This is a genomic window from Collinsella aerofaciens (genome assembly GCF_964243765.1).
GTDB lineage: Bacteria > Actinomycetota > Coriobacteriia > Coriobacteriales > Coriobacteriaceae > Collinsella > Collinsella aerofaciens_BU.
Genome location: NZ_CAXTGI010000003.1, coordinates 114,601 through 172,271, shown reverse-complemented (window position 1 = coordinate 172,271; position 57,671 = coordinate 114,601). Strand labels below are relative to the sequence as shown.

General features: G+C 61.8%; 45 protein-coding genes, 4 tRNA genes, 1 other RNA gene and 1 pseudogene (1 of these 51 running past the window's edge). 42 read left to right on the top strand and 9 right to left on the bottom strand.

Annotated features, from left to right (window positions below):
* The first annotated feature begins 32 nt into the window (after positions 1–32).
* The 4 genes from ACESSC_RS03570 to ndk all read left to right on the top strand — a co-directional run bounded on the left by ACESSC_RS03570 (position 33) and on the right by ndk (position 4,001).
* Positions 33–1,259 (top strand): argininosuccinate synthase, encoded by a 1,227-nt coding sequence (locus tag ACESSC_RS03570; protein ID WP_373161254.1) that lies wholly within the window; start codon positions 33–35, stop codon positions 1,257–1,259.
* Between the two features lie 232 nt (positions 1,260–1,491).
* The gene (locus ACESSC_RS03565; protein ID WP_158550218.1) at positions 1,492–1,662 is read left to right on the top strand and encodes a hypothetical protein; all 171 of its coding nucleotides are present in this window, start codon (positions 1,492–1,494) and stop codon (positions 1,660–1,662) included.
* Between the two features lie 118 nt (positions 1,663–1,780).
* Complete coding sequence (gene argH, locus ACESSC_RS03560) at positions 1,781–3,211, top strand: argininosuccinate lyase (RefSeq protein ID WP_373161252.1); 1,431 nt, start codon at positions 1,781–1,783, stop codon at positions 3,209–3,211.
* A gap of 385 nt (positions 3,212–3,596) precedes the next feature.
* On the top strand, positions 3,597–4,001 hold the full coding sequence (gene ndk / locus ACESSC_RS03555) for a nucleoside-diphosphate kinase (protein WP_006234152.1): 405 nt from the start codon (positions 3,597–3,599) through the stop codon (positions 3,999–4,001).
* Positions 4,002–4,152: 151 nt separating this feature from the next.
* Here ndk and rpiB read toward each other — a convergent pair whose 3' ends face one another.
* Positions 4,153–4,620 carry a ribose 5-phosphate isomerase B gene (gene rpiB / locus ACESSC_RS03550; protein ID WP_006234151.1) on the bottom strand — a complete coding sequence of 156 codons (468 nt, stop codon included), beginning with the start codon at positions 4,618–4,620 and terminating at the stop codon, positions 4,153–4,155.
* 271 nt (positions 4,621–4,891) lie between these two features.
* Here rpiB and ACESSC_RS03545 point away from each other — a divergent pair, with 271 nt between their 5' ends.
* A complete protein-coding gene (locus ACESSC_RS03545) occupies positions 4,892–6,211 on the top strand; it encodes an L-cysteine desulfidase family protein (RefSeq protein ID WP_342997046.1) in 1,320 nt (439 codons plus the stop codon).
* Here ACESSC_RS03545 and ACESSC_RS03540 read toward each other — a convergent pair.
* Positions 6,208–6,966: an HAD family hydrolase gene (locus tag ACESSC_RS03540; RefSeq protein ID WP_373161250.1), complete on the bottom strand. Its 759-nt coding sequence runs from the start codon at positions 6,964–6,966 to the stop codon at positions 6,208–6,210. The genes ACESSC_RS03545 and ACESSC_RS03540 overlap by 4 nt on opposite strands.
* A gap of 315 nt (positions 6,967–7,281) precedes the next feature.
* Between ACESSC_RS03540 and rpsA the strand changes: the two genes are divergently transcribed.
* The 3 genes from rpsA to ACESSC_RS03525 all read left to right on the top strand — a co-directional run bounded on the left by rpsA (position 7,282) and on the right by ACESSC_RS03525 (position 9,998).
* Entirely contained in the window at positions 7,282–8,448 is a 1,167-nt protein-coding gene (gene rpsA, locus ACESSC_RS03535) for a 30S ribosomal protein S1 (protein ID WP_022095232.1), read from the top strand.
* Between the two features lie 324 nt (positions 8,449–8,772).
* An RNA gene (rnpB, locus tag ACESSC_RS03530) (RNase P RNA component class A) lies at positions 8,773–9,134 on the top strand.
* A gap of 225 nt (positions 9,135–9,359) precedes the next feature.
* Complete coding sequence (locus ACESSC_RS03525; RefSeq protein WP_187361803.1) at positions 9,360–9,998, top strand: YigZ family protein; 639 nt, start codon at positions 9,360–9,362, stop codon at positions 9,996–9,998.
* Positions 9,999–10,065: 67 nt separating this feature from the next.
* On the opposite strand, the gene ACESSC_RS03520 is transcribed toward ACESSC_RS03525, so the two are convergent.
* Positions 10,066–10,530: a C-GCAxxG-C-C family protein gene (locus ACESSC_RS03520; RefSeq protein ID WP_373161248.1), complete on the bottom strand. Its 465-nt coding sequence runs from the start codon at positions 10,528–10,530 to the stop codon at positions 10,066–10,068.
* Positions 10,531–10,745: 215 nt separating this feature from the next.
* Here ACESSC_RS03520 and ACESSC_RS03515 point away from each other — a divergent pair, with 215 nt between their 5' ends.
* The 4 genes from ACESSC_RS03515 to ACESSC_RS03500 all read left to right on the top strand — a co-directional run bounded on the left by ACESSC_RS03515 (position 10,746) and on the right by ACESSC_RS03500 (position 14,676).
* Positions 10,746–12,029, top strand: coding sequence for an O-acetylhomoserine aminocarboxypropyltransferase/cysteine synthase family protein (locus tag ACESSC_RS03515; protein WP_117629414.1), 1,284 nt, complete (start codon positions 10,746–10,748; stop codon positions 12,027–12,029).
* Positions 12,030–12,170: 141 nt separating this feature from the next.
* A complete protein-coding gene (locus tag ACESSC_RS03510; RefSeq protein ID WP_373161246.1) occupies positions 12,171–13,475 on the top strand; it encodes an MFS transporter in 1,305 nt (434 codons plus the stop codon).
* Positions 13,476–13,633: 158 nt separating this feature from the next.
* Positions 13,634–14,212 (top strand): xanthine phosphoribosyltransferase, encoded by a 579-nt coding sequence (locus ACESSC_RS03505; RefSeq protein WP_117629416.1) that lies wholly within the window; start codon positions 13,634–13,636, stop codon positions 14,210–14,212.
* Between the two features lie 83 nt (positions 14,213–14,295).
* Positions 14,296–14,676: a peptide chain release factor family protein gene (locus ACESSC_RS03500; protein ID WP_373161244.1), complete on the top strand. Its 381-nt coding sequence runs from the start codon at positions 14,296–14,298 to the stop codon at positions 14,674–14,676.
* 86 nt (positions 14,677–14,762) lie between these two features.
* On the opposite strand, the gene ACESSC_RS03495 is transcribed toward ACESSC_RS03500, so the two are convergent.
* Positions 14,763–15,725, bottom strand: coding sequence for a diacylglycerol/lipid kinase family protein (locus ACESSC_RS03495; RefSeq protein WP_373161242.1), 963 nt, complete (start codon positions 15,723–15,725; stop codon positions 14,763–14,765).
* A gap of 86 nt (positions 15,726–15,811) precedes the next feature.
* Complete coding sequence (locus tag ACESSC_RS03490) at positions 15,812–17,233, bottom strand: chloride channel protein (RefSeq protein WP_373161240.1); 1,422 nt, start codon at positions 17,231–17,233, stop codon at positions 15,812–15,814.
* Positions 17,234–17,444: 211 nt separating this feature from the next.
* Here ACESSC_RS03490 and ACESSC_RS03485 point away from each other — a divergent pair, with 211 nt between their 5' ends.
* From ACESSC_RS03485 to ACESSC_RS03350, 28 genes and pseudogenes are all read left to right on the top strand, one after another.
* On the top strand, positions 17,445–18,707 hold the full coding sequence (locus ACESSC_RS03485; protein ID WP_373161238.1) for a molybdopterin molybdotransferase MoeA: 1,263 nt from the start codon (positions 17,445–17,447) through the stop codon (positions 18,705–18,707).
* A gap of 10 nt (positions 18,708–18,717) precedes the next feature.
* A complete protein-coding gene (locus tag ACESSC_RS03480) occupies positions 18,718–19,197 on the top strand; it encodes a MogA/MoaB family molybdenum cofactor biosynthesis protein (RefSeq protein WP_373161237.1) in 480 nt (159 codons plus the stop codon).
* A 202-nt stretch (positions 19,198–19,399) separates the two neighbouring features.
* The gene (modA, locus tag ACESSC_RS03475; protein WP_373161236.1) at positions 19,400–20,272 is read left to right on the top strand and encodes a molybdate ABC transporter substrate-binding protein; all 873 of its coding nucleotides are present in this window, start codon (positions 19,400–19,402) and stop codon (positions 20,270–20,272) included.
* Between the two features lie 245 nt (positions 20,273–20,517).
* Complete coding sequence (modB, locus tag ACESSC_RS03470; protein ID WP_373161235.1) at positions 20,518–21,783, top strand: molybdate ABC transporter permease subunit; 1,266 nt, start codon at positions 20,518–20,520, stop codon at positions 21,781–21,783.
* 3 nt (positions 21,784–21,786) lie between these two features.
* Entirely contained in the window at positions 21,787–22,857 is a 1,071-nt protein-coding gene (locus tag ACESSC_RS03465; protein ID WP_373161233.1) for a sulfate/molybdate ABC transporter ATP-binding protein, read from the top strand.
* Between the two features lie 431 nt (positions 22,858–23,288).
* A complete protein-coding gene (locus tag ACESSC_RS03460; RefSeq protein WP_373161231.1) occupies positions 23,289–24,572 on the top strand; it encodes a double-cubane-cluster-containing anaerobic reductase in 1,284 nt (427 codons plus the stop codon).
* Between the two features lie 155 nt (positions 24,573–24,727).
* Positions 24,728–25,891: a double-cubane-cluster-containing anaerobic reductase gene (locus tag ACESSC_RS03455; protein ID WP_373161230.1), complete on the top strand. Its 1,164-nt coding sequence runs from the start codon at positions 24,728–24,730 to the stop codon at positions 25,889–25,891.
* Between the two features lie 50 nt (positions 25,892–25,941).
* Positions 25,942–26,706 (top strand): acyl-CoA dehydratase activase, encoded by a 765-nt coding sequence (locus tag ACESSC_RS03450; RefSeq protein WP_373161228.1) that lies wholly within the window; start codon positions 25,942–25,944, stop codon positions 26,704–26,706.
* Between the two features lie 70 nt (positions 26,707–26,776).
* Complete coding sequence (gene selD, locus ACESSC_RS03445; protein WP_373161227.1) at positions 26,777–27,826, top strand: selenide, water dikinase SelD; 1,050 nt, start codon at positions 26,777–26,779, stop codon at positions 27,824–27,826.
* 60 nt (positions 27,827–27,886) lie between these two features.
* The gene (yedF, locus tag ACESSC_RS03440) at positions 27,887–28,513 is read left to right on the top strand and encodes a sulfurtransferase-like selenium metabolism protein YedF (RefSeq protein WP_373161225.1); all 627 of its coding nucleotides are present in this window, start codon (positions 27,887–27,889) and stop codon (positions 28,511–28,513) included.
* A 19-nt stretch (positions 28,514–28,532) separates the two neighbouring features.
* On the top strand, positions 28,533–28,784 hold the full coding sequence (locus ACESSC_RS03435) for a putative Se/S carrier protein (RefSeq protein WP_035138031.1): 252 nt from the start codon (positions 28,533–28,535) through the stop codon (positions 28,782–28,784).
* Positions 28,781–29,920 carry an aminotransferase class V-fold PLP-dependent enzyme gene (locus ACESSC_RS03430; protein ID WP_373161224.1) on the top strand — a complete coding sequence of 380 codons (1,140 nt, stop codon included), beginning with the start codon at positions 28,781–28,783 and terminating at the stop codon, positions 29,918–29,920. Before ACESSC_RS03435 ends, ACESSC_RS03430 begins: the two co-directional genes overlap by 4 nt.
* Before the next feature lie 67 nt (positions 29,921–29,987).
* Positions 29,988–31,346 carry a branched-chain amino acid transport system II carrier protein gene (gene brnQ, locus ACESSC_RS03425; RefSeq protein WP_373161223.1) on the top strand — a complete coding sequence of 453 codons (1,359 nt, stop codon included), beginning with the start codon at positions 29,988–29,990 and terminating at the stop codon, positions 31,344–31,346.
* A 91-nt stretch (positions 31,347–31,437) separates the two neighbouring features.
* Positions 31,438–31,514, top strand: a tRNA-Pro gene (locus ACESSC_RS03420).
* Positions 31,515–31,520: 6 nt separating this feature from the next.
* Positions 31,521–31,594 (top strand) — tRNA-Gly (locus ACESSC_RS03415).
* A 104-nt stretch (positions 31,595–31,698) separates the two neighbouring features.
* Positions 31,699–32,753, top strand: a pseudogene (locus tag ACESSC_RS03410) (formate/nitrite transporter family protein).
* 186 nt (positions 32,754–32,939) lie between these two features.
* Positions 32,940–34,394 carry an L-seryl-tRNA(Sec) selenium transferase gene (gene selA, locus ACESSC_RS03405; RefSeq protein ID WP_373161222.1) on the top strand — a complete coding sequence of 485 codons (1,455 nt, stop codon included), beginning with the start codon at positions 32,940–32,942 and terminating at the stop codon, positions 34,392–34,394.
* Complete coding sequence (gene selB, locus ACESSC_RS03400) at positions 34,394–36,364, top strand: selenocysteine-specific translation elongation factor (RefSeq protein ID WP_373161220.1); 1,971 nt, start codon at positions 34,394–34,396, stop codon at positions 36,362–36,364. The genes selA and selB overlap by 1 nt, the downstream gene beginning before the upstream one ends.
* A gap of 214 nt (positions 36,365–36,578) precedes the next feature.
* Positions 36,579–36,675 (top strand) — tRNA-Sec (locus ACESSC_RS03395).
* Between the two features lie 262 nt (positions 36,676–36,937).
* Positions 36,938–38,293 carry an NADP-specific glutamate dehydrogenase gene (gene gdhA, locus ACESSC_RS03390; protein WP_373161218.1) on the top strand — a complete coding sequence of 452 codons (1,356 nt, stop codon included), beginning with the start codon at positions 36,938–36,940 and terminating at the stop codon, positions 38,291–38,293.
* Between the two features lie 155 nt (positions 38,294–38,448).
* Entirely contained in the window at positions 38,449–39,363 is a 915-nt protein-coding gene (locus tag ACESSC_RS03385; RefSeq protein WP_373161216.1) for an FAD binding domain-containing protein, read from the top strand.
* Complete coding sequence (locus ACESSC_RS03380; RefSeq protein ID WP_373161215.1) at positions 39,363–42,194, top strand: molybdopterin-dependent oxidoreductase; 2,832 nt, start codon at positions 39,363–39,365, stop codon at positions 42,192–42,194. Before ACESSC_RS03385 ends, ACESSC_RS03380 begins: the two co-directional genes overlap by 1 nt.
* 140 nt (positions 42,195–42,334) lie before the next feature.
* Positions 42,335–42,418 (top strand) — tRNA-Leu (locus ACESSC_RS03375).
* A gap of 88 nt (positions 42,419–42,506) precedes the next feature.
* Positions 42,507–43,808, top strand: a complete 1,302-nt coding sequence (gene tig, locus ACESSC_RS03370; protein WP_343006796.1) for a trigger factor — start codon at positions 42,507–42,509, stop codon at positions 43,806–43,808.
* A gap of 163 nt (positions 43,809–43,971) precedes the next feature.
* Positions 43,972–44,592, top strand: a complete 621-nt coding sequence (locus tag ACESSC_RS03365; protein WP_022095182.1) for an ATP-dependent Clp protease proteolytic subunit — start codon at positions 43,972–43,974, stop codon at positions 44,590–44,592.
* A 1-nt stretch (position 44,593) separates the two neighbouring features.
* Positions 44,594–46,000, top strand: coding sequence for an ATP-dependent Clp protease ATP-binding subunit ClpX (gene clpX, locus ACESSC_RS03360; RefSeq protein WP_373161214.1), 1,407 nt, complete (start codon positions 44,594–44,596; stop codon positions 45,998–46,000).
* Positions 46,001–46,284: 284 nt separating this feature from the next.
* The gene (locus ACESSC_RS03355) at positions 46,285–48,981 is read left to right on the top strand and encodes a valine--tRNA ligase (protein WP_373161212.1); all 2,697 of its coding nucleotides are present in this window, start codon (positions 46,285–46,287) and stop codon (positions 48,979–48,981) included.
* A gap of 246 nt (positions 48,982–49,227) precedes the next feature.
* Positions 49,228–50,571 carry a bifunctional folylpolyglutamate synthase/dihydrofolate synthase gene (locus ACESSC_RS03350; RefSeq protein ID WP_373161211.1) on the top strand — a complete coding sequence of 448 codons (1,344 nt, stop codon included), beginning with the start codon at positions 49,228–49,230 and terminating at the stop codon, positions 50,569–50,571.
* A 352-nt stretch (positions 50,572–50,923) separates the two neighbouring features.
* Here ACESSC_RS03350 and ACESSC_RS03345 read toward each other — a convergent pair whose 3' ends face one another.
* From ACESSC_RS03345 to ACESSC_RS03330, 4 genes are all read right to left on the bottom strand, one after another.
* Positions 50,924–52,012, bottom strand: coding sequence for a M24 family metallopeptidase (locus tag ACESSC_RS03345; protein ID WP_373161210.1), 1,089 nt, complete (start codon positions 52,010–52,012; stop codon positions 50,924–50,926).
* Between the two features lie 163 nt (positions 52,013–52,175).
* Positions 52,176–52,574, bottom strand: coding sequence for a DUF1667 domain-containing protein (locus ACESSC_RS03340; RefSeq protein ID WP_373161208.1), 399 nt, complete (start codon positions 52,572–52,574; stop codon positions 52,176–52,178).
* A gap of 3 nt (positions 52,575–52,577) precedes the next feature.
* The gene (locus ACESSC_RS03335) at positions 52,578–53,939 is read right to left on the bottom strand and encodes an NAD(P)/FAD-dependent oxidoreductase (protein ID WP_373161206.1); all 1,362 of its coding nucleotides are present in this window, start codon (positions 53,937–53,939) and stop codon (positions 52,578–52,580) included.
* Between the two features lies 1 nt (position 53,940).
* Positions 53,941–55,398: an NAD(P)/FAD-dependent oxidoreductase gene (locus ACESSC_RS03330; RefSeq protein ID WP_373161204.1), complete on the bottom strand. Its 1,458-nt coding sequence runs from the start codon at positions 55,396–55,398 to the stop codon at positions 53,941–53,943.
* 484 nt (positions 55,399–55,882) lie between these two features.
* Between ACESSC_RS03330 and ACESSC_RS03325 the strand changes: the two genes are divergently transcribed.
* Positions 55,883–56,314 (top strand): double zinc ribbon domain-containing protein, encoded by a 432-nt coding sequence (locus tag ACESSC_RS03325; RefSeq protein WP_055251579.1) that lies wholly within the window; start codon positions 55,883–55,885, stop codon positions 56,312–56,314.
* A 225-nt stretch (positions 56,315–56,539) separates the two neighbouring features.
* Positions 56,540–57,671 carry the 5' portion of a threonine--tRNA ligase gene (thrS, locus tag ACESSC_RS03320; protein ID WP_373161203.1) on the top strand. The gene runs 632 nt beyond the window's last position, so only the first 1,132 of its 1,764 coding nucleotides appear in the window; its start codon is at positions 56,540–56,542; its stop codon lies off the right edge, out of view.

Here is a 57,671-nt window from a genome sequence, read left to right as displayed (position 1 = left end):
TAACTAGCTACCAAGGGCGAAAGGAAACAGCCATGAGCAAGGAAAAAGTCGTTCTCGCATATTCCGGTGGTCTTGATACATCCGTATGTGTCAAGTGGCTCCAGGACGAGAAGAATCTCGATGTCGTTTGCGTCTGCGGCAACGTGGGCCAGGAAGAGACCGGACTGGATGCCAAGAAGCAGAAGGCGCTCGACCTGGGCGTTCTCGATTGCCAGGTGCTCGACCTGCGCGACGAGTTCTCCGATGAGTTCCTGACCAAAGCCATCGCAGCAAACTCCATGTACGAGAACAAGTACCCGCTGCTCTCCGCCCTGTCTCGCCCGCTGCTTGCCAAGAAGCTTGTTGAGGTCGCCCACGAGTTTGGCGCGACCTACGTCGCCCACGGCTGCACCGGCAAGGGTAACGACCAGGTCCGTTTTGAGGCCGCCGTCAAGGCCCTCGACCCCGAGCTCAAGGTTATCGCCCCGGTTCGCGAGTGGGACCTGAAGTGCCGTCCCGACGAGGTCGCCTATGCCCACGCCCACAACGTGCCGGTTCCCGAGGGTGCCAACGACAACCCCTACTCCATCGACGACAACCTGTGGGGTCGTGCCATTGAGTGCGGCCACCTGGAGGATCCCTGGAACGAGCCGCTCGACGACGCCTGGGTTATGACCAAGAAGCCCGAGGACACGCCGGACACCCCGACCTACACCGAGATTGAGTTTGAGGCCGGCAAGCCCGTCGCCGTCGACGGCAAGAAGATGAAGCTCTCCGAGATCGTCATCGCCCTCAACAAGATTTCGGGCGACAACGGCTTTGGCCGTCTCGATCTGGTCGAGGATCGCCTGGTGGGCCTTAAGAGCCGCGAGTGCTACGAGGTTCCCGGAGCCCTGACGCTCATCACCGCCCACAAGGCGCTCGAGGACATCTGCGTCGAGGGCGACCTGCTCAAGACCAAGATCAAGCTCGAGCAGGATTGGGCCACCGCCGTGTACAACGGCCAGTGGTACAGCCCGCTCAAAAACGCGCTCGATGCCTTTATGGCCGATACCCAGAAGTTCGTGACCGGCACCGTCCGTCTGAAGTTCTTTAAGGGCAACTGCCATGTCGTCGGCCGCAAGAGCCCCTTCAGCCTCTACGACTACGGCCTGGCTACCTACGACCGCGACACCACGTTTGACGAGAAGGCCAGTGCCGGCTTTATCGAGATCGATACGCTGTCGCTCAAGACGTGGGCAAAGGTCCAGGGCCCCAGCTCTGCTGCCGCCCAGGCTTAAGGGCCCTTCCCTTGGTATCCGCGCGGCCCATCCGCGTGATACATAACGGGCGCACGGGGTCCCTACCTTTCGTTATGCTTGCTGACACTTCTTAACATCGGTGGCCCCTACGTTCCGCCCGCATATATGATGCCGCGTCTGCGGCTGAGTCCGAGCCCCGCCGGGGTTGTCCGGCGGGGCTCCTTCTATCAATTTGGCGGCTCTGCGCCTATATATATGAGGAGTATCCATTATGTTCAATGCTATCGCGCATGCTTTACTTGCCCTCGCGCCCGAGTTCGATGCTGCAAGGGTCGAGGACGTCCCTATGAGCCTGAAGGCCTGGATCGATGGTTCGCAGGGCAACATCCGGAGGGAGACGTTGGGCGCCAAGTGCATGGCACGTCACTTCTTTGCAAATTAGCTACATGGCTCCGCACACGGTGGGGAATGTGTAAAACTAGCGGTTGAAAAATCGCTTTAGCGATATGGCGCATTGCTTTGGGCGCTTGTTTTGGTTTTTGGAGAAAGGGGACGGTTCCATGGCTCTTTGGGGCGGTCGTTTTGAGGCTGGCGTGGCCGAGGTCACGCAGGAGTTTGGCGCGTCGCTGTCGGTCGACAAACATCTCTATAAGCAGGATATCGCCGGCTCTAAGGCGCATGCCAAAATGCTGGCGGCCCAGGGCATCATCAGTGCCGAGGACGAGCAGGCGATTGCCAAGGGCCTGACCGGAATCGAACAGGATATCGATGCCGGCAACTTCACCTTCGACATCAACGATGAGGACATTCATATGTCCATCGAGAGCGAGCTGACGCGTCGCATCGGCGAGGCCGGTAAGCGCTTGCATACCGGACGTTCGCGCAACGACCAGGTGGCGACCGACACACGCCTGGGCGTCAAGGCGCTGGCCAAGGAGCTCATGGAGGCCAATCTTGAGCTGCGCCATGTGCTGGTGGATGCGGCCAAGAAGTACGACAAGGTGATTCTGCCGGGCTACACGCACATGCAGCACGCTCAGCCCGTGCTGCTGTCGCATCATCTGCTGGCGTATTCCTGGATGTTCGCGCGCGACTTTACGCGCCTGAAGGCCGCCTTTGATGCCGCCGACAACTGCCCGCTGGGTGCTGCCGCGCTTGCCGGTACGAGCTATCCGCTCGATCGTCAGATGACGGCTGCCGAACTTGGCTTTGCGGGTGTGATTCCCAACTCGCTCGATGCGGTTTCCGACCGTGATTTCCTACTCGATCTGCACTACGCCGGCTCCGTCATGGCCATGCACCTGTCGCGTCTTTCCGAGGAGATCGTGCTGTGGTCGAGTTCCGAATTTGGCTTTATCACGCTTTCAGACTCCTACTCCACCGGCTCGTCTATCATGCCGCAGAAGAAGAACCCCGACTTTGCCGAGCTTATCCGCGGCAAGAGCGGTCGCGTGTACGGCAACCTGGTGCAGCTGCTGGTAACCATGAAGGGCTTGCCGCTTGCTTATAACAAGGACTTGCAGGAGGACAAGGAGGGCGCGCTCGATACCGCCCATACGCTCATGCAGTGCCTGTCGGTTATGGCCGGTATGATTTCGACTTGGACCGTCAACGAGGACGCCATGGCGCGCGAGTGCGGCGTGGGGCACCTTGCCGCCACCGATGTTGCCGATTACCTGGCCAAGCGTGGCCTGCCGTTCCGCGAGGCACATGCCGTGGTGGGCCATCTGGTCCTGATGTGCGAGAAGCGCGGCTGCAATCTTGAGGACCTGCCGTTTGAGGTGTTCCAGGAGGCAAGCCCGCTCTTTGAGCGCGACATTACCGAGGCGCTCGACATCCCGTCGATTGTCGCCGCGCGTACGACCGAGGGCGGCACCGCTCCTGCCGCCGTTGCCGTGCAGTTGGGGTGCGCCGAGACGCAGCTTGCGGCCGATGAGGGTGTGTTTGGGTCGCTGACCAAGGTCGTCGAGATGGGGCACGGGGCAAAGTAGAGGTTTGGCTGAAGCCGCATTGTCCATTTATTGATAAATCGTTTTGCTTTTACGGGCGCCTGCTGATGTGGGTGTCCGTATTTTGTTGCTATGGGGGAGGGGCTTGTCGAGAACTTCTGTAGGACCTTTGGGTAGGTTGTGAAGGGGGTACGTTCGCGGGCGGCAACCGACCGTCTGCTCTGCTCGATGCGGTTGATGGGCAGTCGGATGGTACTCTAATCGAGCTTCGAAACAGAAGTGACACATATGGAACGCTTTAATAAATTGCAACGTTTCAATAAACAGCTTTTTGTTTAACTGCAGCTAAAACTCTGTTACGATGCAGTCCAGGCGGGTGCCGGAATGGGACTTGGGCACGCGCGAACCTACTTGAAAGGCTACTTTTATGGCTATCGAGAAGACCTTCATCATGATTAAGCCCGACGCCGTGCGCGACCGCAAGATCGGCGAGATCGTTGCTCGCATTGAGCGCAGCGGCCTTGTCATCGAGCGCATGGAGATGACCACGCTCGAGCGCGCTACCGTCGAGGAGCACTACGCCCATTTGGCCGACAAGCCCTTCTTTGGCGGTCTCTGCGACTTTATGACGAGCGGTCCGGTCGTCAAGATGGTCGTTTCCGGTCTCTCCGCTGTTGCTAAGATGCGCACCCTCATGGGCGCTACCAACCCGCTTGATGCTGCCCCCGGCACCATCCGCGGCGACTTCGCTGTCGATGTCAACGCCAACGTGATCCACGGCTCCGACTGCCTGGAGAACGCCGAGATCGAGATCAAGCGCTTCTTTGGCTAAACCAGCTTTGACTCCTTAAAGCTGTTAGCGTGTGGCTTGGGCGCCGCGGAACTCCATCCGCGGCGCCCTTTTATTCCAAAATCTATGAAGGGGCCCGCTCGGTCATGAGTTCCGAGCGGGCCCCTGCTGTTAGCTTGTGGCACTGAGTGGTTTAGGCCTCGTCGACGACCTTGAGGCCGCGCGTGTGATCGATCTCGTTGAGGAGGTTAACGCGACGCTCGTGACGGCCGCCCTCAAACTCGGCGTCGAGCCACTCGTCGACGATCATCTTGGCGAGCTCGGAGCCCACGACACGGGCACCAAAGGCGAGCACGTTGGTGTTGTTGTGCATGCGGGAGAGCTTGGCGCTGAAGGGCTCGGAGCACACAACGGCGCGTACGCCCTCGACCTTGTTGGCAGCCAGGCTAATCCCGACACCGGTGCCACAGATGAGGATGCCCAGGTCGACGTCGCCGTTGGCAACGGCCTTACCCACCTTGTAGCCGGCGATGGGGTAGTCAAAGCTCTCGGAGGTGTCGGTGCCAAAGTTCACGACCTCGCAGCCGCGCTCCTTCAGGTGCTCGGAGATGATGTTCTTGAGCTCGACGGCGGCGTGGTCGTTACCGATACCGATCTTCATGGATGGTTCCTCTCTGGTCTGTGCGGCGCAAATGCTAAAGGTGTTTACCGCGTTCGACTGCATAATAGCGCGACTTTTGCGTAAACGCTCGAGCGTTTTTTGGTCAAACGCTTTAGCAGGCAACAAGACCGACTTCTTGTGAATGAATGTCGTCAGTTTGCGCTTGAGCGCCGTCTGCCGGAACCATGGTTGCGGTTTTTGATGCATTGTTATCAAATAAAGGAGCTAACTATTATGAGAGCCCAGCCCGTTATGCAAGCAGGAGATACCTATGCCTACCGATTCCATCCGTGATGCCGCGTTTTGCGATGTTTTGAACCGCGAACTTGTCTGCGCGCTCGGCTGTACCGAGCCCATTGCCGTTGCCTATGCAGCGGCGCTGGCGAGTCAGACGCTCGGTTGCGAACCCGATCATATGGATGTTGCCTGCTCGGGCAATATCATCAAGAACGTCAAGAGCGTGACCGTGCCCAACTCGGGCGGCATGCACGGTATTGAAGCGGCGGCCGTGCTGGGTGCCGTGGGCGGCGACGCTAAGAGCGCGCTCGAGGTGCTCGAGAGCGTTAACGATGAAGACCGCGCTCGCGTGGCCGAGCTCCTCGCCGACGCCGGCTACTGCGATGTGTCGCTTGTCGAGGGTGTGCCCAACCTCTACATCAAGGTGACTGCGACGGCCGGGGGCCATACCGCGGTCGTCGAGATTACCGATCACCACACTAATGTCACGTGCCATACGCTCGATGGTATTCCGGTATGCGGCAAGTCGGCGGGGGAGTGTGCCGCCTGCGCCGAGCGCGTCGTGGCCGAGCGGGCGGCAGATAACGCCGATACGCCCATGTCGATTGAGACCATCATCGACTTTATCGAGGACGGTGACATTGAGGACGCCCGCGCTGCCGTTGAGCGTCAGATTGAGCTGAATGGCGCAATCAGTGCCGAGGGCCTTGCGCACGCTTGGGGCGCCGAGGTGGGTCGTACGCTGCTGGGTGCTCGTGCCGATGACGTCGCCTGCCGTGCCCGTGCCCGTGCAGCCGCCGGGTCCGACGCCCGCATGAACGGTTGCGCGCTGCCGGTCGCCATTGTGTGCGGCTCGGGCAATCAGGGCATTACCTGCGCACTGCCCGTCATGGAGTATGCCGAGTACCTGCGCTGCGACCACGAGCGCCTGGTGCGTGCCGTGATGCTGTCCGATCTCATTGCCGTGCATATCAAGAGCTACATTGGTGCGCTCTCGGCGTTTTGCGGCGCTATTTGCGCTGCGTGCGGTGCCGGTGCCGCGATTACCTGGCTGTGCGGTGGCACGCGCGAGCAAATCGGTGCGACGGTCTCCAATACGCTCGGCAATGTGGGCGGCATCGTGTGCGATGGCGCCAAGGCGAGCTGTGCCGCCAAGATCTCGGCTGCCGTCGATGCAGCGATTCTGGGCCATGATATGGCCATGCAGGGTCGCGGCTTCCGCGCCGGCGAGGGCCTGATCCAAGATACCGTTGAGCAGACAATCGCCAGTATGGGCTACGTAGGCCGTGTGGGCATGAAAGATACCGACGTCGAGATCCTCAACATCATGATCGGCAAAACCCAAGTGTGCTAGGACAGTTCGTCGGCTACTTGGTGTTCGTAGAAGGCTTCTACTACGGCGTTGAATTCGCGGGCGAAGTCTTCCATGGTTCCTCGCCAGGTGGCTCGGCCGGGTTTTCCCTGACCAACATAGGCAGTCTGAATGCCGCAGGCGGGGCTGGGGAAGTCACGCTTGGGGTCGTTGCCCACCATAAGGACCTCGTGCGGCTCGAGCCCCATCACCTTAAGCTGCTCTAGATAGTAGGTGGCATCGGGCTTGCAGCGGGTGGTGTTTCCCATGTGCGTGACGAGCTCAAAGGGGGCGTCGGCCAGGTCGCCCCAACCCATGCGGCACTCGATGGCCCCCTGCGGAAAGCTGGGGTTGGTGAAGAGCGCGCAGCGCAGCCCTGCGTCCTGTACGGCCTGAAGCGCGGCGTGTGCGCCCGGCATGGCGTGGGCGTTGATGACGTCGTCATTCTTATGCGGAAGAACTTCGCGGTCGTAGTAGGTAAATGCCTCGTAGATGATAGGATCGGAGAGGCAGATGCCGCACCTGCGTTCGACCTCGGTGCGGTAAAACTCAAGATTGGTGCGGTTGTCCGTGCCGCTTCGGCGGTTGGCGTTGAGGTCGACCAGGATGGTGCCGAGGCGTGCCATCGTGCCACCGCGGCTGCGACGTCCGATGTCCGCGAGCATCGACGAGACATCCTTAAAATAGCGAAGGATGAACGCGTTGAGGTTGATGCTAAGAAGCGTCTCGTCCATATCGAAAACGACTGCTTTGAGCACGCGGGCACCTTTCTCGAAAAATCGTTCCAGAATCGTTGGTTCCGGATACTTTACCCCAAAGCCGTATACCTAACGGCCTATCGTCAACTTACGGAGACGGTCGTCCACAAGATTGCGAAAAAGTCTCCATACGAGTAAAAAATCGCAGTTCGCGCTTGAAATCGAAGTAATTTCCCCGTAATCTATACGGACGTGATTGCATAAGCGTCACATTAGTATCTGTCGGCTCCCGAGTGTTCCTAAACGTTGTGTGCTTGTCGCACCCTTCTGTAGGTCCTGGCAATCGGGGCCCCGTAGTTCGAAAGGGGTCCACCTTTGAGTGAGATTCAGAACTCGTCCATTTTCTCTCTTGACGATGTCAACGAGGAGGAGATGAACAACCTCATCGACGGTACGATTACCGACTTTGATGAGGGCGATCTCGTTAACGGCACTGTCGTTAAGATCGAGCATGACGAGGTGCTCGTTGACATCGGATTCAAGTCCGAGGGCGTTATCCCGGTCCGCGAGCTGTCCATCCGCAAGGACGCTAACCCTGCAGACATCGTTGCACTCGGTGATCCCATCGAGGCCCTGGTTCTCCAGAAGGAGGACAAGGACGGTCGTCTGGTCCTCTCCAAGAAGCGTGCCGAGTACGAGCGTGCTTGGAACCGCATCGAGGAGAAGTTCAACTCCGGCGAGAACGTCGAGGGCGAGGTTATCGAGGTTGTCAAGGGCGGCCTGATCCTCGACATCGGCCTGCGTGGCTTCCTGCCCGCTTCCCTCGTCGACCTCCGTCGCGTCAAGGACCTCACCTCCTACATGGGCACCCGCATCGAGGCCCGCGTCATCGAGATGGACCGCAACCGCAACAACGTCGTCCTCTCCCGTCGCGTCGTGCTCGAGGAGTCCCGTAAGGCCGAGCGCTCCGAGATCCTGTCCAAGCTCAAGTCTGGCATGCGTCTCCAGGGCACCGTTTCCTCCATCGTCGACTTCGGCGCCTTCGTCGACCTCGGCGGTATCGACGGCCTCATCCACATCTCCGAGCTCTCCTGGAACCACGTCAACCATCCTTCCGAGGTTGTCAAGGTCGGCCAGGAGGTCGAGGTCGAGGTTCTCGACGTCGATCTCAACCGCGAGCGCATCTCCCTGGGTCTCAAGCAGACCACCGAGGATCCGTGGCGCGCACTGGTCAAGAAGTACCCCGTTGGCGCTATCGTCGAGGGCACTGTGACCAAGCTTGTCCCGTTCGGCGCTTTCGTCGATCTGGGCGAGGGCATCGAGGGCCTGGTGCACATCTCCGAGATGGCCAACAAGCACGTCGATCAGCCTTCTCAGGTCACCCATGTGGGCGACAAGGTTCAGGTCAAGGTCATGGAAATCGACCTCGACCGTCGTCGCATCTCCCTGTCCATGAAGTCTGCTGCTGAGACTCTGGGCGTCGAGATCGAGGTTACCCCGCTGCCTTCCGAGAAGAAGGACGAGGAGACCGACGCCGAGTAAATCGGTTTGACGATCACTTGTTTTAAGGGATCCGTCCGTAATGGACGGGTCCCTTTTTGCATTTGGCACCGAGATGCGCAATGCTGCCGGGCTGTCCACAGGCTATTGGATTGTCGGTGCATGAAAAAAGCCGACATCCCGCCTCGGGGAGGAGGCGGGAACGCACCGAGTAGACGGAGGGGTGCGGAGCGCGGTCGCGTCTCGACTGACAACGTTGCCCATCGACGGGATTATTGTAGCGCATGGGCGCTTCTTGGTTTATCGTGTCGAGCGCTTGCGTTGTGCCGTTGCCTGTGGCGGCGGTGTGCTACACTCTTGCACTGCTGAGTGGGCCAGACGGTCGCGCGATGTACTGCTTGCGGTACGCGTGAGGAAAGTCCGGGCTCCAGAGGGCGGGATGCCGGCTAACGGCCGGGCGGAGTGATCCGACGGAAAGCGCCGCAGAAAAGAAGACTCCCACCTGCGTCGCAAGGCGTAAAGGGAAAAGCTGAAACGGTGGTGTAAGAGACCACCAGCGTCGTGGCAACACGGCGGCTTGGCAAGCCCCATCCGGAGCAAGCGCGAATAGGAACGCTATGGGCCGGCCCGGTCCGCGTTCGGGTAGCGTGCGTGGAGCTGCACGGTAACGTGCAGACAAGATAAATGACCGTTCACGACAGAACCCGGCTTATAGGCCCACTCAGCACTTTGTTGACGCTGCGAACCCGTCAGCGCGGCAATCTGCCTTTCAAGCCTTCGGGCATGACCATAAGGTCAATGCCCTCGTCTTTCAAGGCACCTTGCTCGCGCTGACGGGTTCTCGCTTTCGTTTACGGAATCATCGGTGTTGCCGTTCTATTTACCGGGATTAACGGTACGATCTTTGCCGTATTATTGAAGCTGTTTGTTGCTTTGCTTGTTGTTGAGGGGCTTTGTTGGACAGCTATTTTACTCTGCAATCGAATATTGAGGCTTCGGGCGAGTTTGTGGACCGCAAGAGCCGGTTTATTGCCCAGCTGGTCCATATTGAGTCCGAGGACGAGGCGAATGCCTTTATCGAGATGGTTCGCAAGCGTCATTACGACGCTCGACACAATGTTCCCGCGTGGATTTTGGTCGATGGGCGTGAGCGCCAGAGCGATGATGGTGAGCCGAGCCGTACGAGCGGCATGCCGACGCTCGAGGTGCTGCGCGGAGCGGGGCTCAAAAATGTTTGCTGCGTAGTGACGCGCTATTTTGGTGGTACGTTGTTGGGACCTGGTGGCTTGGTACGCGCCTATACCGCGGCGACGCAGACGGCGGTGGCCGCGGCTCAGGAAGCCGGGCAGATCGTTGAGATGACGAGCGTCGTGCCGGTTGATGTGCGTGTGGCCTATCCACAGTATGAGCAAGTGCTTCGTTTGGCCCAGGATTCGGATGCCAAGGTTTCGGATACCGATTACGCGGATGCCGTGACGATTCATTTGGTGTTTAAGGCGGGGGAGCAGGAGCCGTTTTGCGTTAAGATGCGCGAGCTTATGGCGGGGCGCGAGGAGATTGAGGTCGGCGCTCCCGAATTTGCCGAGTTCTAACGACGACGGCCGGCGTGCTTTTGGATGAATCCCAAGCGCGCCGGCCGTCGTTTTATGTTGCTGCCGTTTACTCGGCGAGTTGCTTTAGCATATCGCAGGCGATCTCGACGGCATCGTCGATGCAGCCGTGGCAGCTGCGGAGCGGGCCATTATCCGATCCGACGCTTTTGAGCGTGCCGCAGACGGTCGTGGTGTTCTTCTCGCCAAAGCGCTTGGCAATCTCGCGCGACAGCTTGTAGGTCTGGCCCTTGGTCTTGGGGTTCTCCATACCGTCGCTCATCACAAAGCCCATGATGGCCACGGCGCCCGAGATGGCGCCGCAGGTCTCGGTCATGCCGCCCATGCCGGCGCCAAAGCCCTCGGTGAGGGTAAAGGCGATCTGGGGGTCGAGCCCCACAGCGGGCGCGAGCGTGCAAGCGACAGCCTGGGCGCAGTTAAAGCCGCGGGCGTGGTACTCGGCAGCCTGAGCCTGGCAGGCGGCAGTGTTGAGCTGGGTGGTATCGATCTGCTTCATCGTTGTCTCCTTGTTCATGGTGTACCCGCCTATGGTACCCTTGCCGGCGCATTCGCTTATCGAGACCGCAGTGCATATCTCATTGTTTTTCGCCATCGAACACTTTCTTAAGATTTGGGACAAATAAACCTGATTAATTTGTCCCATAACCTATCGGCGGGATGGGTTGAGAGGGGTGCGGGGTAGCGGTATTGTGAACCGAATAAAACAAAACCCAAGTAAGGGAGTTGGATATGTGCGAGCAGACTATCGGTACCACGTGCGTTCAGGGCGGCTATCATCCGGGCGATGCGGAGCCGCGCCAGGTGCCCATCTACCAGTCCACCACGTGGAAATACGACACGTCCGAGCACATGGGCAAGCTGTTTGACCTGGAGGAGTCGGGCTACTTCTACAGCCGTCTGCAGAATCCCACGTGCGATCTGGTTGCCGCCAAGATCTGCGAGATGGAGGGCGGCACCGCTGCGATGCTCACGAGTTCGGGCATGGCTGCGAACTTCCTTGCGATCTTTAACGTGGCCGGTGCCGGTGATCACGTGGTCGCGAGCTCTGCTATCTACGGCGGTACGTATAACCTGCTCGCCCACACCATGGGCCGCATGGGCGTGACTTGCACGTTTGTCGCCCCCGACTGCACCGATGAGGAGCTGGAGGCAGCCTTTGAGCCCAATACCAAGCTCGTCTTTGGCGAGACGATCGCAAACCCCGCCCTTGCCGTGCTCGATATTGAGCGCTTTGCCAAGGCCGCGCATGACCACGGCGTGCCGCTGATGGTCGACAACACCTTCCCGACGCCCGTGATGTGCCGTCCCTTTGAGTGGGGTGCCGACATCGTTACGCACTCCACCACCAAATACATGGATGGACATGCTGCCTACCTGGGCGGCGTGATCGTCGACCACGGCCAGTTTGACTGGATGGCCCATGCGGACAAGTTCCCGGGTCTCACCACGCCTGACGAGAGCTACCACGGCGTGACCTATGCCGAGAAGTTCGGCCGCGAGGGTGCCTTCATTACCAAAGCAACCGCTCAGCTCATGCGCGACCTCGGCCCCATGCAGAACCCGCAGGCGGCGTTTTTCCTGAATAGCTCGCTCGAGAGCCTGCATGTACGCATGCCGCGTCATTGTGAGAACGGCCTGGCCGTTGCCAAGTTCCTGCAGAGTCATCCCAAGGTGCGCTTCGTGAGCTATCCGGGCCTGGAGGGCGATAAGTACTATGACCTGGCTCAGAAGTACATGCCCAACGGTACCTGCGGCGTCGTGAGCTTTGGCTTTAACGGTGGTCGCGCGGCGGCCGAGACCTTTATGAAGAGCCTCAAGCTCGCCCAGATCGCCACGCATGTGGCCGATGCTCGCACCTGCTGCCTGCATCCTGCTAACGCCACGCACCGTCAGATGAACGATGAGGAGCTCATCGCCTGCGGCATCTCCGCCGACATGGTGCGCCTGTCGTGCGGCCTCGAGGACACGGCCGATCTGATTGCCGACCTTGAGCAGGCGCTCGAGCAGTGCTAGGCTAGCGTTCGCATAAGTCGCCGATGCCGGTAGATAGCTTCGGCGGCCTTTCGTTCCGATTCCGTAGGCGGGACCCCAATCGCGACTGTTCGCAGGCGATTGGGGCCCCGTTTTTGCGTTGCACCACTCGAAAGGATGGATATGGAGAAAACTGCAGAGCAGCTGCGCCGCGAGCGCATTGCCCTTGAGGGCGACACCCATGGCAAGAACAAATGGGCGATTCTGTTTACCGTGCTCATCATGACGTTTATGGTGTGTCTGGATTCGACCGTCGTGACCGTGGCACTGCCCGTGATGCAAAAGGAGCTGGGCGTGGGCCTCGATCGCATTCAGCTGGTGAGCTCGGTGTATCTGCTTGCGACATGCGTGGCTATGTTGCCGTTTGGCCGTCTGGGCGACGTGCGCGGCAAGGTGAATGTGTTCCAGCTGGGCGTCATCGTCTTTTCGATCGGTTCGCTGCTGTGCGGCCTTTCGGCCTCGCTCGAGGTTCTTATCCTGGCACGCATTGTTCAGGGCGTCGGTTGCGCGGCGGCCATGGCTAACAACATGGGTATCATCACCGAGTCGTTTCCGGCGCGCGAGCGCGGTCGTGCCATGGGTATTCTCGCGACCTTCGTGGCCCTCGGCATGATGTGTGGTCCCGTGCTCGGCGGCATGCTGGTGGCGAACTTTCCCTGGGAGAGCATCTTCCTCATCAACCTGCCCATTGGCGTCATCTCGTTTATCGTGGGGCTCTATACGCTACCGCATGTTAAGCCTGAGGCCGGCGAGCGCCCCATGTCCCTGATCGAGGCTGCTCGTCGCTGCTTTGCAAATTCGGCCTTCACCATCAACCTTGCCTGCATGCTCATCGTGTTCGTTGGTATTGGCGCATCCGAGTTTATCCTGCCGTTCTATTTTCAGGACGCCCACGGCTTTGGTTCCGACATCTCCGGACTGCTCTTTTTGGCACTGCCGATGGTAAATGCCTTTATCGGCCCGCTTTCGGGTACGGTTTCCGACCGTGTTGGCTGCGAGGGCCCCACGGCCGTGGGCCTGGGCGTGTACGTGTGCGGCCTCTTTGCGGTGAGCACGCTCGACGAGCGCTCTTCGATCCCTGTCATCGTGTGCTGCGTCGCATTTATGTCGTGCGGTACGTCGATCTTCCAGAGCCCCAACAACTCCCTGTACATGGGGTCGGCCCCGCGCGAGGCGCTCGGTTTTGCGGGCAGCTTGGGCAGTTTGGCGCGCTATGCGGGCATGGCGCTGGGTATTACGGCGGCGTCGCACATCCTGTATGGCCAGATGAGCGTGGCGATGGGCGAGGCTGTGACCAGTTTTGTTGCAGGCCGTCCGGATGTGTTCCTGTTCGGCTTTCGCTCGGTGTTCTACGTGCTCATGGCTGTGGCCGCTGTGGGCTTTGCGCTCGCCATGGTGCGCTTGATGAGGATGCGCGCCCGCCATTAGCGTGTTGGGAGGCTGCCTGCCACGTATTCGCGCCGTCTCAAAAAGACTGGTTTGTGGTGCGATGCGGCTTGTGGGGCGGGCGGGGGTCGGTCCGTGGTAGACTATCGAACAACGTTTATTAATCGCGCGGTATCGTTGCCGCGAGAAGGGGTTGCGCCATGCAGGAGCTTGAGGATCGTATTCGCCATGACGGCATCGTAAAGGCCGGTAACGTCCTTAAGGTTGATGCCTTCCTCAACCACCAGTGCGACGTTGAGTTGTTCGACCACATGGGCGCCGAGTGGGCCCGTCTGTTCAAGGATGTCGAGATCAACAAGATCCTGACGATCGAGGCTTCGGGCATTGGTATGGCTTGCATCGCGGCTCAGCATTTTGGCGGCGTGCCGGTGGTCTTTGCCAAGAAGGCGCAGTCCATCAACCTCGACGGCGAGCAGTACGCTACGACCATCTACTCCTTTACCAAGCAGAAGGAGTACCCGGTCATCGTTGGCAAGCGCTTCCTGTCCGAGGGTGACAAGGTCCTGATTATCGACGACTTCCTGGCCAACGGCTGCGCGCTCGAGGGTCTTATCAAGATCTGCGAGGCTGCGGGTGCCGAGGTGTCCGGTATTGGCATTGCCGTGGAGAAGGGCTTCCAGGGCGGCGGCGATAAGCTCCGCGAGCGCGGCTTCCGCGTCGAGAGCCTGGCCCGTATCGCCGATATGGACTGCGAGACCGGCGAGATCACCTTCGCCTAAGTGCGCAACACAAGCTATTGGTATGCGATGTGACAAAGGGGCCGCCCCTTTGTCACATTTTTTGTATGAGGGGAGGTGTTGATATGGATGTGAACAAGATGGGATGGCGCGAGTATGCGCGCTATGCCGAGATGTCGGTCGAGGAGTTGGCGCGCGATTGCGAGGTGCAGGTGTTTCGCGCGACGGGTCCGGGCGGGCAGGGCGTGAACACGACGGACTCGGCGGTGCGTATGAAACATATCCCTTCGGGGATTACCGTGACGGCGCGCGAGAGTCGCAGTCAGTTCCAAAACCGTAGTAGCTGCCTGCGTAAGCTGCGCGCTGAGCTTGAGCGTCGCGGGCGTCCACCGCGCCGTCGCGTCAAGACCAAAGTACCCCAGCGCTCTCGCCAGCGCAGGCTCAACGACAAGCACTTCAACGCCATGAAAAAGGCCAACCGTCGCAAGCCGGGCAGCGATGACTAGCCTCCTCATAGGTTGCGGTGAAATAGGGACTGTTTTGCGGCTCTAGCTGCATAAACAGTCCCTATTTCACCGCAACTTAGGGGTGGTTAGCGGGTGGGGCGCCAGACCTGGAGGGCGCCGGCGAGGATGTCGACCTCGATGCGCGAGGCGACAACGGGCTCGCCGTCGGCTTGGATGGGGTAGTCGGGCTCCTCAAAGGTGAGCTCGGCATGACGACAGTGGCGCATGCGAACCGGCGGCAACTTGGTGTGATGGCCGTCCTTGGCCGAGAGGAACATGGGCAGGGCAACCGCGCGGGGGACGGGGCCGCAGGCGTAGCAGACGTCGAGGATGCCATCGCAGGGATCGGCATCGGGGCAGATGCGATAGCCCGAGCCATAGGTAGGGCCCAGCTGAATCGCCATGATAATCGCCCTCACGCGCTCGGCGGGCGCGCCGTCAAAGCTTACTGTCATAGGGTAGTTGCGATAGCGTAGGCCAAACTGCTCAAGTCCCGAGAGGGTGTAGAGCGGCGCGCCAGTGAGACCCGTCTTTTTGCGCAGCTCGGTTGTGCCCAGGCCGATGGCGGCATCGATGCCGACCGAAAGCGTCTGGTCGTAGTACTCAACGGTAGCCTCGCCGCTGCCGCTCGCAGGGCTCCACGAGCGAATGCGCCCGATGTCCTGACGCTGCAGCTCGCAGGTGAGCAGCGCGCCAAAATCCTTGCCGGAGAAATCGTCGATGCCGAGCGTCTGGGCAAAATCGTTGCCGGAGCCCACGGGTAGGATGGCAAGAGCGGGGCGGGCATCCTCCTTTTGCGTCATAATACCGTTGACGACCTCGTGGATCACGCCGTCGCCGCCGAGTGCGATAACGGTGCGGTAGCCCGTTGCCTGGGCGGCCAGCTGCTTGGCGTGTCCCATACGCTCGGTCAGCACCAGGTCAAACTGGGATGCGCGTGCAGTCATGTCCAAAAAGCGTTGCAGACGCTCGGCAACTTCGCGTGCCGCACCCGACTGGGCGGCTGGGTTGGCGATGATGAGCGTGCGACCAAAATCAGTTGCGTGCATGGGGCGACTCCCGGCGTGTGACATGACAGTGCGGTCGCGCTCAGGTCGAATTGCCCCCGATTGTGGCTGCACGGCGATTATTACATCTACTCTATCAGGTCGTTGTGGCGCTCGATAGCATCCGCTACCGTACCGCCCTCATCCACAATAAGCGAACGGCGCTTGGGTGAGATGATGCGCTGGGCGGGGTATACGCCGCGGTGTCCGCCGGTTAGGTAGCTGATAAAGGCCACGATGACAAAGAACCCGGCGGCCGTGCCGTGGAACAGGTCGATGGCCATCATGCAGGTGGTGATGGGCACGTTGAGGCCGGCGCAGAACACGCCGAGCATGCCGAGAGCCGCCAGAAAACTGGGGTCAAGCCCGGTAAGGCAACCGATCCAGCCACCGAGTGCCGCACCGATGCCAAACAGGGGCGTGACCTCGCCGCCTTGGAAGCCCGCGCCCAGGGTAAGCGCTGTGACGACCAACTTGATGGCTGCGTCCGCCAGGGTGGTGTTGCCTGCAAATCCGGCGCCGGAAAGCCACGTGGAAAGGCCGGCGTAGTCCCAGGCGTCGAGGAGGGCATAGGAGGCCAAAACCACGAGTGCGCCTATGAGTGCGCGGACGAGGTAATTGGTGATAAAGCGACCGTACAGGCTTTTGACGGTTCGAACTGACCAGGCAAAGAGGCGTGCCGTCAGGCCGAAGATAATTGCGCTGATAACAACGATGACAACCGTCCGTGGTGTCATGTTGGGAACGCTGGCGATGACATTCGCCTCGTACTCGGTTCCCAAGGCAAGCGACGTAAAGTAGCCGGTAAACGAGGCGACCAGGCAGTAGATGCCCGCGGTGTAGTCGATCTTTCCGATAAAGCACATCTCCATGCCAAAGAAAGCTCCGGCAAGGGGCGAACCGAATACGGCGCCAAAGGCCGATGAGATGCCGGCGAGCATGAGGTCGTGGTGGTCATGCTTTTTGAGGTGGGCGAGGCTCGAGATGTTGCTGGCGATGGTGCCGCCAATCTGCACCGCGGCTCCCTCGCGACCGGCCGATCCGCCCGTTAGGTGCGTGAGCGTAGAGCAGACGAAGGTGAGGACGGCCATGCGCATATGGATGAGGCGTGTGCCCAGAGCGGAGTCGATGACCAGGTTGTTGCCTCGTTTGGCAGCAAGGCCGTGGTTTTTGTACACCCATGCGGTGGCAATGCCCACAACGGGAAGCAATGCGTAGACCCACGCGTGGTGCTCGCGATAGTCGGTCGCGATATTCAGCGAGGCCAAAAACGCCCAAGCGGCAACGCCCATGGCGAGCGAGACGATGACGACGAGCGCGAGCAACTTGGCGCTCGCGAGTAGGTTGCGGGCGTTGCGGCGCGTGTCGGCAGCCAAGAGATGCTCGGAGCGGGTGAGCTGTTGCCTGCCTGCCATGATGACGTCATTAAGGGAGAAAAAGCTGCCGTCGTCGAGCGACTGGGAATGATCCTGCGCCTCGTTTGCGCTTTCGGGTTTGTCGGTAAAAGTCATACGTTCCTCTTTTGGGTTGCAACACGAGCATTATAAAACGCGGTAAACGCGACGAGCCGGTGGGTTGGTTTTGGTTTTGTTTCGCGGCTTGCGGCCGACAGGTGTATTCGTGGGTACGGGCCGTGTCGCCGTCGTGCGGCGGGGGATTATACTGAGATAAACATAAAGAATTGGCGCCCGTGGTGTGCGCCGCTGCATGCTAGAGGTGTATATGGCAGAGAAACTCATTCCGTTGGAGGACGCACAGGCAATCGTCTTGTCGCACGTGAATCGCACCGAAGTTGTCGAGATTCCCGTGTGGCAGGCCGCCGGTCTTCCCTTGGCAGAGGACGCGGTGGCCGATATCGACATCTCGCCGTTTGCCAACAGCGCTATGGACGGATATGCCGTGCGCTCGGCGGATTTGGCGCAGGCATCTGGCGAGGCGCCGGTGACGCTCGACGTTATCGGACACGAGGCCGCGGGCCATGTGTTTGAGGGCGCAATCGGCGCGGGCGAGACGGTCCGCATCATGACGGGCGCGCCGGTACCCGAAGGTGCCGATGCCGTGGTGAAGTACGAGATCGTTGATGTGCTCGACGGTGACGGCAACGAGGGCTCGCGCGTGAGGTTCTCGGCGCCGGCCAAGGTGGGGGAGAACGTTCGCTCGGCTGCTGAGGAAGCCCATGCCGGCGACGTCGTGATGCGCGCCGGCGAGGTTGTGGCTCCGGCGGGCGCCGGCCTGCTGGCGAGCGCCGGGTATGCGAACGTGAAGGTGCATGCCGCTCCGCGCGTGGGCATTATCTCGCTTGGCACGGAGCTGGTCGCGCCGGGTGAGCTGCCGGCGCGCGGGCAGATTCGCGATTCCAACTCGTCGGCGTTGATGGCCGAAGCACTCGATGCCGGCGCCGAGCCCGTGTTCTACGGCATCGCGCCCGACGATGAGCAAGCGATCGCCGAGCTGGTGCATCGTGCCGTGCAGGAGTGCGATTTTGTCATTACGAGCGGTGGCGCCTCGGCAGGCGACTACGACTACGTGACGGCGCTCGTCCGGCGCGAGGGCGAGGTGCTGTTTGGCCGCATCTCGATGCGTCCGGGCAAGGCCATCACGTTTGGCTTGCTCGGGGGTAAGCCCTACCTGGGGCTTTCAGGCAATCCGGCCGCGGCGTATGTGGGCTTTGAGATGCTCGCCCGCCCGGCGATTCGCAAGATGCGCGGCTTTGCCGAGGGTGCACGTCCCGTTCAGCAGGCGATGCTCACGCACGGCGTGAAAAAGCGACAGCATCGCCGCTTCTTCGATCGCGCCACGGTTTTGCGCGACCCCGAGACCGGTGAGCTGTTGGTGACCGAGGCCAAGACGCAGAATTCGGCGTTGCTCGGCACGATGCAGCGGGCCAACTGCCTACTGCGTATTGAAGAAGGGCCGTGCGACCTCAAGGCGGGCGACGTCGTGGACGTTGTTCGCGTCGACCTGCCCGAGGGCGCCGTGTTGTAGGAGGAATGCTATGGAGCTGAAGATATCGATCGTGACGTGCTCGGATACGCGCGATCTAGCCCAGGACGAGGCTGGAGCCGCACTCGAGGAACTTATCGAGGCGCAGGGCTGGACGGTCGTCTCACATGTGGTCGTGCGCGACGACGTCAGCGAGATCGGTGATGCTATTGTGGAAGCCGCCGATGAGTGCCACGCCAATGTCGTGCTCACCTGCGGCGGCACGGGGCTTTCGATGCGCGATGTGACGCCCGAGGCGACGCGTGCCGTCTGCGATCGCGACGTGCCGGGCATTGCCGAGGCGATCCGTGCATACTCTATGACCAAGACGCGCCGTGCCATGCTTTCGCGCGCCGTGTGCATGCAGCGTGGGGCTGCGCTTGTCATCAACTTTCCGGGATCCACGAAGGCGGCTCGCGAAAGCTGGGAGGCCGTGAGCGACCAGCTGGAGCACGCGGCCCACATGACGGCGGGCGGTGGACACGCTCGCTAAACTGCTTGCCTGTAGCGGAGTGACCTTATGGGTCGCTCCGCTTTTTTAAGCGGCGACAACCCGAGCGTCTTGCGGCTATCGGTATAAGAAATTATCAAACGATAATTTCTTATCACAAGCATTATTCGCGCTAAAGTATAATTCAATTACAGGATAAAGCCCGCGGCGGGGTGCCCGGGCGTAGCGCTCGAAAGGGTTGAACATGTTCGATATGGTTTCTCGCCGCGGATTCGTCTCGCTCTCTGCTGTCGCCGCTGCCGGCCTTGGGCTTGCCGGCTGCTCCGGCAACAAGGAGCCTGAGTCGACCGGTTCCGATGCCGGCTCCGCCAAGATTTCGTCCAAGAAGGCTGTCGAGCTGCAGGTCTTTGCTGCCAACTCGCTCGAGAAGACTTTGCCCGAGGTTCAGAAGCTCTACACCGAGCAGACCGGTACCACCTTTGCCGACACGCAGTTTAAGGCGTCCGGCGACCTCGTTGAGCAGATGCGTGCCGGTGCCACGGTCGACGTGCTCATCACGGCCTCCAAGGGCACCATGGATGACGCTGAGACCGCCGGGCTCGTCGACACCGACACGCGTGAGGATATGTTCGTCAACGACCTCGTGATCATTCGCGCCGAGGGCTCCGACACCAAGGTCGAGGCCATCGCCGACGTCGCGAACCTGGACGGCAAAATCGCCATCGGTGACGCCAAGACCGTTCCTGCCGGCAAGTACGCTAACCAGGCGCTGGCTTCTGTGGGTCTCTACACCGGTACCGAGGGTGACGACGGCGAGTACGCACCCGAGATCGCCGACAAAGTCGCACTTGCCGACAAAGTTGGTACTGCCGCCGCCTATGTGTCCACAGGCGACTGCGTGGCCGGTTTTGTCTACAGCTCCGATATCTTCCGCTACGACGGCATCGAGGAGGCCTTCGTGTGCCCCGAGGACTCGCACAAGCCCATCGTATATCCCGGTGCTGTCGCCGATAGCTCCGAGCATGCCGACGAGGCCAAGGCGTTTATCGACTTCTGTCTGACCAACAAGAAGGCTCAGAAGATTTGGGCTAAGTACGGCTTTGAGCTTTCCGCGTAGTGCGGCTTGGCGCGATAATTCCATCGTTTTGTGTTTCACTCCGTCCTTGTATTCGCTTGGAGCTTTTCGTGCTTAATAGATTCCGCATACTTGTCGCCTGTGCTTTGACCCTCGCGCTTTGCTGGGTGCCGGGATTTGCGGTTGCTGGGGACGCTGAGGACGGGGCCCAGGTTGCTGCGACCGCTCATGGGCTTTCCTATGGGATCGAGGGTTTTGAGCGGTTGGCCAAGGGGACTGCTCGTGCCATGGAGGGCCAGCCTGAGGGCTACCGGTTTCCCGTTGACGAGGACGTGGACCTTGTAGTGGCACCTGCTGCCGATCGCGTTGTGGTGTGGATATCGCCCAAGGCGGCCGAGAAGTATGGATTGGATCCGCAGGACAACGAGTGCGTATCGGGTCTCAAGGCCCTCGTCTGTAAGCTCGACAGCGCAAACTGCATGGGAGGTGCGCAGCTGGGGGACGTGGATCTTCCTTGGTATGTCACGGAGGAAATAACGTTTGATGCCGGCGGGTATACCTATGGCTTTGATGTGCGTGGTGCGGATGGGGATCGCTATGTGGTGATTGCATCAGCCTCGGGTGATGCCAAGGGCGGCGCGCGTTGGCTTGATAGCGCTCAAATGGTAGAGGCATCGTCTGTCGTGTTGCGGGATGAGCAGGCCCCCTTGACCTCTCGGGCTTCCTTTTTGGGCGACATCGACTATCGCCCGTTTTGGGTGTCCATTAAAACGAGCGGCCTTGCCCTGCTGATCTCCTTTGCGCTGGGCCTGTTCGCCGCGTGGAAGACTATGGGTACCTCGAGTCGCATCAAGGGCCTGCTCGATTCGGTCTTTACGATTCCTATGGTGCTGCCGCCCACGGTCTGCGGCTTTCTGCTCCTCATGCTGTTTGGCCGCTCGACCGGGGTGGGCCAGTGGCTCATCGCGCACGGCATCTCGATTGTCTTTACGTGGCCGGCGGCGGTCATTTCGGCTGTCGTTGTGTCGTTTCCCCTGGTCTACCGCACGGCGCTCGGTGCTTTTGAGAGCCTCGACACGCAGATGCTCGATGCCGCGCGAACCCTGGGATGGTCCGAGCGTCGCATCTTTACCAAGCTTATGATGCCGCTCGGCTGGCCCTCGATTGCCGCCGGCACGGTGCTCGCCTTTGCCCGCGCGATGGGTGAGTTTGGCTGCACCCTGTTCTTTGCGGGCAACTACGCCGGCATTACGCAGACCATTCCCATTGCGATTTACTTTGAGTGGATGGGCGGCAATACGTCGGTGGCTCTCTTTTGGGTCGTGGTCGTAATAGCGTTCAGTTTCCTGGTCATCCTATTCATCAACATGTACACGGCGCATTCTCAAAAGCATCGCGAGCGCGGTCTCTCCCGTGCGGAGCGCAAGCAGGCCAAAGAGCTCGCCGGACAGGGCGATTCGCTTGACCCGGTGGGCGGTGATGCCTTGCGTATCGATCGCGAGGCGCTGGCCGAGCTTATGCGCGATGACGCGGTCGCAAAGGGAGGTCGATAAGCCATGTCGCTCGTTCTGGATATCAAAAAGCGCTATCCGGGCTTTACCCTCGACATTCAGCTCGATGCCGGCGAGGAGCGTGTGGCACTGCTGGGCGCCTCGGGTTGCGGCAAGAGCTGCACGTTGCGCTGCATTGCCGGCGTGGAGACGCCCGACGAGGGCAAGATCGTCGTCAACGGCGTGACCTTTTTTGACTCGGCGGCGGGTATCAACCTGTCGCCCCAGGAGCGAAAATGCGCCCTGCTGTTCCAGAACTATCAGCTGTTTCCCAACATGACGGTGGCCGATAACGTATGCGCCGGTGTTAAGGATGCGGGTGACGCCGCCGCGCGCAAAAAGCTCGCCGAGCGCTATCTGGGCATTTTCGGTCTGGCCGATTTTGCCGACCGCTACCCCGCGCGCCTCTCGGGCGGTCAGCAGCAACGCGTGGCGCTTGCGCGCATGGTGGCGGCGCATCCGGGTATTTTTATGTTCGACGAGCCCATGAGCGCGCTCGATTCCTATCTTAAGAGCGCGCTCGAACAGAATATGCTCGACCTGTTCGATGTGTGCAACCGTACCGTGCTCTACGTGAGCCACGACATCGACGAAGCGTGCCGCCTGTGCCAGCGCATCTGCGTGATGCACAACGGGCATGTTGAGGAGATCGGCTCCGTCGAGGACGTGGTCCGTCATCCGCAGACGTTGGCCGCGCTGCGCTTGACGGGCTGCAAGAATACGAGCCGCGCGCGCAAGATCGGCGGCGAAGAAGTTGAGGCCCTCGACTGGGGCATGACCTTCAACGTGGGCCGTGAGGTTTCCGATAACGTGGCGTACCTGGGTATTCGTGCGAGCTACTTCCATGTGGACAACCGTGCTGAGCGGGGTCGCAACAGCTACGACCTGCATGTGGCCCGCGTGAGCGATTCACGTTTTGAGCGCCTGGTGCTGCTGGACGTGCCGCGCGCCGACGCGCCGACGCGCCTGCAGTGGAAGGTCAACAAAGTGCGCATGCCTGTCGACAAGCTGCCGCAAGCAGGCGAGACGCTGCGCATGCATTTTGATGCCAGCAGGATCCATTTGGTTTGTCGATAGCGCCGGGTAATGCCGTCGGGGAATATAAGCCTCGGAGGCTTTGTTTTTGCCGTTCGCCGAATGAGGAATGACAAACTCTTATCAATCAAGATAATTATTTATTAAACTACGGCACACGACGCTGTCGTACGAATGTCAACGGTGTTCGCATGGTCGATGACCGTTGATATAGTTGACCTCAACTTGTAAAGGAGGGTGCGCACATGCCGCAGACGACATATATTCGCCGCGTTGCCGCGTGCGCCCTGTATATGGCTCGGAGTCGCATATGAGCAGGTATGTTCACGGCTCCGGGAGAGACGACGCACAACTAAATAATCGACCGAAAAGCAGGTTCCCTAAAATTCCGGGTTTAGGCGCGGCTGGGTTTTCGCCACCCACCGTGCAGCAATACCGTAGCTATTCAATTTTGGTTCGAGAGGGGAACCGTCATGGCTGAAGAATTCGATTTCCATCCGATGTGGGAGAGCCTCGGCATGAATCTTGCCGACCACGACATGCTGCTGGGCGCCGTGGGCCAGATGTACGGCGATATGTTCCTGGCGCAGAACAATCGCCCCAAGTCCACGTCCTACCTGGATTTTGTCGCCACCAACATCCACAGCGGCCGCATTAAGGAGATGCTCGACAAGAAGGAGGCTGGCGAGGCCACCAAAATCGTGGGCTCGTTCTGCGTGTACGTGCCCGAGGAGATCGTGCTTGCCTGTGACGGCATTCCCGTTGGTCTGTGCTCGGGTGCCGATTGGGCAACGGACAAGGTCGAGGAGCACTTGCCGCGCAACACTTGTCCGCTTATCAAGAGCTTTGCCGGCTTTAAGCTGGGTGAGGTCTGCCCCTACATTGAGTCGAGTGACTTGGTGGTAGGCGAGAACACCTGCGATGGTAAGAAGAAGGCCTACGAGTTTTTTGCCACGCAAAAGAACATGTACGTTGTGGATATTCCCAACGTGCACGACGAGTCGACGCTCGTGACCTGGAAGGCCGAGGTTAAAAAGCTCGCCGCCAAGATTGAGGAAGAGTGTGGCGTCACGATTACGCCTGAGCGTCTGAAGGCCGCCATCCGCGCCGTCAATGAGAAGCGTCGCGCCCTGCAGCGTCTCGCTGCCACGCGCGCTGCCGACCCAGCGCCCATTAGCGGTCTCGACAGCCTGCTGACCGTTCAGGCCGCCTTTATGGACGACACACCGCGTCTGACCGGAGCCATCAACGATATGGCGGCCGAGTGTGAGCAGCGTGTCGAGGCCGGAGAGGGCGTGGCGCCCAAGGGGACCAAGCGCATCCTGTACACCGGCACGCCCATGGCCGTGCCCAACTGGAAGCTGTTCAACCTCATCGAGAAGGCCGGCGGCGTTGTGGTGGGCGAGGAGTCCTGTACGGGTTCGCGCTATTACAAGGACTTGGTCGATGAGTCCGGTGAGACGGTTGACGAGATGCTCGATGCTATCGCCGAGCGCTACTTTAAGATCAACTGTGCCGTCTTTACGCCCAACGACCAGCGTATGAAGGACATTGTCCAGATGGCTAAGGACCTGCATGCCGACGGCATTGTCGACGTGGCACTGCAGTTCTGCACGCTCTACGAGATGGAGTCGTTTGCCGTGGAGAAGGCCGCCGAGGAGGCCGGTATTCCGTTTATGCACATCACGACCGACTACGCCGGCGAGGATGCAGGCCAACTGCAGACCAGGATCGAGGCTTTCTTGGAAACCATTTAGGACTATCCGTCCCGGTGGCTTCTCCAGGCACCCGATCTTGCCGTTCAAACCGTCGCTTGCGTACCAGAAGTACGCGACGCTCCTCTTTCACGGCAACCTCGGGCACCTGGGAAAGCCGTTTCCTTGGTTGGTTAAAAGGTTTGTTAAGGAGTTATATGTCGGAAAATATTGAGCAGCCGTTGCCGTCCACGTTTGAGGAGTTCAACGAGCAGCGCAAGGCGGCGTTTATTCGCGTCAAGGATTATAAGCAGGCGGGTAATCGCCTGGTCGGCTTTTTGTGCAGCTATACGCCGCTCGAGATTATCGATGCCGCGGGCGCCTCGAGCGTGGCTCTGTGTGGTACGTCCGACGAGGTGATTCCCGAGGCCGAGAAGGTGCTGCCGGCAAACCTGTGCCCGCTCATCAAGTCTACGTATGGTTTTGCCTATTCGCAAAAGTGCCCGTTTACGTACTTTAGCGACATGATCATCGGCGAGACCACCTGCGACGGCAAGAAGAAGATGTACGAACTGCTCAACGAGCTCAAGCGCACGCACATTCTGCATCTTCCGCAGGGTCGCGATCGTGCCTACGAGCGTGAAGGCTGGTATGAGGAGTGCCGCCTGCTCAAGGAGGAGCTCGAGGGCTTCTACGGCATCACGATTACCGACGATGACCTGCGCGCTGCCGTCCGTCGTCGCAACCGCTTGCGTGCGGCCCAGCTCGAGATGTTTGCACTGCAAGCCAACCAGCCGGCGGCCATGAGCGGCGTCGACCTGATGAGCACCATGTTTGCCGGTACGTTCAGCTTTGATATCGAGGCCTATACGCAGCAGCTGGAGCAAAAGGTCGCCAAGCTGCGCGAGGCCTACGACGCAGGCGAGCGCCCGGTTGCGGTGGATGCCAAGCGCATTCTGATCACTGGTTGCCCGGTGGGCGGCGTGATCAACAAGATCGGTCGCACCATCGAGTCCAATGGCGGCGTGGTCGTGTGCATGGGCGATTGCTCGGGCGAGCGCACGGCGGCCATGATGATCGATCCGGAGGCTCCCGACATCCTGCGCGCCATCGCCGACCGCTACCTGGACATCAACTGCTCGGTCATGACGCCCAACGATGGTCGTATGGAAAACACGCTGGCCATGTGCGAGAAGTATCATGTCGATGGCGTGGTAGAGAGCGTGCTCCAGGCCTGCCACACCTTTAACGTGGAGAGTGCGCGCATGCAGGAGGCTGTCGAGGGCGCGGGTATTCCGTATATGAAGATTGAGACCGACTACAGCAACGGTGACATGGGCCAGATCGAGACGCGCATCGCCGCCTTTATCGAGACCCTGTAGGACAAATGCGGCAAAGGGATAGCTGCTTTGCCGCATAGAAGGAGGATGCCGTGGTTGGCATTGGTATCGACATAGGCTCGACGGCCGCGAAGGCTGCGGTGGTGGAGACGGACAACGCCATTGCGTGGACCTGCGTCATGCCGACGGGGTATTCGTCGGTCGATGCGGCCGAGCGCCTACGCGGTGAACTCGCCGCAGCCGGCTATGACGTGACGGGCGACGATGTTCGCGTGGTCGCGACTGGCTACGGCCGTGTCGCGGTGCCCTATGCCAACAAGGTAGTGACCGAGATCACCTGCCATGGTGCCGGTGCGGTCCGCTTGTTTGGCGAGCAGGGCACGGTGATCGACGTGGGCGGCCAAGATACCAAGGTCATCCAACTCAAGGGCGGCCGCGTGGCAAAGTTCGCCATGAACGACAAGTGCGCCGCCGGCACGGGGCGCTTTTTGGAGATCATGGCCGACCGCTTGGGCATTACCCAGCAGCAGATGGCAGACCTCGCCCGCACCGGCGAGCCTACCAAGATTTCCAGCATGTGCACCGTGTTTGCCGAAAGCGAGGTTATCAGCCTGATCGGTCGCGGTGAGCCGCGCGAGAACATTGCGCGTGGCGTGATCGACAGCGTGGTCTCGCGCGTGGCGACCATGGCCGGACAGGCCGCGGGCGCCCCGTACTACCTGACCGGTAGCCTGTGCGAGAACGCCTTCGTGGTGGAGCGGTTGGGCGAGCTACTGGGGTCGCCGGTGACCACCTCGCCCCAGGCTCGCTTTGCCGGAGCGATCGGCGCGGCGATTCGCGCACAGGCGCTCAATTAATGCATCGGCCGTGAGCCTGCATTCATGCGTATACTGGGAGAAAATGATTGACCGATGAGAGGAGGTATCGATGGCTGACGATCAGATTAAGCTCACGTCTATGACTGCCGCGAGCGGTTGAGCCGCTAAGTTGGCTCCCGGAGCCCTCGCCCAGGTCCTGGGCGACTTGCCAAATGTGCCCAACGACAATCTGCTCGTGGGGTTCGATACCTCCGACGATGCGAGTGTCTTCCGTGTTGGCGATAACTTAGGCCTCGTTCAGTCCATCGACTTCTTCCCGCCGATGGTCGACGACCCGTTTTTGTTTGGCCAGATCGCTGCGGCCAACTCGCTGTCGGACATCTACGCCATGGGCGGGCGGCCGAGCCATGCCATGAACCTGCTGTGCATTCCGAGCTGCCTGGGCGTCGAGATCGCCGGCCAGATTCTGGCGGGTGGCGCCGACAAGTGCGTCGAGGCCGGTTGCTCTATCGCGGGCGGCCATACCATCAACGACGACGAGCCCAAGTACGGTCTGTCCGTGAGCGGGTTTGTCGCGCTCGACCGCATGCTCGCCAACAGCGGCGCGCGCGTGGGCGATGCGTTGCTGCTGACCAAGGCGGTTGGCTCGGGCATCATCACCACGGCCATTAAGGGCGAGCTCATCGAGCAGGACGAGGCCGCAGCCATGTTTGACTCGATGCGCACCCTCAACGAGGCTCCGATTCGTCTGGCCGAGGGACTTGAGCTTCACGGCTGCACCGACATCACGGGCTTTGGCCTGATCGGGCATGCGTGCGAGATGGCCGAGGGCTCGGGCGTGCAGATTGAGCTTGCGTCGGGGGCGGTGCCGCTCTTTGACCAGGTGCTCGACATGGCGCGTCTGGGCATTATCCCCGCGGGCTCCTACCGCAACCAGGACTTCTTTGGCCCGCGCGTGGCTGCCGACGAAGACCTGGAGCCGGGCATGTTGGATTCGCTGTACGATCCGCAGACGTCTGGTGGCCTGCTCATCGCGGCACCTGCTGCCGATGTGGATGAGCTTGCGCGCCGTCTGCATGCCGAAGGACGTATTGCCGCCGTCGTCGGTCGCGTGTGCGAGCCGGTGCCAGGCGGTCCTGCCGTCCACGTTGTTCGCTAGCCCGCACGTTTATGTAACTGTTTACCGTTCTCTAGAACGGTTCTTTCGAAAGGAAAATCTATGTCTACCAAGATTGAAGTCAATGCCATGGGCGATGCCTGCCCGCTGCCCGTCGTCAAGACGCTCAAGGCCCTCAAACAGCTCGATGGTGAGGGCGCTGTCGTGACCTCGGTCGATAACGAGACCGCCGTCAAGAACATCTCCAAGATGGCACAGGAAAAGGGTTGCACCGCCTCGGTCGAGAAGGTTTCTGACGCCGAGTGGCACGTGACCGTGGCGACCTCTGGCGCCGTTGCCGTGGCCGATCCCGAGCAGGATGGCGCTGCCTTCTGTGATGCCAGCGCCGACAAGGGCAAGCTCGTCATTTCCGTCTACACCGACTGCATGGGCCGTGGCGACGACGAGCTGGGCCACAAGCTCATGAAGGCCTTCATCTTTGCCGTGACGCAGCAGGAGGAGCTGCCCGCGACTATGCTGTTCTACAACGGCGGTGCCAAGCTCACCGTCGAGAGCTCTCCGGTGCTCGACGACCTGAAGGGCCTGGCCGAGCAGGGTGTCGAGATTCTTACCTGCGGTACCTGCCTCGACCACTATGGCATTAAAGACCAGCTTGCGGTGGGCGAGGTCACCAACATGTACGTGATTGTGGAGAAGATGGAGCAGGCCGTGCGCGTCGTGCGCCCGTAGCGTATTGGTTGGAGTTGCCATGAGGGAGAAGCGCCCGGCGCTTGTCATCACGTTTCCCACCACGGCGGCCGCCATGGGGTGCGAGACCCTATGCATCGAGCGCGGCCTTCCCGGGCGCACGATTCCCGTGCCCGGGGAGGTCGCTGCCGGCTGCGGCTTGGCGTGGAAGGCGCTGCCTTCGGATGAGGAACTGCTGCGCGGCGAGCTTGCCGCAGCGGGCATTCCCACCGAGGGCTATACCGTGATTGATATGTGGGAGGTCGTGCGATGATCTACCTGGATAACGCGGCGACGACCATGCATAAGCCGCAGACGGTCATCGATGCCGTGACGCAGGCGATGTGCTCGCTCGGCAATGCCGGGCGCGGCGCCACGTCGGGTGCTCTCGATGCCGCTCGTACGATTCATGGCTGCCGTGCCAAGCTCGCGCGCCTTTTGGGTTGCCCGAGGGCGGACCATGTGTGCTTTACGCCCAACTCCACGGCGGCGCTCAACACCGCCATCAATGGCGTGGTACGTCCCGGTGATCACGTGGTCACGACGGTGCTCGAGCACAACTCGGTGTTACGCCCGCTCAACCGCTTGGCGACGGAACAGGGTGTGACGGTTGAGCATGCGGGTTGCGATGCGAGCGGCGCGCTCGACTACGACGAGCTCGAGCGGTTGGTCACGCCGGGCACGCGTGCTGTGGTGGTGACGCACGCCTCCAATGTGACCGGCAACGCGGTTGACGTTTCGCGCGTGGCTGCCATCGCGCATGCGGCCGGCGCGCTGGTGATCGTCGACGCCTCTCAGTCTGCCGGCACGGCGAAGATTGACATGGACGCCATGGGGCTCGATGTTGTGTGCTTTACCGGCCACAAGGGGCTCATGGGTCCGCAGGGGACCGGCGGCCTGGCCGTGGCAGAGGGCATTGACGTGGCTCCGTGGGCCATGGGCGGCACGGGCGTGCACAGCTTCGACCCACTGCAGCCGCTTGAGTGGCCCACGCGCCTTGAGGCGGGCACGCTCAACGGCCACGGCATCGCGGGACTTTCCGCAGGCCTCGACTTTATCGAGGCACAAGGCGGGGTCGAGGCGATTGCGGCGCATGAGCGCTCGCTTGCGGAGCGCTTCCTCGCCGGTGTTCGCGAAATCCCCGGCATTGCGCTCTACGGTGCGTTTGACCAGCCCGTGCGCTCGGCGATCGTTTCGCTCAACGTGGGTGATATCGACTCTGCCGAGATTTCGGACGCGCTCATGCAAGGGTGGGGGATTGCGACGCGCCCCGGTGCCCATTGCGCTCCGCTTATGCACCGCGCGCTGGGAACCGAGCGCCAGGGTATCGTCCGCTTCTCGTTTGGGTATTTCAACACGGACGAGGAAGTCGACACCGCGATTGACGCTTTGCGCGATTTAGCCTGCTAGAGCGTATATACTTGCGGGACGGGCCTTTTGCCCGTCCCGTTTTTGTTTCGACCCGAAAGGTGTGCCTATGGCCTCATCCGCTCCGCGCGGTTTGCGCTCCGACCATGTCGTTACCGTCGGCATTGCACTGTTCTCGATGCTCTTTGGCGCCGGTAACCTCATCATCCCGCCGTTGCTGGCACTTCAGGCCGGCACGGCCACGCCGCTTGCCATGATTGGCTTTTTGATTGCTGCCATCGGCCTGCCTGTTATGGGATTTATTGCCGTCGCGCTCGCCGGCACGGCCCGCGAGCTGGCTGGGCGCGTGCATCCTAAGTTTGGCGAATTCTTCGTTGCGGCGGTCTACCTGGCCATTGGCCCGTGCCTGGCCATTCCGCGTACGAGTTCCACGGCCTTCGAGATGCTGGTGCCGCTGTTGCCCGAGGGCGTCTCGCTCGGCACGGCGCGCCTGGTGTTTGCCGTCGGCTTCTTCGTCGTCGCGTTTGCGCTCACGCTGCGCCCGGGCGTCATCACGCGCGTGCTCGGCCGCATTACGGGCCCCGCGCTCATTGCGCTCATCGTGCTGGTCGTGGGTGCCGCCGTGGTCTCGCCGCTGGGTCCCGCTGCCGCGCCTCAGGCTCCCTACGATGCGGGCGCCGCCGTGCAGGGCTTTTTGACCGGCTACCAGACCATGGACCTGCTTGCGTCGCTCGCCTTTGGCATCATCATCGCCGAGACCATCCACGAGTTGGGCGTTACCGATGACAAGCGCGTGGCCTTCGAGATTTCGCGTTCCGGAGTGATCGCCGGCGTGCTCATGGCCATCATCTACTGCGGCTTGGGCCTTGCCGGCATGCAGCTCGGCACCGTGATGCCCGATGCCACCAACGGCGCCGCCATCCTCGCCCGTTCGGCCTCTATGCATTTTGGGCTTGCCGGCACGGTCGTGGTCTTTGCGATCTTTTTCCTCGCCTGCATGAACGTGTGCATCGGCCTTATCAGCTGCTGCTCGCGCTACTTCTGCGAGACGTATGTGGTTAAAGGGGGAGCGGAGGCTTCCGAGGAGGCCATGCGCCGTCCCTTTGCTGTGCTCGCCTTTGTGTTCGCAGCGTTTTCGTGCGTGCTCTCCAACGTTGGCCTCGACATGATCCTCATGTTCTCGGTGCCCATGCTCAATGCCTTGTATCCCGTCGCCATCGTGCTGGTGCTTATGGGCCTGGTGCACGGTTTTTGCGACGCGCATCCGCAGGTGTGGGTTTGGGTCGGCGGCGTTGTCGCGGTGCAGAGCGTGATCACGTCGGTCCGCGATGCGTTCTTTGCTGGTGCGTGGCTGCCGTTCGATGCGTTACCGCTGGCAGATATCGGTGCTGCGTGGGCACCGGTTGCTGTGGTGGCGTTTGTGATCGGCCTGGTTCATAGCCAGTTTGTCGCACATTCGAGGAGCTAGGGTTTCTGCGCTTGCACAGGCGGGGAGTCTCCCCTATAATTTCCTTCGCTTTGGGACACGCAAGGTTTAGACCTTAGCTGCTCAACACCTTCGGGACGTGGCGCAGTTTGGTAGCGCGCCTGCTTTGGGAGCAGGATGTCGCAGGTTCAAATCCTGTCGTCCCGACCATATCTTGCGGGCGTAGTTCAATGGTAGAACCCCAGCCTTCCAAGCTGATGACGCGGGTTCGATTCCCGTCGCCCGCTCCATAAGAATTGTTTTAACGGCTTTGGTTTCCTTTGGGGATCAGAGCCGTTTTCGTTTACGCGCCGGGCGACGGGAATCGAACCCGCCAGGGTGCGGAGCTGAGAAAATGCGTGAGCATTTTCCAGCGCAGCACGCAAGGGCCGAAGGCCCGCAGCGAAACAAGGATTTGCGAAGCAAATCCTTGGACTTCCCGTCGCCCGCTCCAAGCTATATAATCGCAGGTCAATATGCTAATTTGGCTTGCGTTTATTTTAATACCGTCCGACCTCGCGGGGCAAATGAACCAGGAGCGTTTGCCCCAAATCGTACGAAAGAAGTGGTTGCTATGGCACAGAGCAAGGCAGAATATCCCACCCCCGATTGCCTGGCACCTGCCGCGATCGAGGCCAAGACCGAGGCCGCCGGCGTTACCAAGGCCAACCTGCCGGTCTCGAAGACCTTTTTGCTCGCCATGTTCGCCGGCGCGTTCATCGCCTTCGGTGGCCTGTTCTTCACGGTCTTTCTGAGCGATGCGACCCTCGGTTGGGGCGTTCAGCGCTTAGTGGGTGGTCTTTGTTTTTGCCTGGGGCTGGTGCTCGTGCTCATTTGCGGCGCGGAGCTGTTTACCGGTAACTCGCTGATGGTCTGCGCGCTTAAGAGCAAAAAGATCGCGCTCGTCAAGATGCTCAAGGCCTGGGCCATTGTGTGGATCGCAACTTTGTCGGCGCCCTGTTCGCTGTCTTTTTGATTTACATGGCAGCCATTTACAAGCTCAACGGCGAGGCGGTCGCCAACACCATGGTGAGCGTCGCCGCCGGTAAGGTCACGATCGACGCCGTCACCATCTTCTTCCGTGGCATTCTGTGCAACATCTTTGTGTGCCTGGCCGTATGGATCGGTACCGCCGGCAAGACCGTGGTCGACAAGGTTGTGGGCATTTTGCTGCCCATTGCCGCTTTTGTGGCCTGCGGTTTTGAGCACTGTGTCGCCAACATGTACTTTTTGCCCATGGGCATTTTGATGCACTCCTGCGGCTATGGAGCCGATGTCGCTGGCGCCGATGCCCTCAACGCTGCCGGGTTGGCGCTCAACCTTACGGTCGCCACGCTGGGCAATATCGTGGGTGGCGCCCTGATCGTGGCGCTGGGCTACTGGTTTATCTACGCCAATAAGGAGGCCTAAAGCCACCAACCCATAACCGACCAAAAAGGGACAGGTTTATTTTGGCAGGTTTTAGACGAGGCGCTTCGCCGTCTTGTCGCGAGCTGCCATAATGGACCTGTCCCTTTTGCGTGCGCGCCGGTATTTATTTGCCCGATGACGATCGCGGGGGACCAGCTTTTTATTGAACATGTCGAAAGGCTTTTCATGAGCGACTGCGAATCCATGTCTGCCGAGGTGCGCGGCCGCCTGCGTTCCATTCCCGCCGTTCACGAGCTGCTTGCCGAGTGGCCGGTCATGAAGGCTGCTGGCGATGCAGGCGACACGATGGTACGCGAGGCGATTGACGCCGAGCTCGATGCCGAGCGCGCGGCGATTCGCTCCGGCGCCCCTGCAAGGAACAAGCGCGAGCTCGCCTTGGCAATTGAGCAGCGGACCCATCGCCTGTCGCTGCCGACCCTGCGCCCTGCCGTCAACGCGACGGGCGTTGTGATTCACACCAATCTGGGCCGCGCTCCGCTCGCTCCCGCGGCGGTGCAGGCGGTGACCGATGTCGCCCGAGGCTACAGCACGCTTGAGTATGACGTCTCAACCTGCGCTCGCGGGGGCCGCAAGGAGCATGCCGCACGCCTGCTGCGCACGCTCACGGGGGCGCAGGACGCCTTGGTTGTCAACAACAATGCCGCCGCGGTGCTGCTGGTGCTTGCCGCGCACGCGGCTGGCAAAGAGGTCATCGTGAGCCGCGGCGAGCTTGTCGAGGTGGGAGGCAGTTTCCGCATCCCCGATATCATGGCGGCTTCGGGTGCCAAGCTTGTCGAGGTGGGCTCCACCAACCGCACACATCTGGATGATTATCGAAACGCCATCACGCCCAACGCGGCGATGATCCTCAAAGTCCATCCTTCCAACTACCGTATCGAGGGATTCCACGAGGAGGTTTCCGTGGCGGAGCTTTCTGCGCTGGCGCATGAGCATGGGCTGTTGCTGTACGAGGACCAGGGCTCGGGCGCTTTGCTTGCAGACGGGGTGCTCGCCGATGCGGGGGAGAAGTCCACGTCCGCATCCCTTTGCGCCGGCGTTGACGTCGTCTCGTGCTCGGGCGACAAACTGCTCGGTGCTTCGCAGGCGGGCATCATCCTTGGCAACGCCCAGGCAATTGCCGCCTGCGCCTCTCATCCGCTTATGCGCGCGCTTCGCCCCGGTAAGCTCACGCTCGCGGCGCTCGAGGCCACCCTGCGTCTGTATGTGGCCGGTCCCGATACGGCACATCGTGAGATCCCGGTGCTCAACATGCTTTCCGCTGCGCCGGCTCCGCTCGAGCGTCAGGCCAAGCGCCTGCATGACCGCATGCTGCGCAAGCTTCGCGACTCTCAGTTCGAGGAGGCGGTGGAGCTGCAGGTTGTCGAGGGCGTGTCTGCTCCGGGCGGCGGTTCGCTGCCGACCGTCGAGCTCCCAACTTTTTGCGTTGCCGTTTGCCCCGCCGATGGGTGCCTGTCCGCCGATGGCCTAAAGCGCGCTATGGTACAGGAGCCCGATACGCCGGTCGTGACGCGCGTGCAGCATGGCCAGGTACTTTTTGACGTTCGCACGCTTTTGCGCGACACCGACCTTGACCTGTGTGCGTCTGCGTTGGTGGATGCCGTGCGGGCGGGTTTGCGTTGATGACCGCGCTTGAGCTTGTCGAGTGTCCCGTTGTCGTTGGAACAGCAGGACACGTCGACCACGGAAAGTCGGCCCTTATCGAGGCGCTGACCGGCAAAAATCCCGACCGTCTGGAGGTCGAACGGCGCCGAGGCATGACCACTGAGCTCGGCTTTGGCGAGCTCGAGCTTCCCAGTGGCAAGCTTGTCGGCCTGGTCGACGTGCCCGGGCATGCGCACTACCTGCGCGCGATGGTACAGGGTGCCACCGGCGTGGACGTTGCGTTGCTGGTGGTTTCTGCCGTTGAGGGCGTGATGCCGCAGACGCGAGAGCACGTGTACGTGTTGGAGCTGTTGGGCGTGAGGCACCTCGTGGTGGCGCTCACGATGCGCGATCTGGCCGATGACGAGACGGCGGAGCTCGCCGAGCTCGACGTGATGGACTTCCTCGGCGATACCGTCTTTGCCGATGCACCCGTGGTGCCTGTTTCCTCGCGCACGGGCGTGGGCATCGAGGACGTTCGCCTTGCCCTCGATGCCGCCATCGACTCTTTCCTGGCCGATGCCGCATCCCGCCCGGTGCGCCCCGGTCTGGCCCCGCGCCTGCCCATCGACCGCTGCTTCACCATCAAGGGATCCGGGACGGTCGTCACGGGCACGCTTCACGATGCCCCCGTAGCGGTGGGCGACGAGCTCGTCTCATGTCCCGCGGGCGTGCGCTGCCGCGTGCGCGCGATTCAGGTGCATGGTGATACTCCTCGGGCGTTGCCCGGACAGCGCGCGGCGCTCAACATCGTGGGCGACGGTGCGGGCGACCTTCCGCGTGGCGAGGTCCTCTGCGGGTCTGGTGCTGAGGGCTCGACGCTCAGGCTCATCGCCCGCTTCACGTATCTGGGGCGCGAGGGCACCAAGCCCGCGCCCTTCGAGTCCGGTACGCGCGTTCATGTGATGGCGGGTACGGCGGAGGTCCTTGGCCGTGTCATGCTCATGGAGGGTGAGGGACCCATTGAGGCTGGCGAGACCCGCATCGTGCAGGTCCGTCTGGAGGAGCGCCTTCCCGTGCGATTGGGCGACGGCCTCATTGTGCTCGCGTTCTCGCCGGTGGTGCTTATCGGCGGCGGTCGTGTTCTTCTTTCGCGGTGCCGCCGCTCGCGCGTCCTCTCCGCGGGCGAGTGCGCGCTGCTCGGGGCCCTGGATGCCGACGACCGCGCCGCCGCCGTTGCCGCATGGTTGGGGCTGCAGCGCCTGCCTGTGCCTGCCGCGGCCGCAGCCCGTGCTCTCGATCTTTCGGGTGCCGAGGCGGCTGCGCTCCTGCACGGGGCGGTTTCCTCGGGTGACGCCGTGGCGCTTCATGCCGAGCGCTCGACCGAGGAGCTCTATGCCGCCCCCGCTGTGCTCGATGCCGCCCTCGCCACGCTCTCCGTCACGTTGGCCGCCATGCACGGGGCCGCGCCCAAGCAGACGGGTTTCACGCCGGGCGAGGTCGCGCATGCCGCCTGGCCGACAGCGGGCGAAGACATCGCGTCCGCGCTCGTTCTCGAGGGCTGTGCGCGCGGCGTGTGCACCGTCGACGGTGCCGAGGTGTTCGACCCGCACTCTGCCGCTGCGGCGATACGTGTGGTGCGCGAGGCGAGCCAGCGCATCGTGACCGCCCTCGACGAGGCGGGTCTCGGTGCGGCGACGCTGCCCGAGGTGGGTGAGCGTCTGCAGCTCGATCGCGACACCATGACGCGTGCCCTGCGCGAGCTTTCGCTCAACCGCGCGATCGTTAAGATCGAACGCGACGTTGCCTTGTCTGCCGCCGCCGAGGCCCATGCGCGTGAGGTCGTAGCAGCGGCCATCGAGGCTGCCGGCGGCGCTGCCACGACGAGTGTGCTGCGCGAGGCCCTAGGCGTGTCGCGCAAACGAGCCATTAGCATCTTGGAGCACCTGGATGCGGTGCGTTTTACGACGCTCGACAAGGAGGCCGGCGGTCTCAGATCCCTGCGCTAGGGCTCCGAATCGCCGCTCGCCACAAAACCGGCCCATCTACTACGTTTAAGTGACTACCCTCGACCATACCAAAATGTGTAAAAGTAAAACCGCAGGTAGACGACTTGCCGATGTTACGAAAAAGCGGGTATGGTCAACCCCTGCAGGTTAAACGTAGTAGATGGGCCGTTTTCGTGGCGCGACCCTGCTCGTTTGGTAAAATACCGCCACGTTTGGGAACGGATGGGCTCCGGTGGGCCCCGCGGTCCTCAAAACCGTTGTGAGGCGTGCAAAACGTCTTGGATGTGTTCGATTCACATACGTTCCCGCCAACGCATCCTGCCAACCACCACAAAGGTGCCTGTCCTCTTTGTGGTGGTATGGACCATGTGGACGAAACAGCTTCGAAACACGCGATTTGTTCGTCAGGTGCTCAAAAACGCTTCTACCTGCACCGTAATCAAAACGAAACATCTGCTCGTCGGCTTATGCGAAACTTCGCTGCAACAGTGCGATATTATCCATACTCGATAAAGTTCGCGGCGCATAGGGTGCCGCGACCAACATTTTTCGTTTCCCATCATTGGAGGAAGCATGAGCTACACGCAGAAAGTTCTCGACGAGCTCAAGGCCCGCTATCCCGAGCAGCCTGAGTTCATCCAGGCCGCGACCGAGATCCTCGGCACCATCCAGCCGGCGCTCGACGCCCATCCCGAGTACGAGGAGGCCGCTCTGCTTGAGCGCCTCGTCGAGCCCGAGCGCATCGTCATGTTCCGTGTTCCCTGGGTCGACGACCAGGGCAAGGTTCAGGTCAACCGCGGCTACCGCGTCGAGTTCAACTCTGCCATTGGACCCTACAAGGGCGGCCTGCGCTTTAACCCGACGGTCACCCTGGGCATGCTCAAATTCCTGGGCCTGGAGCAGATCCTCAAGAACAGCCTGACCACCCTTCCCATGGGCGGCGGCAAGGGCGGCTCCGACTTTGACCCCAAGGGCAAGTCCAACAACGAGATCATGCACTTCTGCCAGTCCTTCATGACCGAACTCTATCGCCACATTGGCCCCAACACCGACGTTCCCGCCGGTGACCTGGGCGTTGGCGGCCGCGAGGTTGCCTACATGTTCGGTCAGTACAAGCGCCTGACCAACGAGTGGACCGGCGTCCTTACCGGCAAGGGCCTCTCCTTTGGCGGCTCGCTCGCCCGTACCGAGGCCACCGGCTACGGCTTGGTCTACTTTGTGGACGAGTACCTCAAGAGCCGCGGCGACTCCTTCGAGGACAAGAACGTCGTCGTTCACGGCTCCGGTAACGTCGCTATCTACGCAGTCCAGAAGGTTGCGCAGCTCGGCGGCAAGGTGCTGGCCTGCTCCGACACCCACGGCTGGGTCGAGGATCCCGACGGCATCGACTACACCGTGCTCGAGCATGTCTACAACAAGAAGCGCTCCGGCCACGACAAGGGCGTCACGCTCGCCATGTACGTTGACGAGAAGCCCAATGCCGTGTGGCACGAGGGCGACGGCCGCGGCGTGTGGCAGCTTCCCTGCGACATCGCGCTGCCCTGCGCTCGTGAGAACACGCTGCTGCTCGAGGACGCCCAGGCGCTCGTCGCCAACGGCTGCAAGGTGGTCGGCGAGGGCGCGAACATGCCCACGACCATCGAGGCCACGACCTACTTCCAGGAGAACGGCGTCGCCTTTATGCCCGGTAAGGCTGCCAACGCCGGCGGCGTGCTCGTGTCCGGCCTGGAGATGAGCCAGAACGCCGAGCACCTGTCCTGGACCTTCGAGGAGGTCGACGGCAAGCTCGAGCAGCTCATGCGCGGCATGTTCCACAACGTGGACGACACCGCCAAGGAGTATGGCCAGGAGGGCAACTTTGTCATGGGCGCCAACATCGCCGGCTTCCTGAAGGTCGCCGACGCCATGCTCGCCCAGGGCGTCTGCTAAATTGTCGCTCGACATAGCATCGCAGAAGGCTCCCAGTCATCTTGGCTGGGAGCCTTTTTTGATCCGCATGCGACGGAGGAAAACGGTTCATTTTGTCCCGACACGAGCTGTGCCCCCTCGTTTGGTACACTTAGAGATACTGGACAAGTAAAGAGATGGGGGAGAACGTGCTCAAGTTCGGTTCCTACGTCCGTGTTGGAAACGCGGCCGAAGCCTATGAGCTCTTACAGAAGTACCGCAACAACAAGATTGTGGGCGGCGGCATCTGGATGCGTCTGGGTTCGCGTCGCGTGGCGACGGCGATTGACCTTTCGGCCTGCGGACTCGATCAGATCGAGGAGACCGAGACCGAGTTTCGCATCGGTGCCATGTGCACCCTGCGCCAGCTCGAGCGTCATGCCGGGCTCAACGCGCTTGTCAACAATGTCTTTGAGTTCGCCGTCCACGACATCGTGGGCGTGCAGCTGCGCAATACCGCCACGGTGGGCGGCAGCATCTACGGCCGCTTTGGCTTCTCGGACGTTCTCTCGGCGTTCCTGGCGCTCGATTCGTATGTTGAGCTGACGGGCGCCGGCCGCGTGCCGCTCGCCGAGTTCGTGCGGATGGGTTACGTGCGCGACGTGATCGAGCACATCGTGGTCGTTAAACACGATTACCGTGCGAGTTACGAGGCCGTGCGCAAGGCCGCGACCGACTTCCCCTCGTTGAACGTCACCGCCGCCTGGTGGAACAACACTTGGCACGTCACCGTGGGCGCCCGCCCACTGCGCGCGACCCTGCTGCAGGGCGAGGCGTGTGGTCTCACCAACGAGCAGCCTTCCGAGGACGAGCTGCGCGCCCTGGCCGCATCAGTGCGCGCGCTGAGCTACGGCACCAACCTGTGGGGCTCGGCCGACTACCGCCGCCGCATCTCGGCCCCGCTCGCCATCCAGGCCGTGCGCCGTGCCGCCGGCATCGATCTTTCGGCGGCGCTTGCCCGCGAGCTCGAGTGCGTGCGGGTCCCTAAGTTTGCCACGGACGAGTATTCCTGCCGCCGCGTGCCCGGCGTCGATTCTAGCGAGGTGCGCTAATGGCTGCCAAACTCATCGATCTTTCCTTTACGCTCAACGGCCGCAAGGTCAAGGTTCAGGTTGCCCCCGACACCATGCTCTTTGCGCTGCTGCGCGAGCAGGGTTGCGCGTCGGTGCGCTGCGCCTGCGAGACCACCAACTGCGGTCTGTGCACGGTGTGGCTCGACGGCGAACCGGTGTTGAGCTGCTCGGTTCCTGCCGCCCGTGTTGAGGGCCACGCCATCACCACGCTCGAGGGCCTCAAAGCTGAGTCTGAGGCGCTGGCTCGTGCGATGGCTGCCGAAGGCGCCGAGCAGTGCGGTTTTTGCGCCCCCGGCCTCATCATGAACGTGCTGGCGCTTGCCCGCGCCGCCAAGGAGGATCCGAGTCTCGTCTCCACGCGCGAGGAGCTCTCGCGCCAGCTCGCCGGCAACCTGTGCCGCTGCAGCGGCTACGAGAGCCAGCTGCGCGCCATCGTGCGCTTCCTCAACGAGTCCGGCGTGCAGGTGGGCTTTGAGATGCCAGAGCTGCCCGTCAACGACACCAGCTGCGACGGCGTCACCTACAAGCAGATCACCCACAAGCAGCCCAAGAAGGACTCGAAGGCCCTGCTCGAGGGCCGTCCCGTCTACACGGGCGATATGGTGCCCGCCGGCGCGCTCATCGTTAAGCTCAAGCGCAGCCCGTATGCTCGCGCCAAAATCCGCTCCATCAACACGTCTCGCGCCCTGAAGGTGCCCGGCGTCGTGGGCGTCTACACCTATGAGGACGTGCCCAAGCGCCGCTTTACCATCGCCGGCCAGAGCTATCCGCAGCCGAGTCCCTACGACCGCTTGATCCTCGAGAACCTCGTGCGCTACCAAAACGAGGAGGTGGCGATTGTCGCCGCCGAGACCGAGGAGGCCGCCGACAAGGCGCTCAAGCTTATCAAGGTCGACTACGAGGTGCTCGAGCCCCTGCTCGACTTTACCCAGGCGCTCGATAACGACATCGTGGTCCATCCCGAGGGCGACGTGACCTTTATGTTCCCGCAGGGCGGCGATGTGCCCCGCAACCTGGTGTGCAGCGGTACCAGCGACTTTGGCGACCTGGACGAGGCGTTCGCCCAGAGCGACATCGTCTTTGAGCGCACTTACACCAGCCAGGCCACGCAGACCGCGCCCATGGAGACCTTCCGCGCCTTTGCGACGACCGACGCGTTCGGGCGCATCTCGGTGACCACCTCCACGCAGGTGCCCTTCCACGTGCGCCGCATGGTCGCGCAGTCGCTCGACATTCCGCAGTCGCAGGTGCAGGTTATTAAGCCGCGCATCGGCGGCGGCTTTGGCTCCAAGCAGACGGGCTGCTGCGAGATCTTCGTGGCGTTCGTGACCCAGCAGACTGGCCGTCCGAGCTATTGCTGCTACACCCGCGAGGAGACTATCACCGCGGGCAACTCGCGCCACCAGATGCAGATGACCGTTAAGCTGGGTGCCATGAACGACGGCACCATCACGGCCATCGACCTGCACACGCTGTCCAACGCCGGCGCGTACGGCGAGCACGCCACCACGACGATCGGCCTTTCGGGCCATAAGAGCCTGCCCATCTACAACCATGTGAAGGCGAGCCGCTTTAGCTGGGACGCCGTCTACACCAACACCAACCGCGGCGGCGCGTATCGCGGCTACGGTGCCACCCAGGGCCAGTTTGCCGTGGAGAGCGCCGTCAACGAGCTCGCCGACATGCTGCACATGGACCCCGCCGACCTGCGCCTTAAGAACATGGTGCACGAGGGCGAGGTCATGCCGCAGTACTACAACGAGAAGCTCAACGCCTGCGCGCTCGACCGCTGCCTACTGCGCGCGATGGACATGATCGGTTGGCGCGACAAGCCGCTGGCCGTCGACCTGGGCGACCGCGTACGCGCCCTGGGCTGCGCGCTCACCATGCAGGGCTCTGGCATTTCCAAGGTGGATATCGCCGGCATCGACATGCGCTTGGAAGAGGATGGCTTCATTACCATCGGCACCGGCGCCACCGATAACGGCATGGGTGTCGACACGATTCTGGCGCAGATTGCCGCCGAGGAGTTGGGCGTTGAAAGCTCGCTCATTGTGGTGCGCGGCGTGGACACCGACGTGTCGCCGTTCGACGCCGGTTCGTACGCGAGCTCCGGTACCTACGTGACGGGCCTTGCCGCCAAGAACGCCGCGACCGAGCTGCGCGAGAAGATTTGCGCCAAGGCCGCTCAGATGTGGGACGTTGACGCCGCCGACGTGGTCTTCGACGGCCAGTACGTGCGCCTGTCCGACGAGCGTGCCGCGCGCGAGCAGAACCGCTACCTCACGCTGCGCGACTTTGCCAACCTGTGCGTCAAGAACATCGCGGGCGGCGACGCGCTCACCTCGCATGCCTCTGCCTGCCTGCCCGTTTCGCCTCCGCCGTTTATGGCCGGCATTGCCGAGGTCGAGGTCGATAAGGCCACCGGCAAGGTGACTGTTGTGGACTATGCGGCGGCCGTGGACTGCGGCACTGTGATCAACGAGGCGCTCGCGCGCGTCCAGGCCGAGGGCGGCATTGCCCAGGGCATCGGCCACGCGCTCTACGAGATCGTCGAGCATGACGACCGCGGTCGCCTGCGCACCGGCAACTTTATGAGCTACAAGCTGCCCACGCGCCTGGATATCGGCAGCATTCGCGTGGCCTTTGAGCCGAGCTACGAGCCGACGGGTCCGTTTGGCGCCAAGTCGATCGGCGAGGTCGTCATCAACACGCCGCTCGCCGCCGTGGCCTCGGCCGTGGCACACGCCACCGGCCACCAGGTGCGCTCGCTGCCGATCACGCCCGAGAAGGCCCTGCTGGGGGAGTAGCAGGTCGGCGAACAAGTCGTAATTGGCGGGGCGGGGCAACTCGCCCCGCCTTTCGCACTCGTGGTGAGGTCGTGAGCCTGTAAAACGTGTGCGTGCGCTTGCCGTTCGTATCTGCTATCATTCCTAGTCTGTGCGCTCATGCGGGCGTGGCGGAATTGGTAGACGCGCCAGATTTAGGTTCTGGTGGGATTCCCGTGAAGGTTCGAGTCCTTTCGCCCGCACCAACGCATCTGCGTCGGCTTCGGCCGTCGCGACTCTTTGTTGCATAAAGGTACCAGCACCTCAGATAAGCTGGGCAGTATGAGGAGGAACGTGTTGAACATCACCGCTTCTGACGTCAAGGACGCCAAGCTCACCGCTACGGTCACCATCCCGGCCGCCGACGTCGACGCCGCGATCAAGAAGGCCTACAAGGATACCGCCAAGAAGTACCGCTTCCCGGGCTTCCGCGCCGGCAAGGCTCCCCGTCCGGTCATCGACTCCGCTCTTGGCGCCGAGGCAACCCTCGCTCAGGCCACCAACGACCTGATCGCCGCCAACGAGCCCGCCGTCCTCAACGAGCTGGACATCGTCCCCACCAAGAACGGTGACTACAAGGAGCTCGACCTCGCCAAGGATCACGAGGACTACACCTACACCGTCGAGTTCTCCCTGCGTCCCGCCGCCGAGCTCTCCTCCTTCGACGCCGTCGAGATCGAGATGCCCCCTGCGGAGGTCACCGAGTCCGAGATCAACAACCAGGTCGAGATGCTCCTCAACTACCGTGCCACCTTCGAGGACGTCGAGGGTCGCGCCGTCGAGGCTGATGACTATGTGACCGTCGACCTCAAGGCCGTCGAGAACGCCGACAACTTTGCCGCCGAGGGTCGCATGCTCATCGCCGGTAGCGACAGCAACCCTAAGGAGTTCAACGAGGCCCTGATCGGCGCTAACGTTGACGACGTCAAGACCGTCACCTGGACCGACGAGGCCGAGGAGGGCGAGGAGGCCGAGACCCACACCGTCGAGGTCACCGTCAAGGGTATCAAGGTCCGCAATACCCCCGAGCTCACCGACGAGCTCGTCAAGTCCGACTTTGGCTTCGACAGCATCGACGCTATGCGCGACGCCATCAAGATCGAGATCGAGCAGGACAAGGCTTCCCGCCTCCCGGCCGAGAAGGAGAACCGTTGCGTCTCCGCTCTCGCCGAGCGCCTGCAGCTCGACGAGATGGACGCCGACTACGAGCAGTCCGTCTTTGAGGAGCTTGGCCAGAACTTCCTGTCCAACCTCGCTGCCCGCGGCATGACGCTGGACACCTGGCTGCCCGCTTCCGGCCTGACCATGGAGCAGTTCATCGGCGACCTGCACAAGCAGGCCAACGACGTTGCCCGTGAGTCCCTGGCGCTCGACGCCCTCGCCCGTGAGCTCAAGATTGAGGTCACCGAGGACGACATCAACGCCGAGTTCGAGAAGGCCGGCGTCAAGGACGTCGAGGCTTCCAAGGCCGAGTTCATCGCCGATGGCCGCATGCCTGCCGTCCGTGAGTCCATCCGTCGCTCCAAGGCCGTCGACCACCTGGTCGAGAACGCCAAGGTGACCGAGGTCGACGAGACCGCCAAGGACGCCGAGTAATTCTCGCCACCTTGCCCGCGAGCGCATGCGTGCGCCTGTGATGGGGTAAAGTTATACACCGGTTATCCGGTTGCTTCGTACGGTGCCAGCCAATGCATAGCATGCGGGCACCGTATGTTTATCTAGAACCAATTTGGTCCGCAAGAGAGAAATGGAGATGCGTATGATCGCTAAGTTCGATTCCGCCCTCGTGCCATACGTTATCGAGCAGACGCCGCGCGGCGAGCGCAGCTACGATATCTATTCGCGCCTGCTCAACGACCGCATCATCTTCTTGGGCGAGGAGATCAACTCCGTCAGCGCCAACCTGGTCGTTGCCCAGCTGCTGCATCTTGAGAGCCAGGATGCCGAGAAGGATATCTCGCTCTACATCAATTCGCCCGGCGGCGAGGTTTACTCCGGCCTGGCGATTCTTGACACCATGAACTTTATCAAGCCGCAGGTCTCCACCATCTGCGTCGGTATGGCTGCGTCCATGGCCGCCGTGCTGCTTTCGGCTGGCGCCAAGGGCAAGCGCTTCTGCCTGCCGCACTCCAAGGTCATGATTCACCAGCCCAGCGGCGGTGCCCAGGGCCAGCAGACCGAGATCGAGATCGTTGCCGAGGAGATCAAGAAGACCCGTCGCGAGCTCAACCAGATCCTGTCCGACGCCTCGGGCCAGCCCATCGAGAAGGTCCAGGCCGATACCGAGCGCGACAACTACCTGACCGCTGCCGAGGCCCTCGACTACGGCCTGATCGACCGTATCGTTACCTCGCGCGACCTCGCCGCGAAGGACGCCTAGGATGGCAGGAAACATGCAGGACAACTTTGACGAGAACGGCAACCCCATCCGCTGCTCCTTCTGCGGAAAAGAGCAGGGCCAGGTTCGTCGCCTTGTAAAGGGTCCGACCAACATCTTTATCTGTGACGAGTGCGTCGCCGCTTGCTCTGAGATCTTGGAGGAGTCGCTGGCTTCGGACTTTATGGACGCTGCCCGCAACGGCAAGCTGCCGGGCTTCCTCAACGATCACGGCCAGGCTGCTGGGCAGCCCGCCGTGGACCCCGAGGCCGAGGGCTTTGAGCTCGAGGACGACCGCCAGGTCATCACGCACGTGCCGACGCCGCACGAGATCTATGACGAGCTTTCGGCCTATGTCATGGGCCAGGAGGACGCCAAGCGCGCCATGTCGGTGGCCGTGTACAACCACTATCGCCGCGTGATCGAGGGCGGTGCCGCGGTGTCCGCTTTTGACGACGGCATGGGCTCGCAGTTCGACAACGATATGGACGACGTGGAGCTCGCCAAGTCCAATATTCTGCTGCTCGGTCCCACCGGTACCGGTAAGACCCTGCTCGCCCAGACGCTCGCCCGCATTCTCGAGGTGCCGTTTGCCATCGCCGACGCCACTGCGCTCACCGAGGCCGGCTATGTGGGCGAGGACGTGGAGAACATCCTGCTCAAGCTTATCAATGCTGCCGATGGCGACATTGAGCGCGCTCAGGTGGGCATTATCTATGTGGACGAGATTGACAAGATCGCCCGCAAGGCCGAGAACCTCTCCATTACCCGCGATGTCTCGGGCGAGGGTGTTCAGCAGGCGCTGCTTAAGATTCTTGAGGGCACGGTGGCAAGCGTTCCTCCCACCGGCGGCCGCAAGCATCCCCAGCAGGAGCTGCTGCAGATCGACACGACCAACATCCTGTTCATCTGCGGCGGTGCCTTTGTGGGCCTGGACAAGATCATCGCCGACCGCGTGGGCAACAAGGGCGTGGGCTTTAACTCCGAGATCGCCGGCCCCACCTCGGTCGACGAGAACGACCTGCTGCGCCAGGTGCTCCCGCAGGATCTTAATGCCTTTGGCATGATTCCCGAGTTCGTGGGCCGTACGCCCGTCGTCACCCAGACGCAGGCGCTCGACGAGGACGATTTGGTGTCGATCCTGACCGAGCCCAAGAACGCCGTGGTGCGTCAGTACCGCAAGATGTTCCAGCTCGAGGATGTCGATCTTGAGTTTGAGGACGCCGCCCTGCACGAGATTGCCCGCATGGCGCTTGCCCGCAAGACCGGCGCCCGCGGCCTGCGCGCCATCTGCGAAGATGTGCTGCAGCAGACGATGTTCGACCTTCCCAGCGAGGAGGGCGTCACCAAGGTCATCGTGACCGAAGCCTCCGTAAAGGGCGAAGAACAGCCCCAACGCATCTACGGCTAAACCAGCCAAAAACGTGCTTGCAAATAGCCTCCGACCACCCGCGGTCGGAGGCTATTTTATATATACGCAATAACCCCAACTACCTGTGTTATTCTGTGTGTTTGTTTAAGCCAAAGCGAAGTCAATTCAGACTGAAGTAATCGATACCTAAGGCGCGTCCGCCTGCTTGGTTTTCGTAGATTCCGCACGAGCCGAAGAGCACTTAATGTGCTCTTCGTGCGAGCCAGGACCTGACCGAGCGAAAACCAAGCAGGCGGACACGCCGGCGGGACAGGGAGAGATATATGGAAGAGATGCCCAAGAACTACGATCCGTCGACCAACGAGCCGGCGATCTTGCAGAAGTGGCTCGACGGCGGCTACTACAAGCGCCGTGAGGGCGTGGGCGACTGCACCGTCACCATTCCGCCTCCCAACGTGACCGGCAAGCTCCACATGGGTCACGCCACCGATGACTCCATCCAGGACGCCATCATCCGTATGGCCCGCATGCGCGGCAAGTCCACGCGCTGGGTGCTCGGTACCGACCACGCCGGTATCGCCACACAGACCAAGGTCGACAAGAAGCTCAAGAGCGAGGGCATCAGCCGCCTGGAGATCGGTCGCGATAAGTTTGTCGACGCCTGTTGGGACTGGACCCACGAGTACGGCGGCATCATCGTCGAGCAGATCAAGCGCATGGGCTGCTCCGTCGACTTCGACAACGAGCGCTTCACCATGGACGAGGATTACGCCCAAGCCGTGCGTAAGGTCTTCTGCGACTGGTACCACGACGGCCTGATCTACCGTGGCAAGCGCATCGTCAACTGGTGCCCCAACTGCACTACCGCTATCTCGGACGACGAGGCCGAGTACAAGGACGAGAAGGGCCACCTGTGGCACCTGCGCTACCCGCTGACCGAGCCGGTCAACGGCCAGGACTATATCGTCGTCGCCACTACGCGCCCCGAGACCATGCTCGGCGACACAGGCGTCGCCGTCTCCCCGAAGGATCCCGAGAAGGCCGCCTTTGTGGGTAAGACCGTCAAGCTCCCCATCGTCGACCGCGAGATCCCCATCTTTGAGGATTGGCATGTCGACGCCAACTTCGGTTCCGGCTTTGTCAAGGTCACCCCGGCCCACGACCCCAACGATTACGCTATGGGTCAGGCCCACGACCTGCCGCAGATCAACATCTTCGACGAGCACGCGGTGGTCGTCGAGGGCTACGGCGAGTTTTCCGGCATGAACCGCGACGAGTGCCGCGAGGCCGTCATCAAGTGGTTCGAGGAGCACGACCTGCTCGACCACGTCGAAGAGCTCGACCACTCCGTCATGCACTGCTACCGTTGCGACTCCGCGCTGGAGCCGTGGCTGTCCGAGCAGTGGTTCGTCGCCGTCGACAAGCTCAAGGGGCCGGCGCTCGACGCCGTAAACTCCGGCAAGGTCACCTTTCACCCCGCGCGCTGGACGCAGACCTACACCACCTGGATGGAGAACCTTAAGGACTGGTGCATCAGCCGCCAGCTGTGGTGGGGCCACCGCATCCCCGTGTTCTACTGCGAGGACTGCGGCTGGGAGGACGCCCTCACCGAGGACACCGACGTGTGCCCCAAGTGCGGCGGTCATCACGTGCATCAGGACGAGAACGTGCTGGACACCTGGTTCAGCTCGCAGCTGTGGACCTTCGCCACGCAGGGCTGGCCGCAAAAGCCGGAGATGCTCGAGGGGCATCATCCCACGACGGCGCTGGTCACCGCGCGCGACATCATCGCGCTGTGGGTCGCCCGCATGGTCATGAGCTCGCTGTACTTCCTGGACGAGGTGCCGTTTAAGGACGTCGTCATCTACCCGACGATCCTTGCCAAGGACGGCAGCCGCATGTCCAAGTCCAAGGGCAACGGCGTTGACCCCATGGACCTCATTGGCATGTATGGCGCCGACGCCATGCGCTACAACCTGCTCACGTTGTGCACCAACAACCAGGACGTCAAGTTCGACGCGAACATCGATAAGAAGACCAAGAAGCTCATCGACAGCCCGCGTACCGACCAGGCCAAGTCGTTTGTGACCAAGATCTGGAACGCCAGCCGCTTCCTGCTTATGAACATGGAGGGCTACACGCCCGGCGAGCCCGTCGTTGAGACGCCGGCCGACGCCTGGATGTTCAGCCGCCTGGCCAAGGCCGTGAAGATGGTCACCGAGGGTATTGAGAAGTACACCTTTGGCGACATGGCGCGCGGCGTGCAGCAGTTCTTCTGGAACGAGGTCTGTGACTGGTACGTCGAGGTCACCAAGGCTCGCCTGAAGGGCGAGGGCCGTCTGCAGGCGCAGCGCAACCTGATCTTTGTGCTCGACACCTCCATTCGCCTGATGCACCCGCTCATGCCGTTCGTGACCGAGGAGATCTGGGACAACATGCCGGCGAGCGTGCTCGATCTGGACGCCGAGGGCAACGTGGACCGCGCCGAGGCGCTCATGATCGCCAAGTGGCCCGAGCCCGCCGACTACGCCAAGTACGTCGACGAGGACGCCGAGCGCGCGTTTGAGCTGTGCCGTACCGTCGTGTCTGCCGCTCGCGCCACGCGTTCGCGTTATCGCTTGAGCCCCAAGGCCGAGCTCGACGTGGTCGTGCGCGCCGGCGCCGAGGACATCGAGAAGCTCGAGAGCCTGCGCTCGACCATCGAGCCGCTGGCCAACACGGCTTCGCTGGTCATGGGTACCGACGTTGAGAAACCGGCCGCGAGCATTGCCGTGGTCGATAGCGGCGTCGAGGTCTTTGTGATGCTCGAGGGCAAGGTTGACCTTTCGGCCGAGAAGGCGCGTCTGGAAAAGGAGATCGCCGCGGCCCAGAAGGAGCTCGCCGGCTGCGAGAAGACGCTGGCCAACGAGGGCTTTGTGGCCAAGGCCGCGCCTGCGGTGGTCCAGAAGAAGAGGGACCGTGCAGCTGAGCTCAAGGAGATCCTGGCGGCGCTGACTGCTCAGGTTGCTGACTTCTCGTAAGGTTTACTCGGGGGCGCGTCCCGATGCTTTGCTCTCCGCTGCGGACACCTATTCCGCCGTTCTAACGAACGGCGGCTGACTCGACGCTGCAAACGCCTCTGATGGCCAATCTGCCGTTCAACTTCGGGCGCATGGGCATAAGCCCTATGCGCCCTTGTTTCACGGCACCTTGGCTCATCAGAGGCGTTTTCGCTGACTATCCTCAACCTATACTGTTTTATTTTTCTATGAATGGCGGTTCTAAAAATGCCTAAGCGTTCTGGCTTGTATACCGTTCCTTTTGAGTTTGATTTGCTTTCGTTTGATGAGGCTGTTGGGCTTGCTGCTGATACGGGGCGGATTTCTGGGGATGCTGGTCCTCTGCTCGAGACGGTTGTCGATATGCTTGATGAGCTGGGGCGTCCGGACGAGTATTTTGATTGCATTCAGGTTGCCGGTACCAATGGCAAGACTTCGACCACGCGTTTTTCGGCTGCCATCCTTCGTGGTGAGGGGTTAAAGACCGCGCTGTATACGTCGCCGCAGCTTGTGCGTTACCCCGAGCGCATGGAGGTTGACGGGCGCGTTGTGAGCGATGAGGCGTTTGCCCGTGGTGTTTCCGCCGCCGTCGAGGCGGGACACCGCGTGAATGCCCGTCGTGTGGCGGCGGGGGGGCGCGCCTATACCATCACGCCGTTTGACCTTTTGACGGCTGCTGCGCTTGTCGTGTTTGCCGAGGCCGCGGTGGATGTTGCCGTGCTCGAGGTTGGCATGGGCGGGCGTTGGGACGCCACGAGCGCGACCGATCCCGTCGCCGTTACCGTTACGGGCATCGGACTCGACCACACGCGCATTTTGGGCGACACGCTCGAGGCCATTGCGGGGGAGAAGGCCGCGGTCATCAAGCCCGGACGCCTGGTTGTTCTGGGCGAGGGCACGCATGAGCCGAGCGTTCAGCGCGTGATGGACGCCCGCTGCCGCGAGTGCGGCATCGTGCCGCTGGTGGTGAGCCACGCTACGACCAAGGTGCCGGCTCACGTGGGCGATACGGTGGAGTTTAGCTGCACCACGCCGCGTGCGATCTACACGTCGCGCATGGTCAAGCCGGCGTATCAGCCGCAAAATGCCGCGTGCGCGATTATGCTGTGCGAGGGCTATCTGGGCCGCGAGCTCGACCATGATGCGCTCGATGCTTCGCTTATGGGCTGCCCCACGCCGGGTCGCTTTGATGTGCTGGGAACCGATCCGCTCAAGCTGATCGACGCCTGCCATAACCCTCAGAGCTGCGAGAACTTTGTGAGCGCGCTGGACGAGATCGATCCGTGCGTGGAGAACCGCCCCACGCTGCTGTGCGCCGCGCTGGCCGACAAGGACGTGGCGGGCATCGTCGACGTACTGATCCCGGCCTTCCCTCGCGTGGTCGTGACCCAGACCGATTCCGATCGCGCCCTGCCGGCAGAGGAGCTCGCCGCCCTGGTGGGTGCCGATAAGCTCGCGGGCGTATACCCGAGCGTGTCCGAGGCCCTCGCTGCCTTCGATGCCGCGGGCGAGCCCTTCGTTGCCGCCGGTACCATCACCCTAGCCGGCGAAGTAGCCGGCCTACTGCGTTAACCCTTCCCCTTAGCAGTTGCGGTGAAATACGGACTGTTTTACAAGCCAGAAGCCTCAAACAGTCCGTATATCACCGCAACTCAAAAGCAGTCAATTTGGGACGGGGCTTTTTTGGCCGTCCTGTGTCCCCGAGTTGACTCGCTCGCCACGAAATGGGCCCATCTACTACGTTTGGCCGGTAACCCTTGACCATACCGAGAATTGTGAAATCAAAACCGCAGGTAAAGGGGTTGCCATTTTTTAAAAAAGACCCGCATGGTCGACTCATGCGGGTTAAACGTAGTAGATAGGCCGCTTTCGTGGTGCAGCGTTTGCAAGATGTGCCAAAGGGACTGTCCCTTTGGCACATTGCCTAGTCTAAGCGGACCGGATCGTGGGGGTAGGCGTTGAGAATCTCGACGCCGGACTCGGTCACCAGGGCCAGGTCCTCGATGCGGACGCCGGTGCGGCCGGGGAGGTAGATGCCCGGCTCGATGGAAAACGTCATGCCCGGCTCTACGACCTGCTCGTTGACCAGCGAGACGTCGCCCGGCTCGTGGTCCTGCAGGCCGATCGAGTGACCCAGGCGATGCGTAAAGTATTCGCCGTAGCCCGCGTCCTCAATCACGTCGCGCGCGGCACGGTCCAGGTCGCACATGCGCACGCCCGGTGCGATGAGCGCCTCGGCGGCCTCGTTGGCACGGCGCACGATATCGTAGATACGCACGGTCTCCTCGTCCGACTCGCCCCAAAAGAACGTGCGCGTCATGTCCGAGCAGTAGTTGCGATGGCGTCCGCCAATGTCGAACAGCACCACGTCGCCGCGTTTAAGCTCGGTATCGTCGGGCTCGTGATGCGGGTCGCCGGCGTTGGCGCCAAAGCTCACGATGGGCGGAAAGCTAAAGCCCCCGCAGCCGTGCTTGCGATACAGACTTAGCATCTGGTCGGCAATTTCGCGCTCCGTCACGCCCTCGTGGACGAGCTTGATAACATCGGCCATCACGGCATCGTTAGCGGCCGAGGACGCGCGCATGAGCTCCTGCTCGGCGGCATCCTTGTAGGTGCGTGCGGCGGTGACGGCAAAATCGCCCAGGAAAAACTCGCTGGCGGCGTGGCGCTCCATAAGCGGCATCAAAAAGCCGGAGCGCATGACGGTGTCGATGCCGAGCGGTTTGGTCGGGTCGATCTCACTCGCGATGGCGTTGGCCACGACATCGGTGTCGGTGTGGTAGGCAACGCGGGCATTGTCATACTCGGGCAGCTGGTGCAGGGCGTTGACCAGGATTACTGGCTCGCTGCCGCGCGTGAGCAGCACGCCACAAAAACGCTCGAACATATCGGCATAAAAGCCGGTCAGGTAATAGATCGACCACGGGTCGTTTACGAGGAGCTGCGCGCCGGGGTGCTGAGCCTCGAGCGCATCGAGCACGCGTGCCACACGCTGGTCATCGACATGTGCCATGAAACATCCTTTCGCTAGGCTGCCACCATGGTATCCCAAGCCTGGCACATAGGGACGTTCCTTTTATGCCGGCACCTTGGGACACTCCTCGGCCTTGACATGGTTTATCTGGGATGATTGGGCAAGTAAGGTACCCAAAAGAGCCCCGTCATAAATTAGCTGCTTAGGCTGGGTCGATGTCCATGCTGGCGATGAGGTCGATGCTCGTGCCGAGAAGATCTTCCAGCACGACGTCGCCCATGCGGATGGGGGCGTTGACGACTAGACCTCGGATGAGATCCATGGCCTGGGCGTGGAGTTCTAGCGGGATGGCTTCGGCCGTGCGGACGGGGAGTAGGGCTTCGTCGCCGCCGGAGACGGCCACGGTCGTTGTGAGCACGCGCATGGGGCAGGTGAGCTCCTGATGTGCGAACGTATCGCCGCGCGGGCAGTTGTTACCGGTTACGGAGCGCACTTCCACCACGGCGCCATTGGCGTCGCGCTCCACCTCTACGGTCAGAAGGCACTCGGATGGGCAGGTCGTGCAGTTGAACTGCAGCGTTTCGACCACGTTATCGCTCATAGTTTATGCCTCCTCGATGGAATCGACGGATAGAACAATCTCGCTGGCACCCAGATCGAGCGCCTGCTTGATGACCTTTGCCGGCAGTGGGAAGCTTTCCATAACACTCGGTTTAAACGGGCGGACCTTGCCCACAAACAGCTCCTTGCCGCCAGCGAGAATGCGCACGCGGGCGGTGTCGACCGGCCGACGTACGCGGAAGTTGAGCTTGGAGAGCCCGACGGTCGTAATGCGGCCCGGCAGTGCGTAGCCTGCGATGCCGGCGGGGGAGACCGTGAGCTGGCAACCCGTGCCCGCAGCGCCCGCTTCGACATCCGCGCCGTTCCCCAGCGCGTACGCCGCCGCAGCTGCACCGGCGCGTTCGGACTCGGTCGTCACGTTGTCGGCCAGGTCGTGCACGTGCAGCACGTTGCCGCAGGCAAATATGCCCGGCACGCCCGTCTGCAGACTCTGGTCCACCACGGCGCCGCGCGTACGGGGGTCCAGCTCCACGCCCGCGGCAACCGAAAGCTCGTTCTCGGGAATCAGGCCCACCGAAAGCAGTAGCGTGTCGCACGGAACAACGCGCTCGGTCCCGGCAATGGGCGCCAGGTGCTCGTCGACCTGGCTCACTTCGACGGCCTCCACGCGGTCGTGCCCGATCACGCGCGTGACCGTGGTAGACAGATGCAGCGGAATGCCAAAGTCGTCCAGGCAGTTCTTGACGTTGCGGCGCAGGCCGTTGGCGTACGGCATGAGCTCGTACACGCCCTCGACCGAAATCCCCTCGAGCGTGCAGCGGCGCGCCATGATGAGCCCAATGTCGCCCGAGCCCAAAATGACGGCACGCGAGCCGGGCTTGAGGTTCTCGATATTGATGTATCGCTGCGCTAGGCCGGCCGTAAACACACCGGCGGGTCGGCTGCCGGGAATCTTGATCTCGCTGCGGGTGCGCTCGCGGCAACCCATGGCAAGGACGACCGCGCGCCCGGTGAGCTGCAGCATACCGGAGGGATTCATGAGCGTGACGGTGTGGAGTATGGCGGCTCCCGTGGACTCGCCCGAATCAATCCCAAGCACCATGCTGTCCAAGAACAACGCAATGTTGGTCGCGCGCACCTGGTCGATAAAGCGCTGCGCGTACTCGGGGCCGGTGAGCTCCTGCTTAAAGTGCGAAAGGCCAAAACCGGGGTGGATGCACTGGCGCAGGATGCCGCCCAAGTGCTGCTCGCGCTCCACGATGGCCACGCACGCGCCGGCCTTATGCGCGGAAAGCGCGGCCGCCATGCCGGCAGGTCCGCCGCCGATAACGACCACGTCGAAGGCCTGCGTGGGGACTGCCTCAACGGTATCGCTATCAATCACGCTCGATTTGAATTCCGCCATCCTAGCGCACCCCCTTCAGCGGTCCCTCAACCAGCCAAGATCCGGCATCCTCCAACAGCACTTCGCTGGGGTCGCAGGCCAGCTCGCGCGCTAGGATCGCCACCACGCGGCTTTGGCAAAAGCCACTTTGGCACCGACCCATGCCGGCACGGCAGCGGCGCTTGACGCCCTCGACCGAAACCGCGCCCGGACGGCGTCGGATCGCGGCCACGATCTCGGCCTCGGGCACCGTCTCGCAGCGGCAGACGATCTGCCCCCACGTGGGGTCGGACTCAATGAGCTCTTCCTTGCGCGCAAGCGGTGCGCGGTCAAAGTCGTCCGGCGCGCGGCGAATCGGGTCCCAGTCGCCCCGTTCGCGCAGGTCCACGCCAGCATCGCGCAGCACCTGCTCCATGCGCTCGGCAATGGCCGGCGCGCTTGCCACGCCCGGCGACTGAATGCCCGCCGCCTGGAATAGCCCCGGCACTACGGCCGACTGCCCAATAAAGAAGTCGTTCGTACCCTGAATTACCGGGCGCCCACCGGCAAATGCGCGTACTACTCGGCGCGTGTCCAGATCGGGCACCAGCTTGCGCGCGCCGGTCAGGAGCGCGTTGACGTCGTCCGCATAGGTCTGCGTGTCGCCTGGCTCGCGCTCGGCGGCGGTCGCGGTGATCACGGTGTTGCCGTGTACGGTACCCGTGACGATAACGCCCTTGGACACCGGCGTGGGAACGGGGTAGAGCGGCATGAGCGCACGCGGTTCCTTGTCCAGCACCACGATATTGCCCTGGCGCCAGACCATCTGGAACTCCTCGGCGCCGGCCATCTGCGAGATGTCTGCGGCTCCGTTGCCCGCGGCGTTTATCAGGTAACGGCAGTGCACGTCTCCGGCGGGCGTTGCCAGCGTAAAGCGCGCGGCTTCGTCATCCGAGCCGGCAACATCAATGGCCTCCACTGGCGCAGACCGCATAAATGTCACGCCGTTGGCAACCGCGTTTTCCAGCGCGGCGATGGCCACTTCAAACGGGTCAACGTAACCGGTCGAGGGGCACCACAGCGCGCACGTCGCCTGGGCACTCGCACGCGGCTCAAGCTCGTGGATGCGCTCGGGGCCGATAATCGACAGCTCGGGAACTCCGTTGGCTGCGCCATTCTGGCGCAACTTCTCCAGATGCGTGCGGTCCTCGTCGCTAAACCCCAGCACCATCGAACCGGTGCGGCGGAACAAAAAGCCGAGCTTCTGGGCCCACGTGCTATACAGCTTGCAGCCGCGGGCGTTGACCTGCGCCTTTACGGTGCCCGGGGCCGGATCGTAGCCAGCGTGCACCAGGCCGCCGTTGGCCTTCGATGCGCCCAGTGCGATATCGTTTGCTGCCTCGACCACGCAAATGGATAGGTCATAACGCGCGAGCTGCCTCGCGATGGCGCACCCGGTAATGCCCGCGCCCACAATTGCGATATCAAACGTTTCTGCCACGGTGCCTCCCAGACAAGTTGACAGGCTGTCAATAAAACCATCCTACGGTCTGCGCGCCCCCAGTGCGGCGGCAATGCGGCGAACAGCCCGGCAACACCCGCCAACGGCAGGCGAGGGGAGACTCAGTAACGTCGATAACCTCATCTGTACCTTTGATGCCGGAGATTTGTCTCGTTCTGTAACATCTGGGACTGTTTTTGCCGAGTAACTGTTACAGATTGAGACATTTGGCCTGGACGGTTTTCTTTGTCTCGTTCTGTAACAGTAAGAGGGGTTTTGGGGCCCAAGATGTTACAGATCGAGATTGAAGTCGGGGAGGAACCCCTGTGTCTCGATCTGTAACATCTAGACCCGGATTCCGCTCCCACCTGTTACAGATTGAGATGTTTGTGTCCGCGCCAGCCCCGCCCCTAGCCGTGGTCCCATATAAACAAACCCCGTGGTAAACTTGACCGGACTGTTAATATTCCGAAAGGTACCCGTAATGTCCAAGTACATCTCCGAGCTCATGTCGCCGCAGCTTATGGGCGTCGTCTATGCCTTCGTTGGCTTTATCATCGCCCTGTATGTGCTGTCGGTCGTCTATGTGTTCATCGACGCTCGCCGCCGCGGCGCCAGCGCCTACGTGGCATGGGGCATCATCGCCCTCATCCCGTTTGTGGGCCTCATCGCCTACTTGGTCCTGCGTCCGCACTCCTACGCCTCCGACCGCGAGGAGCAGGAGCTAGACATGGCCCTGCGCGAGCGCCAGCTTGCCCAGTACGGCACCTGCCCGCAGTGCGGCGCGCCCATCGAGAAGGACTTCGTCGTCTGCCCGGTGTGCGATACCCAGGTTCGCAACGTCTGCCCCAGCTGCCATCGCCCGCTCGATGCGCACTGGAAGGTCTGCCCCTACTGCCGAACTCGCATCCAGTAACGCATCCATCGCCGGGCCGGCCGCAAGCCACGGGCACGCTGCAAGCCACACGCGCCCCACAGCCCCGCCCCATACGATGAAGCATGCGTAGAAAATCGCCCGCCGTGCCATTAAGGTGCGGCGGGCGCTTGTATACCAAGGCAACCTGCCTATAATGATGCAAGTTAAAACGCCGAGCGCATCGCACACACTTGCATCAGGCATCCGAGAGGAGAAAACATACCCATGAAGGCACTCTACAATGACGGTTCGGTGGCCGAGCTCCCGCAGGACGAGGTCACGCACGTCATCCGCCACTCTGCCGCGCACATCATGGCGCAGGCCATCAAGCGCCTGTACCCCCAGGCCGATTTTGCCTACGGCCCCGCGACCGACAACGGCTTCTACTACGACGTCGACCTGCCCGAGGGCGTCAAGATCAGCGAGGACGACTTCCCCGCGATCGAGGCCGAGATGAAAAAGATCGTCAAGGAGAACCTCAAGTTTTCCGTGTACGAGAAGCCCCGCGCCGAGGCCATCGCCCTTATGGAGGAGCGCGGCGAGAAGTACAAGGTCGAGCACATCGGCGACCTGGACGACGACGCCCGCATCACCTTCTACCAGCAGGGCGACTACATCGACATGTGCGTCGGCCCCCACATCTGCTACACTAAGGCGCTCAAGGCCTTTAAGCTCACCGGCGTCTCGGGCGCTTACTGGAAGGGCGACAAGGACAACAAGATGCTCACCCGCATCAACGGCGTCGCCTTTGCCACCAAAGAAGAGCTCGACGAGCACATGCACATGCTGGAGGAGGCCAAGAAGCGCGACCACCGCAAGATCGGCCGCGAGATGGACCTCTTTATGATGCGCGACGAGGCCCCCGGCTTCCCGTTTTTCCTGCCCAACGGCATGATCCTTAAGAACACGCTGCTGGACTACTGGCGCGAGATTCACCACAAGGCCGGCTACGTGGAGATCTCCACGCCGCTCATCATGAATAAGCAGCTGTGGAAGACCTCGGGCCACTGGGACCACTACAAGGACAACATGTACTCCACCGTCATCGACGACGAAGAGTACTGCATTAAGCCCATGAACTGCCCGGGCGGCGTGCTGGTGTACGCCTCCAAGCCGCACTCTTACCGCGAGCTGCCCATCCGCGCCGGCGAGATTGGCCTGGTGCACCGCCACGAGCTGCGCGGCGCCCTGCACGGCCTGTTCCGCGTGCGCTGCTTTAACCAGGACGACGCCCACCTGTTTGTGCGTCCCGACCAGCTGACCGACGAGATCGTGGGCGTGGTCAACCTCATCGACTCCGTGTACCAGAAGTTTGGCTTTAAGTACCACGTTGAGCTTTCCACCCGCCCCGAGGACT

What these genes read in the sequence shown, in the direction of transcription:
- ACESSC_RS03570 (WP_373161254.1), top strand. Translation starts at nt 33, where the DNA reads ATGAGCAAGGAAAAAGTCGTTCTCGCATATTCCGGTGGTCTTGATACA.
- ACESSC_RS03565 (WP_158550218.1), top strand. Translation starts at nt 1,492, where the DNA reads ATGTTCAATGCTATCGCGCATGCTTTACTTGCCCTCGCGCCCGAGTTC.
- argH (WP_373161252.1), top strand. Translation starts at nt 1,781, where the DNA reads ATGGCTCTTTGGGGCGGTCGTTTTGAGGCTGGCGTGGCCGAGGTCACG.
- ndk (WP_006234152.1), top strand. Translation starts at nt 3,597, where the DNA reads ATGGCTATCGAGAAGACCTTCATCATGATTAAGCCCGACGCCGTGCGC.
- rpiB (WP_006234151.1), bottom strand. Translation starts at nt 4,620, where the DNA reads ATGAAGATCGGTATCGGTAACGACCACGCCGCCGTCGAGCTCAAGAAC.
- ACESSC_RS03545 (WP_342997046.1), top strand. Translation starts at nt 4,892, where the DNA reads ATGCCTACCGATTCCATCCGTGATGCCGCGTTTTGCGATGTTTTGAAC.
- ACESSC_RS03520 (WP_373161248.1), bottom strand. Translation starts at nt 10,530, where the DNA reads ATGAACAAGGAGACAACGATGAAGCAGATCGATACCACCCAGCTCAAC.
- ACESSC_RS03515 (WP_117629414.1), top strand. Translation starts at nt 10,746, where the DNA reads ATGTGCGAGCAGACTATCGGTACCACGTGCGTTCAGGGCGGCTATCAT.
- ACESSC_RS03510 (WP_373161246.1), top strand. Translation starts at nt 12,171, where the DNA reads ATGGAGAAAACTGCAGAGCAGCTGCGCCGCGAGCGCATTGCCCTTGAG.
- ACESSC_RS03505 (WP_117629416.1), top strand. Translation starts at nt 13,634, where the DNA reads ATGCAGGAGCTTGAGGATCGTATTCGCCATGACGGCATCGTAAAGGCC.
- ACESSC_RS03500 (WP_373161244.1), top strand. Translation starts at nt 14,296, where the DNA reads ATGGATGTGAACAAGATGGGATGGCGCGAGTATGCGCGCTATGCCGAG.
- ACESSC_RS03495 (WP_373161242.1), bottom strand. Translation starts at nt 15,725, where the DNA reads ATGCACGCAACTGATTTTGGTCGCACGCTCATCATCGCCAACCCAGCC.
- ACESSC_RS03490 (WP_373161240.1), bottom strand. Translation starts at nt 17,233, where the DNA reads ATGACTTTTACCGACAAACCCGAAAGCGCAAACGAGGCGCAGGATCAT.
- ACESSC_RS03485 (WP_373161238.1), top strand. Translation starts at nt 17,445, where the DNA reads ATGGCAGAGAAACTCATTCCGTTGGAGGACGCACAGGCAATCGTCTTG.
- ACESSC_RS03480 (WP_373161237.1), top strand. Translation starts at nt 18,718, where the DNA reads ATGGAGCTGAAGATATCGATCGTGACGTGCTCGGATACGCGCGATCTA.
- modA (WP_373161236.1), top strand. Translation starts at nt 19,400, where the DNA reads ATGTTCGATATGGTTTCTCGCCGCGGATTCGTCTCGCTCTCTGCTGTC.
- modB (WP_373161235.1), top strand. Translation starts at nt 20,518, where the DNA reads ATGGAGGGCCAGCCTGAGGGCTACCGGTTTCCCGTTGACGAGGACGTG.
- ACESSC_RS03465 (WP_373161233.1), top strand. Translation starts at nt 21,787, where the DNA reads ATGTCGCTCGTTCTGGATATCAAAAAGCGCTATCCGGGCTTTACCCTC.
- ACESSC_RS03460 (WP_373161231.1), top strand. Translation starts at nt 23,289, where the DNA reads ATGGCTGAAGAATTCGATTTCCATCCGATGTGGGAGAGCCTCGGCATG.
- ACESSC_RS03455 (WP_373161230.1), top strand. Translation starts at nt 24,728, where the DNA reads ATGTCGGAAAATATTGAGCAGCCGTTGCCGTCCACGTTTGAGGAGTTC.
- yedF (WP_373161225.1), top strand. Translation starts at nt 27,887, where the DNA reads ATGTCTACCAAGATTGAAGTCAATGCCATGGGCGATGCCTGCCCGCTG.
- ACESSC_RS03435 (WP_035138031.1), top strand. Translation starts at nt 28,533, where the DNA reads ATGAGGGAGAAGCGCCCGGCGCTTGTCATCACGTTTCCCACCACGGCG.
- ACESSC_RS03430 (WP_373161224.1), top strand. Translation starts at nt 28,781, where the DNA reads ATGATCTACCTGGATAACGCGGCGACGACCATGCATAAGCCGCAGACG.
- brnQ (WP_373161223.1), top strand. Translation starts at nt 29,988, where the DNA reads ATGGCCTCATCCGCTCCGCGCGGTTTGCGCTCCGACCATGTCGTTACC.
- selA (WP_373161222.1), top strand. Translation starts at nt 32,940, where the DNA reads ATGAGCGACTGCGAATCCATGTCTGCCGAGGTGCGCGGCCGCCTGCGT.
- selB (WP_373161220.1), top strand. Translation starts at nt 34,394, where the DNA reads ATGACCGCGCTTGAGCTTGTCGAGTGTCCCGTTGTCGTTGGAACAGCA.
- gdhA (WP_373161218.1), top strand. Translation starts at nt 36,938, where the DNA reads ATGAGCTACACGCAGAAAGTTCTCGACGAGCTCAAGGCCCGCTATCCC.
- ACESSC_RS03385 (WP_373161216.1), top strand. Translation starts at nt 38,449, where the DNA reads ATGGGGGAGAACGTGCTCAAGTTCGGTTCCTACGTCCGTGTTGGAAAC.
- ACESSC_RS03380 (WP_373161215.1), top strand. Translation starts at nt 39,363, where the DNA reads ATGGCTGCCAAACTCATCGATCTTTCCTTTACGCTCAACGGCCGCAAG.
- ACESSC_RS03365 (WP_022095182.1), top strand. Translation starts at nt 43,972, where the DNA reads ATGATCGCTAAGTTCGATTCCGCCCTCGTGCCATACGTTATCGAGCAG.
- clpX (WP_373161214.1), top strand. Translation starts at nt 44,594, where the DNA reads ATGGCAGGAAACATGCAGGACAACTTTGACGAGAACGGCAACCCCATC.
- ACESSC_RS03355 (WP_373161212.1), top strand. Translation starts at nt 46,285, where the DNA reads ATGGAAGAGATGCCCAAGAACTACGATCCGTCGACCAACGAGCCGGCG.
- ACESSC_RS03350 (WP_373161211.1), top strand. Translation starts at nt 49,228, where the DNA reads ATGCCTAAGCGTTCTGGCTTGTATACCGTTCCTTTTGAGTTTGATTTG.
- ACESSC_RS03345 (WP_373161210.1), bottom strand. Translation starts at nt 52,012, where the DNA reads ATGGCACATGTCGATGACCAGCGTGTGGCACGCGTGCTCGATGCGCTC.
- ACESSC_RS03340 (WP_373161208.1), bottom strand. Translation starts at nt 52,574, where the DNA reads ATGAGCGATAACGTGGTCGAAACGCTGCAGTTCAACTGCACGACCTGC.
- ACESSC_RS03335 (WP_373161206.1), bottom strand. Translation starts at nt 53,939, where the DNA reads ATGGCGGAATTCAAATCGAGCGTGATTGATAGCGATACCGTTGAGGCA.
- ACESSC_RS03325 (WP_055251579.1), top strand. Translation starts at nt 55,883, where the DNA reads ATGTCCAAGTACATCTCCGAGCTCATGTCGCCGCAGCTTATGGGCGTC.